Below are 55523 nucleotides of genomic sequence, written 5' to 3' on the forward strand. Positions count from 1 at the left end.
GGGGCGTGGCGAGCTCGGCTGCGAGATGCTCAGCTGGGTGGTCAGGGTTTGCAGGGCGGCGAGGTTCACCGGTTTCGAAATCAGGCCGATGACTTTCACCCCGAGGTTCTTGGCGACCAGGCTGGCGCTCATCAGCATGCGCCGCGAAGCCGAGCTCATGATCGCCAGCGCCGGCTTGGAGTGCAGGGCCGCCAGTCCCTGGATGAACTGCACGCCATCCATTCCCGGCATCAACAGGTCGGTGAGCACCAGGTCGAACTTGCGCCATTTCAAGCGTTCCAGCGCCTCTTCGCCATCCCTTGCGCCTTCCAGGTAATAGGGGCCCAGCTCACCGAACAGATGCTGCAGGTACATGTGCTGGAAGGGATGGTCTTCAACGATCAATATGCTACAGGGCTTCATTCTTCGCTCTTTCATAGGGCGCTAGGTAATTGAACAGGGCGCGTAATGCAAAAGGTTTGACCAGGCAATGGTTCATTCCGGCCGCCAGACATTGCTCTTCTTCTCCACGCATCGCGTTGGCCGTGGCACCGATGATCGGGACCGTACAGCCACGGCGTCGCAACTCCTTGGCCAGTTCATAGCCATTCATCACGGGCATGTTGACGTCAGTGAGGACCAGGTCGAACCGCTCGGGGTTCCACATCGACAGGGCTTCCTCGCCGTTCGACGCAAGCTCCACGCTGCAGCCCAGCTCTTCGAGCTGATCCCTGAGGATCAACTGGTTGATGACGTTGTCTTCGGCCACCAGCACCTTCAGGTCCAGTTGCTTCAGCGTCCAGTGTTCGTTGTGGTTCTCGGCCTTGGCCACCCACAGCCCCTGGGCCTGGCTGACCGCCTGGTGAATGGAACGCAGGTGGTTCAGGTTCACGTGCCAGCACCCGGTACGAACCTGCGGTTCGTTGTTGCCGGTGCCGGTGGCGAGGATCAGCGGACCGGGCCAGTCCGGTTGCAGGCGTTGTTCCAGTTCGCCGGGGTGGACCTCCACCAGTAGGCAATCGCTGGTCGGGGCGATCTTCGAGGGATGGCACAGCTGCACCCGGGCTCCCCACTGGCGCAGCCAGCCGCCGATGGACTCCGCGAGCTCCCGCACGCTGGACATCACATAGATGGTTTCCGGCAGCAGCTGGGTGGCGGGCAGGGTGACCGGCCCATCGATCGCGGCTTCCAGGGGCAGGGTGAGGGAGAAGCTGCTGCCCAGCCCCAGTTCGCTGACCATGCGCAGGCTGCCGTTCATCAATTGCGTGAGGCGCTGGCAGATAGGCAGGCCCAGGCCGGTGCCCGCCACCACGTTGGTATTGCCGCCGGTTTGATAGAAGGGTTCGAAGATCAGTGGCTGATGATCCTGGGCAATGCCTTTGCCGGTGTCGGAAACCTGCCACAGGATGCTGGAGCGCTCGCCATCGCGGCTCAGCAGGTTGACCCGCAGCACGATGCGCCCCAGGTCGGTGAACTTCACCGCGTTGTTGAGCAGGTTGCTGAGGATCTGCCGGATGCGGGTGACGTCGCCGATCAGGCGCTCGGGGATCTGCGGGTCCACGCAGGAATAGAGCAGCAGGCCCTTGTTCGACGCGGCGGCGGAATAGCCCTGGATCAGCTCGTGGACCAGGTCCAGCGGCGAGAACTCATTCAGCTCCAGGGCCAGTTGCCCGGCTTCGATCTTGGACACGTCCAGCACATCGCAGATCAGCTGCAACAGGGTCGAGGAAGAACACTCGATGGCGCGCAGGTAGTCGCGCTGCTGGGTATCCAGCTGGGTACGCGCGAGCAGCTCCAGGGTGCCCAGCACGCCATACAGCGGGGTGCGTATTTCATGGCTCATGGTGGCGAGGAACAGGGTCTTGGCTTCGTTGGCGGCGTCGGCCATCTGCCGGGCTTCTTCCAGCGCGGCTTCCACCTGCTTGCGCGCACTGATGTCGCTGAAGGCGCAGAACAACACGTCTTCGCCCTTGTAGCGGGTGGGCGCGGAGCTCAGGTAAAGGTGACGCCCGTCGGCGGTCTCGAAGTAGTCGAAGCGGTTCGGTTCGTGGCTCTTGAAGGCTTGCTGGATCCAGCCGGCGCAGAGTATTTCCCGTTCGATGCCGTCGCCCAGCCACTGCTGCGCCAGGGTGTTTTCCAGGACCACCTGGCCATCGGTACGCCGCAGCACGCACAAGGCCACGGGCGCGGTCTGGATCACGTCGCGGCTGAACAGCTCGCTCTCGACCAGGGCCTGGATACGGCTCAGCGCAGGAGTGATGAAGCGGTGCTCGATGCGGCGGGTCAGCAGGCAGATCAGGCTGATGCTGAACAGGCAGAACACCAGCGCGCCGGCCAGCTGGGGCCAGAGCGCGATCAGCAGCGACTGCAGGCTGAAGGAGTAGACCAGTTGCCAGTCGGAGGTCATCAGTTGCTTGCGGATCACCAGGTGATCGGGCCACCAGCGGCTGCCGACGAAACCGAAGAAGTTGTTGCCTTGCAGTTGCTGCAGGGCTTGCCCCAGGCGCCCGGCCGGGGTGTTGGTGAACAGCAGCGCGCCTTCGGAGTTGAACATCATGAACTCGCCGGCGCTCTGGTCGCTGAGGGCCTTGAGCACTTCCCGCCCATCCATTTCCAGGCCCAGCCAGCCGGAGTCATCGGTGCGCTCGTCGAGCCGGGTGAAAATGTACAGCTGCGAAGTCTGCGTGGACGGGTCGGTGAGCCACAGCTCGTTGGTGTCCGGATGCTCTCCATGGTTGAGCGCCTCAAGCTTGGAGAGGATGGTCCTGGGCAGGTTGGGGGAGGTCGGGTTGCTGCTGTAGAGGCGCATGACCCGGGCCTCGGGACCGGGGCTCACATACAGCAGGTTGACCTGCTTGGCCTTGAAGTATTCGCGCATGCGCACGCTTAGCCAGATGCTCCATGGGTCATCGAGGTCGCCCAGTTGCAGGTGCAGTTCTTCGGTGGAGGGCAGGTACACCAGGGCCTGGGCCTGCTTGGAGCGGCGTACCGCGGACAGGCTGAGGCTTTCCAGCAAGGCCTCGCGGCTGGTGAAGAAGGTCTGGGCTTCGGCGATGGCGCTGCTCATGTAGCCGCGGCGCCGGGAAATGTCGTTGCTGAGGGTGGAATTGAGGAAGTTGTAGACGGCTCCGAGGATACCAACCAAAAGAATGAGCGCGAAAAGACGCAGCAACCTGCTAGCGGCTTCAGGACTGGAAAATACGGGACTGATCTGATGAAGGTAGGTCTTTAATCTCATGGACCCACTCTAAATAAACCCTCCTTAATCCGGGATAGGACGATCCTTAAAGTCGCTGGTATTTCGCCGCTTCCAGCCTTGTCGACGACGAAAAGAGCCTGGCACGGGTGCCAGGTTTTTTCGCTGCGGTGCCGCTCGCGACCGGATCAGACCACTGCCAGTCGCTGCTTGCGCAGTGGCGCGGGGAAGGCCTGGTCGATGGCCGCCAGGTCTTCGTCGTGCAAGCGCAACCCGGCCGCCTCGGCGTTCAGCCGGACATGCTCGGGGTGCACCGCCTTGGGAATGGCGATCACACCTTCCTGGCGCAGGACCCAGGCCAGGGAAACCTGGGCCGTGGTCACGCCATGGCGTTCGGCGACCTGCTGCAGCGCGGGGTGGCGCAGCAGCTTGCCGGCCTGGGCGATAGGGCAGTAAGCCATGAGCGGCAAGCGCTGCTGTTGCGCGGCGGGCAGCAGGTCGAATTCGATGCCGCGTTCCTCGATGTTGTACAGCACCTGGTTGGTGGCGCAGGCCGGGCTCGCCAGTTCCTCGAGGTCATCGAGGTCATCGAGGTCGAAATTGGAAACGCCCCAGCGGCCGATCTTGCCGTCTTCGCGCAGGCGTTCGAAGGCTTCCAGCGTTTCTTCAAGAGGGTATTGGCCACGCCAATGCAGCAGGTACAGATCGATATAGTCGGTCCCCAGGCGCCGCAGGCTGCGGTCGCAGGCTTGGGGAATGCCTTTGCGGCTGGCGTTGTGCGGGTACACCTTGCTGACCAGGAACACCCGGTCGCGCTGGCCGGTGATGGCGGCGCCAACCACTTCCTCCGCGCCGCCCTCGGCGTACATCTCGGCGGTATCGATCAGGCTCATGCCCCGTTCGATACCGGCCTGCAATGCGGCAATCTCGGCGTTGCGCTGGTGGCGCTCCTCGCCCATGCGCCAGGTACCCTGGCCAATCACCGGGACGGGCACGCCCGCCAGATCGAGTGTTCGCATGACAATCTCCTGAAAGGGTTGGCAAGGACCCAGAGAAGCAAAGGCGCGGTTGCCGGTCAAGGTAACGAAGTGAGGGAGGCGATCTTTTATATTCATTTAAGGAATAAAATAACTACTATTTATTCCTTTTAATGTCTGAAAACACAGGGCACCTTAGAGGCCTGCACGGCGATGCGCCAGTGCCCACCCCAGACAGGAAGGCCCACCATGACCATCAAGGCAATCAACGTTCGCAATCAGTTCAAGGGCGTCATCAAGGAGATCCATGAAGGCCAGGTGGTCTCGGAAATCGATGTGCAGACCGCCTCGGGCATCGTCACCTCGGTGATCACCACGCGCTCGGTGCGCGACCTGGAATTGAAGGTCGGCAGCGAGGTCATCGCCTTCGTCAAATCCACTGAAGTGTCGATCGCCAAGCTCTGAGGCTTTCGATCCCGACCCTGCACCTCGCTTGCCACGCTCGCCGAACCCTGCCACAGGGGCACCGGCAAGGGTGGCAAGCCGCCTTTCCCGAGAAAAGTCGGGCCTCCTTAGAATGATTATTTCTTTGGGTTATTGGCTGCGCTGATTCGCGCATATCCATCGCAGCGGAAAACACGCTGCGGTCCTGCTCCCGTCCGCGATGAAATCCATCTGGCTGCTCAAGCGGAAAATCCCGCGCGAACGGCTGCGCTGAAGCTGCCCCGGCAGCCGCGATTGCTGTTCGATCGGCATCTTGTGCGGCATTCGCCACTCCCTAGAATCCGCCCCATCAGCTTCGTCCAACTATCGAATCGCTTAGGGAGTTTCACCATGATGAATGCCATGCAGATGCAAATGCCGATGAACGCCAACATGCCGATGATGCCGATGATGGGCATGCCGATGATGATGGCGACCATGAGCTGCGAAATGATGGACGACGGCATGCTGTGCAAGATGATGCCGGCCGCGGGCATGGACATGGCCATGTTCAAGAACAGCGCGCAAATGATGCAGATGATGATGAACTGCGGCATGCCGATGATGATGCATTGCGCCAACATGAGCATGATGTGCATGTCCCAGGCGAGCATGGCCATGCCGATGATGGGCGCCATGATGCCAATGCCGATGATGGGCATGCCGATGCCGTTGATGAAGTGCGTGATGGAATGCACCCTCGAAGCCGATTGCATGATGTGCAAGATCATGCCGATGGCCGGCATGAACATGGACATGATGAAAAGCTGCTGCGCCCTGATGATGAAGATGATGAACGACTGCGGCATGCCCATGATGATGAGCTGCAACGGCATGCCGATGATGTGCTGCACCTGCTGATTCCTCGCAGCGGCACAAAAAAAGCCCGGCCGGGATAATCCCGCCGGGCTTTTTCTATAGAGGGACTATTGGCATTCGTAGCCGCTGGCGCAGCCTGCGATCGGGGCCGCAGGGCCCGCCCTGTCAGCACAGTCCCGGCTGGTTCAGTCCAGGCGTTCCGGATAGGTCACCACCAGGTAGGCCACCGCCTCGCTGTCGGCCGGGTTGCGGTAGCGGTGCGGCTGGTCGGCGTAGAACAGGATCGAGTCGCCGGTGGAGAGCAGGTAGCGTTCCTGGTTGACGCTGATTTCCAGTACGCCCTGGGACACTACCAGGTTTTCCTGGACCCCCGGTCCGTGTCCTTCGGACTGGTCTTCGCCGAGCGGGCTCAGGCGCAGCTCGTAGAATTCCGACTGGCGCGCCACGTCGAAGGGGAACAGGGCGCGGCTGACAAAGGCGCCGTTGGCGCTGACCAGGCGTTTGCTCTGGCTCGATGGCAGCACCGCCACACCTTCGAAGGCGCGGTGTTCGAGAAAGGCCGCGACCGACACCTTCAGGCCCTTGGCGATCTTGCACAGCACCTTGATCGACGGCACGCTGCGCCCGGACTCGATCTGCGCCAGCATCGCCCGGCTGACCCCGCACTGGCGGGCCAGGGCATCCAGGGACAGATGACGCTTGCTGCGCAGGCGTTGCAGGTTCTGCGCGACCCGTTCGCTGATCGGGTCTTCTTCCTGAGTTTCCAGGTGGCTCAGATCAAGGCCGGGTTCGTCGGCGCTCGCCAGAAAGCGCGAGGGTTCCTGGACGCTCACGCGTGGTATGTCCTGGTCGGCTGGGCCGCCTGAATCCACTGGAACGCCTGGTAACCGGCATTGCGCGCGTACAGCTCCCACATGGCCCGGGCCAGTTGCTGGGCCTGCTTGCGTTTGCGGAACTGGGCGAAGTCGATAACGTTGTCAGTCGGTTTCATAAGGCACTTCACTGTCGTGACCAATGGGCGGGATGAGCTGAGAGTACGTGGTTATTTTTATAACCATAAATACTGATTATTTATTTATTAATTCCTTTGTGTTCTTAGCTTTCGAGCCCGTAACAACGCCCGCTCAAATCACATGGGCCTTGTGCAATTCGGTCAGGGCCAACGCCTTGAGGCGGGCCAGCAGCGGGTCGCGACGGTCCCGCGGGTGGCTCAGTTGCACCGCCAGTTCCTGGCGAATACGGCTGGGGCGGTTGTCCATCACCAGCACCCGGTCGCTCAGGTACAGCGCCTCGTCGACATCGTGGGTCACCAGCAGCAGGGCGATGGCGTGACGCTCGGCCAGTTGCAGCAGCAGGTCCTGCAGTTTCATCCGGGTAAAGGCGTCCACCGCGCTGAAGGGCTCGTCGAGCAGCAGCACCTGCGGCCGCGAGTACAGGCCGCGGGCGATCGCCACCCGCTGCGCCATGCCGCCGGATAGCGCCTTGGGCAGAGCCTGGGCAAAACCCGCGAGGCCGACTTCCTCGATCAGTTGCGCGACCCAGGCCCGGTCGTAATGCTTGTCGTCGCTGAAGCCGATGTTCTGTTCCACCGTCAGCCAGGGCATCAGCCGCGGCTCCTGGAAGACAAAGGCCAGGCGTTCGGTATGGCTCAGCAGTTGCCCCTGGAAGTCCTTCTCCAGGCCGGCGACGATCCGCAGCAAGGTGCTTTTGCCGCAGCCGCTGGGGCCCAGCAGGCTGACGGTTTCCCGCGGCTGCAATTGCAGGTGGATATCGTCGAGGACGGTGGTGGTGGCGAAGGTCTTGCGCTCCACGTGGATATCCAGCAGGGCTTGGGTCATGGCTCGATTCTCTGTGCGTTAGTCATGGCTGCCTTGGCCATTGAAGGTGTCGCGCCAGGCCAGGCAGCGTTTTTCCAGGCCGGCGAGAAGGCCGTCGCTGAGCTTGCCGAGCACGGCGAGGACGATGATCGCCGCCAGCACGATGTCCGGCCGCGAGGTTTCCCGGCCGTCGCTGAGCAGATAACCCAGGCCCTTGGTGGCGGCGATCAGTTCGGCGGCCACCAGGAACATCCAGGCCAGGCTCATGCCGCTGCGCAAGCCGGTGAACAGGCCGGGCAGGGCGGCTGGCAGGAGAATCCGCCGCACCAGCCGGCGCCGGCCGAAACCGTACATATGACCGACCTCCACCAGCTTGCGGTCGATATCGCGAATCGCCGCCACGCCATTGAGGTACACCGGGAAGAAGGCGCCGATGGCGATCAGCACCACCTTCGAGGTCTCGTCGATGCCCAGCCACAGCAGGAGCAACGGCACCCAGGCCAGGCTGGGGATCGAACGCAGGCCGGCGAAGGTCGGCTCCAGGTAGGCTTCGGCTTCCCGGCTCAGGCCGACCCAGGCGGCGAATACCAGGGCCAGGCTGGCGCCGATGGCAAAGCCCAGCAGCACCCGCAGCAGGCTGGCGCCGATGTGTTTCCACAGCGCGCCTTGGGCCAGGTCGCCGAGGGTCAGGGCGATCTCGCTGGGGGCCGGCATCTGGTACGACGGCAGCCAGCCGAGGCGCACCACGATCTCCAGCAGCAGGATGATCGCTATCGGCAGGACCAGGCCCTTGAGGCGCAGGCGCCAGCGGACGGGGTTGAAGCGCGGGAGCTTGCCCGGCGCGGACAAGGCCAGGCGGGTCGAGAGGTTGTTGCTGTCGCTGCTCATGGCGATTCTCCGGCAACGCCGAATCCGCGTCAGGCGCGGGCTCGGTTGTCGCCTGGGCGGTAGGTTATTGACGGGCCACGGCCTGCTTGACGCCGGTGTCGAGCAACTGGTCGATCACCTGATCGACGTTCACCCCGCGGCGCACCAGTTCCTCGGAGACCAGGATCGGCGCGGCGGCCTTGGAGGCCAGCACATCCTCGGCACTCAACTGTGGGCTGCCCAGATCGGTGCGCGACAGTTGCAGCCGGGCCACTTCCAGCGGCAGGCCGGATTCGTCCGCCAGCAGTTTGGCCAGTTCGTCCGGGTGCTTGAGCGACCATTCGCGGGCCTGCTCGTAGGCGGCGAGCACGGTGGCGATGGTCTGCGGATGCTCCTTGGCGTACTGCTCGGTGACACTGAGCACACCGTAGCTGTTGAAGGCGCTGTTGCGGTACAGCAGGCGCGAGCCGGCCTGTACTTCGCTGGCGGCCATGTGCGGGTCGAGGCCGGCCCAGGCGTCGACGTCGCCTTTTTCCAGGGCGGTGCGGCCGTCCGGGTGCTGCAGGTGCACCAGTTCCACATCGTCTTTTTTCAGCCCGGCCTGTTGCAGGCTGCGCAGGGTGAACAGGTAGGGATCGGTGCCCTTGGTGGCGGCGATCTTCTTGCCCTTGAGGTCGGCGACTGTCCGGTACGGCGAATCCTTGCGCACCACCAGGGCGGTCCATTCGGCGCGGCTGTAGACGTACACCGACTTGATCGGGCTGCCGTTGGCCCGGCTCAGCACCGCCGCCAGGCTGGCGGAGGAGGCGAAGTCGACGCCGCCGCTGTTGAGGTATTCCAGGGAGCGGTTGCTGCCTTGGCTGAGGACCCAGCCGACCTTGGTCTGGGGCAGGGCCTTTTCGAGAAAGCCGAGGTGCTTGAGCACCAGGCTGACCGGCGAGTAATAGGCGTAGTCCAGGTGCACTTCGGCCGGCGGGCTTTCCGCGGCCTGGGCCAGGGGTTGCAGGCTAAGCGCCAGGGCGCAGGCGCCGAGCAGGTACCTGGCGCGGGCCAGGGGGAAGCGGAAGACGGGTTTCATGGAGCGGCTCCGGACAAGGCGGCGAGAGGGCAATGTTGTTATTTCCGTCTCTTATTTCAAAAGTAACGGAAGGCAGGGATGAATCCTGCCGGAAAGGAATATTGCAGGCTCTGTGCCATAGACCGGGGAAGGGCGGTTTCCAGGCGTTGCCAGGAGAAAGAAGCTTCAGGCGATGTTGCCTGGCCAACAGCCTGTTGCCTTGCTGTTTCTCTATCAACAGCTACGGGTTACGGATGCAGAAGCGGCTATGAGCTTATGCGTTAACAGAATTTCAAAACCGGATTCTAAGAGCGTTATGTTCTAGAGAATCCGCTTTTCCAATCATCCAGGAATTTCCCATGACGTTCTCCCGACGCCTGCGCCGTCTGCTCCTCAGCACCCTGTTCGCGGCGCCCCTGGCCCAGGCCGCCGAGCCGCTGGTCCTGCATGTCGGCGATCAGAACTACTACAACGTGCGAGCCTCGGTGGAGGCCTCGGGTGTACTCGAAGGCGCGTCCTACAAGGTCGACTGGAAACACTTCCAGGCCGCCGCACCGCTGGCCGAAGCGCTGAATACCGGCGCCCTGGACCTGGGTTTCCTCGGCGATTCGGGCTTTCTGTTCCTCGCCGCGAAACAGGCGCCGGTGAAGCTGATCGGCGTCTCGCGACAGAACCCGGACACCATCGCCTTGCTGGTGCCCAAGGACTCGCCGGTGCAGACCATCGCCGACCTAAAGGGCAAGAAGGTCGCCTACTGGCCCGGCGCCTGGAGCCAGCAACTGACCCTGCGCGCCCTGGAGCAGGCCGGCCTGCCGGAGGACCATGTCGAGTTCATCAAGCTGATGCCGATCGATGCCGCCGCGGCCTTGCCCCAGGGCAGCATCGACGCCTTCCCGGTGTGGGAACCCTATATCTCGCAACAGATCCTGTTCTCCGGCGCGCGGCCGATCCTCACCGCGAAGAACCTGATGCCCGGCCTCAGCGCCATCGCCGCCTCGACCCCGGCCATCGACAGCAAGCGCGCCGCCATCGCCGACTTCCTCGGCCGCCTGAAACAGGCCCGCGCCTGGGTCGACAGCCACACCGACCAGTACGCCGACCTGTGGGCGAAAAAGGCCAACCTCGACCCGAACGTCTCCCGCCATTGGTTGCGCCAGGCGCACATGAGCGTCGGCCCGGTGGACCCGCAGGCCGCCGCCGACCTGCAAAGCACCGCGGACTTCCTGTTCAAGGTCAAGGCGCTGCCGGCGCCCTTGGCCACCGCGACTGTTGTCGATACCTCCTTTACCCAGGCGCTGAACCCGTAAGCGAACGCTGAGGACTGCCGAGCGTCAGCGTCCTTCGTGCTGGCGGCGATAGGCTCCCGGCTGCACGCCTACGGCCTTGGCGAAGGCCCGGGTAAAGGCCGCGACCGATTGATAACCCACCGCCGCGCCGGCCTGTTCCACGGTGTGGTTGGCCTTGAGCAACTGGCAGGCATGGCGCATGCGCAGCGCCAGCAGGACCTGGCCCGGGGATTGCCCGGCCAGTTCGTTGAAGCGCTTGAAGAAGGCCGAGCGCGACAGCCCGGTGCAGGCCGCCATGCTTTCCAGGGGCCAGGGCTGTTCGGGGTGCTCGATCAGCTGTTCCAGCAGCGCGGCGAAGGCCGGATGCCGGGCCAGCGCCACCAGTCCACCGAGGCCCTGGTTGTCGGCCACCTGCTGGCGCAGCACATAGAGGAACAGCAGATGGCTCAGGCGTTCCAGCAGCGCCGAAGAGGGCGCGGGTATGCGCTGGCATTCTTCCAGGATCAGCTCGAACAGGGCCCGGGCCGCGCTCAGGGACGGGTCGCCGGCGCGCAGCACGATCCAGTCCGGCAGGCCGTCGATGATCAGCGACGACAGCCCGGACCTGAAGTGAAAGAAACCGCAGACCAGGCCCACGCCATCTTCGGCCTGATCTTTTGCGTGAGCGTCGAACGCCTGCATGGCCCTGCGTGGCAGTTCATGGGCGGCACTACGCTGTTCGGCGCTGGACAGGCGATAGTCCAGGTCGCGCAGCAGGAACAGCGCATCCCCGGCATTCAGGCGCTGGGCCTGCTCCTGGCCCTCGATATGCAGCCAGCAATGGCCTTGCACGATCAGGTGGAAGCTGGCCCGGGCCAGGCCGTGGGTGCTGGCGTGCCAGCCGCCGCAGTAACGGCCGACATGGAACAGGCTGGCGTCGAGTTCGAGGCTTTCTAATAACCAATCAACCAGTGGGCTGGACGAAATCATCTAATGGAAACACTCAGGAGCAAGTAATTGCTACTTTAGAATATGGATCGAAATTCTTATAACCAACAGACTGGCCGGACACCTACACAACAGGAGTCCACCGCATGTCGCGCATCACTCTACACAGCCTGCAAAGCGCTCCCGAAGCGGCCCGGCCATTTTTGCAGAACGCCCAGAACAACTCGGGCTTCATCCCCAATCTGCTGGGCATCCTGGCCAATGCCCCGGCGGCGCTGGAGACCTACGTTACGGTATCGGCGCTCAATGGCAAGGCTGAGCTGAGCCTGGCCGAACGGGAAGTGGTGCAACTGGTGGCGGCCACCACCCACGGTTGCGATTTCTGCGTGGCCGGGCACACTGCGGTGGCGCAGAACAAGGCCAAGCTGCCGGACGAAGTGATCAGCGCGTTGCGTGAGCGCAGCCCCTTGCCGGAGGAAAAGCTGCAGACGCTGGCTGCCTTCGCCGCCGAGGTGATCGCCACCCGCGGCAATGTCAGCGATTCGACGTTCACAGCGTTCAAGGCCGCCGGCTACAGCGAGGGCAATGCCCTGGAAGTGATTCTCGGGGTGAGCCTGGCGACCCTGTGCAACTTCGCCAACGTGTTCGCCCGCACGCCGCTGAACCCGGAACTGGCCAAGTACCGCTGGCAAGCGCCGCAGCAATGATGCAGCGGCTGGATTCAAGGCACGGCCGGTGGGCCGCTGCCGCGTAGAAAAGGAGAAAACCACATGCTCGACCCCGCATTGAGTCAATGGCTGGACGCCGAGGCCCAGGCCCTGGATCTGGGCCACTGCGACCCACAGCAGGTGCTGGCGCGACTGGCCGAGGCCCAGGTGCTGCGCATCGGCATCCCGCCTGGGCAGGGCGGTAGCGACGGCGACCTGGGCGCTGCCGTGGAAGCGGTGGCCGCGGTGGCCAGCCATTCCCTGGCGGCGGCCTTTGTGTTCTGGGGCCAGCGGGCCTTTATCGAATACTTGCTGCACAGCCCCAACGCGGCCTTGCGCGAGCGTCTGTTGCCGGACCTGCTCAGCGGCAAGTTGGCGGGAGCCACCGGGCTGTCGAACGCCATGAAGTTCCTCTCGGGCATCGAGGCCCTGCAAGTCCGTGCGTTGCCACAAGCCGGCGGCTGGTGCCTGAACGGGCGCCTGCACTGGGTCACCAATCTGCGTAAAAGCGGTTTTGTGGTGGCCGCGGCCATCGAGCACGAAGAGGGTGGCGCGCCCTTTGTCCTGGCGATTCCCGCGACCCTGGCTGGCCTGCAACGCTCGGAGGACTTGCAACTGATGGGCTTGCAGTCGAGCAACACCGCGGCGCTGGAGTTGCAACAGGTCGAGGTTGACCATGACTGGTTGCTGCACGAGGACGCCAAGGTCTTTCTGCCGGCGGTGCGCCCGGCGTTTCTCGGCCTGCAATGTGGCATGGCCATCGGCCTGGCGCGGCGCGCGCTGGATGAAGTGCAAACCCATTTGCACAGCGGTCGTTCGATCCTGCGCGAGCCCTTGCAGGAGCAACGCCAGCAGTTGGAGGAGCGCGTCGATGAGCTCAAGCGCGGCCTGCTGGAGGGGCGTTTCCTGACCCAGCCCGCGGCGCTGTTCCGGTTGCGCATCGCCCTGGCCGAGGCCGTCGCCAACGCCGTGCAACTGGAGTTGCAGGCCAGTGGCGGCAAGGCCTACCTGAGCGAACATGGCAGCGGCTTTGCTCGGCGCTGGCGCGAGTCGGCCTTCGTGCCGGTCGTCACCCCGAGCCTGGTGCAGTTGCGCGCCGAGTTGCAGCGCCAGGCGCGGGACGCGGCGGCATGAGCGCGGCCTTGCTCGAAGCCCGGCAGGTCAGCCTCGGCTACCCCGGCGAACACGGCTGGCAAGCGGTGCTGGAAGGCTTCGACCTGCGCTTGCAGCCGGGGGAGGTGGTGTCGATCCTCGGCCCCAGCGGCGTCGGCAAATCCAGCCTGTTGCGGGTCCTGGCCGGCTTGCAGGCGCCTCAGGGTGGCAGCGTCAGCCTGCTGGGGCAAACGCTGGACGGCCCGCATCCACGGGTGGCCGTGGCTTTCCAGGACCCCAGCCTGTTGCCCTGGCTGAACCTGGAACACAACGTCGCCTTCGGCCTCGACTTCGCCCGCCAGCCGGCGCTGGACGCCCAGCAGCGCCAGGCGCGGGTCGACCAGGCAATCGCCGAGGTCGGCCTGCAGCATGCCCGCGGGCACTACCCGGCGCAGCTGTCCGGCGGCATGGCCCAGCGCACCGCGCTGGCCCGTTGCCTGGCGCGCCAGCCACAGGTGCTGTTGCTCGACGAACCCTTCGGCGCGCTGGACGAAGTGACCCGCGCCGACATGCAGCAACTGCTGCTCAAGGTGATCGCCGAGCACCGCACCGCGGCGTTGTTGATCACCCACGACATCGACGAAGCCCTGCTGCTTTCCGAGCGCATTCTGCTACTGGGTAACAGCCCGGCGCGAACCCTCGGCGAGTGGCGCATCGACCTGCCTCAGCCGCGTGCCGAGCTCGTGGAAGAGCTGGGCACCCTGCGTATCGAGATTCTCAAAACCCTTCGGCGGGCGAGCCGCACTGCACAACCCCAAGCCTTACCGCAGCCTCTACCCCTGTAGGAGCGAAGCTTGCTCGCGATAAAAACGTCAGAGCGGCGCAGTGTCCCAGACACCCCGTCAACGTTGAGGTTTTTCGCGAGCAAGCTTCGCTCCTACAGGAGATCGCGGCCAAACCCTTGCCCGAATTGTCGGAGATACACCATGTGCCTGGATGACTTCACTCACAGCCGTCGCGACTTCCTCAAACTCAGCGCCTTGCTCACCGCCGGCGGCGCCTTGCCGTTGCTGGGTAGCCTGCAGGCCCGCGCCGCCGCGGAGCCGGACGCGCCGGTGCGCATCGGTTACCTGCCGATCACCGACGCCACGCCCTTGCTGGTGGCCCATAACAACGGCCTGTTCGAGGCCGAGGGCATCCGCTCCGAGCGCCCGGTGCTGTTGCGCAGCTGGGCGCAGGTGATCGAGGCGTTCATTTCCGGGCAGGTCAATGTGATCCACCTGCTGTCGCCGATGACGGTCTGGGCCCGTTATGGCAGCAAGGTGCCGGCCAAGGTGGTGGCCTGGAACCACGTTGGCGGCTCCGGCCTGACGGTGGCGCCGGGCATCACCGAGGTCCGCCAACTGGGCGGGCAGGCGCTGGCGATTCCGTTCTGGTACTCGATCCACAACGTGGTGGTGCAGCAACTGCTGCGCGACAACGGCCTGACCCCGGTGAGCCGGCCGGCCAGCAGCCCGCTGGCAGCCAACGAGGTCAACCTGCTGGTGCTGCCGCCGTCGGACATGCCGCCGGCCCTGGCCAGCAAGCGCATTGCCGGCTACATAGTCGCCGAGCCGTTCAATGCCCTGGCCGAGGAGCTCAAGGTCGGCCGGGTGCAGCGCTTTACCGGGGATATCTGGCGCAACCACGCCTGCTGCGTGGTGTTCATGCATGAGCAGGATCTGAACAATCGCCCCGAATGGTCGCAGAAGGTGGTCAACGCCATCGTCAAGGCGCAGCTGTGGACCCGCGACAACCGCGCCGAGGCAGCCCGGCTGCTGTCCCGGGACGGCGCCAACCGCTACACCCCGCATGCGCCGCAGGTGTTGAGCCGGGTGCTGGCGCCGAGTGCCGGCGAGCGCCAGCAATACCTGGCCGACGGCGCGATCCAGCACGCGCAGTGGGACGAGCAGCGCATCGACTTTCAGCCGTACCCGTTCCCCAGCTACACCGAGGAGCTGGTCAAGCGCCTCAAGGACACCCTGATCGAAGGCGACAAGGGTTTCCTGGCCAGCCTCGACCCGCAGCACACCGCCCGCGACCTGGTGGACGAGCGCTTTGTGCGCAACGCCATCGCGTCGGTCGGCGGGCTCAAGGCATTCGGCTTGCCCGACAGCTTCGAACGCAGCGAGGAGTTCAGCCTCTGATGGCCAAGCGATCCGCATCGAACCTGCCTTGGCTGCTGGGCGTGGGCGGGCTGTTGTGCCTGCTGCTGTTGTGGTGGCTGGGCGTGCGCCTGTTCGGCAGCACCGACGGGCTGGCGGCGCGCTTTTCGCCGGCGGCGACCCTGGCCAGCCTGCTGGAACTGCTGGGCCGCGCCGAGCTGTACGAGCATGTGCTGGTCAGCCTCAAGCGCATCCTGGTTGGCCTGGCCCTGGCCTTGCTGGTCGGCGTGCCCCTGGGCCTGCTGATCGGCAGCTACCGCCACCTGGAGGCGGCCACCACCCCGGCGTTCCAGTTCCTGCGGATGATCTCGCCGCTGTCGTGGATGCCGGTGGTGGTGATGCTGATGGGGGTAGGGGACCAGCCGATCTACTTCCTGCTGGCCTTCGCCGCGGTCTGGCCGATCCTGCTCAACACCGCGGCCGGGGTGCGCCAGCTCGACCCGCGCTGGCTGCAACTGAGCCGCAGCCTCAGCGCCACCCGCTGGGAAACCCTGCGCAAGGTGATCCTGCCCGGGGTGCTGGGCCATGTGCTGACCGGCGTGCGCCTGGCCATCGGCATTTTGTGGATCGTCCTGGTGCCCTGCGAAATGCTCGGCGTCAGCGCCGGCCTGGGCTATTTCATCCTCGATACCCGCGACCGCCTGGCCTATTCGGAACTGATGGCCATGGTGCTGCTGATCGGCGCCCTGGGCTTTGCCCTGGACAGCCTGGCCCGCGGTCTGCACCGACGCTGGACGCACTTGCCGTAACGCCGCGACGGGCGCATTGTCAGTGGGAAGTCTGAAGTCATGCTGGCGTTCGATCCGGCGTTGACGCACCGGCGTTTATAAAGAGGCGCCGGTGGCCGGCGTGGGCGTCCAGCCTATCTGGAGGTGCGCCATGAGCCAGTACCAACGCTTGTTGCTGGTCATCGACCCGGCAATGCGCCAATCCCCGGCCATCCCGCGTGCAGCCGCCCTGGCCAAGGCCAGCGGCGCAACCCTGCATATCGCGGCCTTGCTGAAGCCGGTGTCGATTCTTTCCCTGTTCGAGCACCACGTGCGCAATGAGGCGCGCGAACGTTATCGCCTGGAACATCAGAACTGGTTGCAGGAGGAGGTGCATCGGCTGCGTGGCCATGGCGTCACGGTCAACGGCGAGGTGACCTGGGCCGACGACCTGCTGGAGGAAATCCTGCAGCACGTCGCGGAAATCCAGCCCGACCTGCTGATCAAGGACGTGCAGCACGAACCGGCGCTCAAACGCGCCTTTCTCACGCCGATGGACTGGCACCTGCTGCGCCGGTGCCCGGTCCCGCTGTACCTGATGGGCCGCCACGGCCATACCCTGCCGCAAATGGTGGTGGCGGCGGTCGACCCGTCGCGGCCGGAGTACCAGCACAACGGGCTCAACGACCGGATCATCCACGAAGCCAACAGCCTGGCCCTGCAGTGCAATGCCGAGCTGCACCTGTTGCACGCCTATGACGTGTCGTCGGTCTACCTGGGCGATGCCGGGGGCGGTGGCCTGGTGCTGGCGGACCTGACCCGGGAACTGCGGGTCACCCTGGAAAAAGCCTTCCTCGAACTCGCCGAGCGCTACGGCGTGCCCGAGGAACGGCGGCATTTCATCCTTGGGCAGCCGGTTACGGTGCTGGCCAATTTCGTCACCGAGAACCAGGCCGACGTGCTGGTCATGGGCCGCGTGCATCGCGAGGGCCTGGAGAAACTGGTGGGCAGCACCACCGAGCACGCGCTGTATCAGCTGCCCTGCAGCCTGCTGGCGCTGTAGCCGGGCGCCTGGGGAGGTGAGACATGAGCGAATATCCGTCATTGCAGATGACCTTGCGCAACCGCCAGGCCGCCGGGCAGGGGCTGGTCGCGCCGTTGCAGAAATACAGTCGCCGGCCCGAGGTGATCGTGCTGGCGTTGCCCCGGGGCGGGGTGCCGGTGGCCTGGGAAATCGCCCGGGCCCTGGAGGTGCGGCTGGACCTGATGCTGGTGCGCAAGCTTGGCGTGCCCGGTCATGAAGAACTGGCGATGGGCGCCATCGCCAGCGGCGGCATCCGCATCCTCAATCAGGACGTCCTGAACGGTCATCACATCGGTGATGCCGCGCTGCAAGCGGTAACCCAGCGGGAAACCCAGGAATTGCAGCGCCGCGATCGGGTCTACCGCGGCGACCGGGCCGCGCCCGACCTGCGTGGCCAGGTGGTGATCCTGGTGGACGACGGGCTGGCCACCGGTGCCTCGATGCACGCCGCGGTCCAGGCCACGCGCCTGCAGCACCCGGCGCGGATAGTGGTGGCCGTGCCCCTGGCGCCGCAGGAAACCGTGGACACCCTGAGTTTCGAGGTCGACGAGCTGATCTGCCCGATCACCCCGCTGTGGTTCGTGTCGATCGGCAACGGCTATGCGGACTTTGCCCAGACCTCGGACGAGGAGGTGATCGAACTGTTGCAACAGGCCTGGCAGCGGCCGTGCGAAGGCGCTGCGGTATGAACGTCTCGGCGGCCTGAAACCGGGCGCCCCGGAACCAAAACCCTGGTTGCCCCTCCAAGCTGTGCCCGGCGCTGCGTGCAGGCCGGGCGAGGGATCCATGGGCGAGGGATTTTTGCCATTGAGGTGACGACCGCAACGGTCCGACACAGGGCAAAACATGAAACGAGGCTTCAAGGTTCTCTGTGCAGTGCTACTCGCCGCCGGCCTGGCCGGTTGCATCGCTGCCCCCATCGAAATGACCGCGCAGACCGAGCAACGCTTGCGCGTTCAGGCGCCGATCCGCTTTCTGCTGACCTTCGACGACGGCCCCAGCGCTTCCAGCCTCTACAACCCGACCGAGCGGGTGCTCGACGACCTGCTCGACAACCCGCTGCAACCGGCGATCAAGGCGGTGTTCTTCGTCCAGACCCGCGCCTCGCGGGCCGGCGGCAGCGACATCGGGCGGCGGATAATGGCCCGCGAGCACGCCGAGGGCCATGTGCTGGGCTTTCATACCGCCACGCCGAGGCACACCAACCATCGCTCGCTCGACCCGCAGGAACTGGAGACGTCCCTGAACGACGGCAGCGCCGATATCGCGCTGATCACCGGCGTGCCGCCGAACCTGGTGCGCCCGCCATTCTGGAACTACGACAAGCGCACCTTCGCCGCCTATCAACGGCATGGCCTGCATGTGTTGCTGACCGACCTCAGCGCCAACGACGGCAAGGTCTGGGGGTTCAACGCCAGCCCACGGCGCCGGGCCAACATGCTGCGCCAGCTGTCGGAGGTGCGCGAACGCATTGCCCTGGGCCAGTTGCCGACGGTGGACGGAGCGATCCCGGTGGTGGTGACCTTCCACGACCTCAATCGCTACACCGCCCGGCATACCCGGGAATACCTGCAGATCCTGCTCGACAGCGCTCAGGCCAATGGCCTTCGGACCGCGCCCAAGCCGTTCTACGACGATACCGCGGCGCTGCAACGGGCGGTCATGGCCCGCACCGTCAGCAGCAGCGAGCAGCCGGTGCGGTTGCCGGGGCTGTGGAACTGGCTGTGGGACAGGAATTCCCATTGAGCAGGCGTGACCGTTCGCATGGGACAAGACATGACCGTCGGTCCGCCAGTGCCTTGCCAGGATCGAATAAATCTCTGGTTTTACAGTCACATGGGGGGTTGCAGGCACCGGCGCCGCCGGTTCGCACAGGGCCCGGCGCGTTGCCGGGCTGCTTTGCCAACCCATCGTTCTGACCCAGGTTCTAGGACACTTCCCATGAAGCGATTCGCGACACTCACCCTGACCCTTTGCTCCACGCTGCTGCTGGGTGGCTGCTACCCCCATTGGGACGACGGCCGGCGCTACGATCGCGACCATGACCGCTGGCGCGACCACAGTCGTTATGACCGCGACTACTACCGCGACCGCGATCATGACGACGACCGTTACGACCGCCGCTACGACCGGCGGGACAAGGACGGGCGCTATCGTCGCGACCGTGACGATGACGACGATGACGATTGAGTCGCAGGGCGGTTTTCGCCTGATATGACAACGGCGCCCTTGGGCGCCGTTGTCGTTTGTGCCGGGCGTTACTTCACCGCATAGAACTTGCGCACATAGGCCGTGCTGTGCCACGCGCAGGGCGTGCCCTGGGCAACGAACAGCGTAGCGCCGGGGCCGGCGGTCAGTCGGCTGCCATCCGCGCCCTCGAGGGTCACACTGCCTTCCACCAGGTGCATCAGCTCATGGAGCTTGTGGGGCCGGCCATGGCGGCGGTAAGGCGTGGAGTCCCAGACACCGATCCGCAGGTCGCAGGCATCGTCCTCGAAGGCGTTGCGCGAGCGGCATTGCGGTTCCGGGCCGATCAGGATCTGCGGCTCGGGGGCCGCCGAAGGCGAGAGCATGGCCCGCGGGTCAAGCAGCGTCAGGCCCGGTTCGGCGCCCGCGGCGGCGCGTTTCACTGCGCAGAAGGCCCAGAGCGTGCCGGGTTCGGCCTCGAGCTTGAAGGTGCTGCCACGGCCGATCACCGCGCTGGCGCCCGGGGCCAGTTCCAGGGCCGGTTCCGCAGATGGCTCGGCGCTGTGGAGCAGCACCTTGCCGGCGTGCACCACGAGCATTTCGATGTGGGGGAAATCCTCGATGGCAAAACTGGCGCTGGTGCGCACGACACCGGCGGCAATCCCGTCGCTGCCGTTGTAGGCGACCAGCCGATCGGCGCCGAAAGGGTCGTGGCTGCCCAGGGCAGCGGGGGTGAACAGGCTGGCGTCGAAGCGACCGTCGGCGCCTGCCAGCAGCAAAGCGGCGGGTGTGGACATACAGATGACTCTCTGGGAAGTGGAAAAGGTGCCGCGCGGCGGGCGCCCGCGGCGTTGTGGATCAGCCGATGGCCTGGGTCACCAGGGCGAACTGGCGAACGCCGCCAAGCGCCCGGGGCGGGGTGCCGCGGGCCATCTGCGCGACCTGGTCGACCTGTTTCAGGCCAGCGCTTTGCAGCCAGTCGGCCAGGCCGCAGTCGGCCGGAATGTCGATGCGCACGAAGGCATCGGGAACCTTGCTCAGCAGGCTGGCGATCATCTGCCGGGCCTGCTCGGGGTTTTCCGCAATCACCGGGCCGATGCAGCGCCCACGGCCGAACGGCCGCAGCAGGGCGAAGGCGCGCAACTGGCCGTCGCGCTCGATGCCGACGCCGTGCTCGACCACCGCGAACAGGTCTTCCAGCACCTGCTGGCGGTCCAGGCCGCTGCCGGCGTTGGCCAGGCTCAGTTGGCGCAGGCGGTCGGCCTTGCGCAGCGGCCGGCAGCTTTCGCCGGCGGGCAGGGCGCCGACCTCAGGCGCCTGCGCCTGGCCCTGATGCTGCTGGATCATGCCGAACTCGACGAAGCCCTGGCTGGCATACAGCGGCGCGCCGGCCAGGGTGGCGTTGAGGACCGGCGTGCGCGACCCGCAGGCGTGCAGGGCCTTTTCCATCAGGGTGCGGCCGATGCCCTGGCCCTGGTAGTCGTTGCTGACGATCACCAGGCCGATGGTGGCGTAGTCACCCTGGAGGCAGGCGAAGGCGCTGCCGATCAGGCGCTCGCCGTCTTCCACCACGAAGCCCTGGCTGACCCGCTGCAACATCGCCCAGTCTTCCAGGCGATGGGGCCACTTCAATTGCACCGACAGGGCGTGGGCCGCCGGCAGGTCGGCGACAGTCATCGGGCGATACACATAAGCGGGGCGAGGGGTGGCGGACATGGCAAGACTCCGTGGAAAAGATAAGCGCGATCGTCGGCTTTGCTGTGCGGCGATGCGTCTGTATCCCATCTGCGCCGAGACCTGGCAAGAGCCCGGCAGCGATTCGGCAGAATCCCTAAAAGAGCGGCCGGCAGACCACAGTAACTACTTAAAAGGGGCATAAGGTCGGCAGCAAATGCTTGCGCTTTTTTCCTAGGATGGAGGCCTGGTTTTTACCTTCCGGACCGGCCTTCGCCGACCTTATTGCCGCCTTTAGTGGAGTGCTCCATGGATAGCTTCGATCCTCGTCTTGTCGCTGTGCGCAGCGCTCATTTCATCGCCGGCCAGTACCGCGACGCCGCGCCCGGGCTGGAAGTCTCGCGCCCGTCGGACGGCCAGGCCTACGGGCAGTTGCCGATCGCCGACGCCGAATGGGTGGACGAGGCGGTGAACAACGCCTGGCAGGCATTCGCCCGCTCCGACTGGGCCAGCCGTCCGCCCCGGGAGCGGGCGCGGGTGATGCGGCGCTGGGCCGACCTGGTGGAAGCCGACGCGGCGATCCTCGCGCCGCTGGAGGCCGTGGGTTCGACCCGTCCGCACCAGGACGTGATCGCCTGGGACATTCCTTATGTCGCCGAAGGTATCCGCTTTTTCGCCGAGCTGGCGGACAAGCACGGCGGTTCGCTGGCCGCCACCCAGACCGACCGCCTGGGCATGCAGATCGCCGAACCCTATGGGGTGATCGCCGCCATCGCGCCGTGGAATTTCCCGCTGAGCATGGCCTCGTGGAAAGTCGCCCCGGCCCTGGCCGCCGGTAACGCGGTGGTGCTCAAACCGTCGGAACTGACGCCGTACTCCAGCCTGCGGTTCGCCGAACTGGCGCTGCAAGCGGGGATCCCGGCGGGCATCTTCAACGTGGTACAGGGCGACGGCCGGGTCACTGGCGATGCCCTGTGTCGCCATCCGCGGGTGGCCAAGGTGACCTTTACCGGCTCCACCGCCACCGGTTCGAGCATCATGTCCACCTGTGCCCTGGTCGGGCCCAAGCCGGTGACCCTGGAGCTGGGCGGCAAGAGCCCGCAACTGGTGTTCGCCGACGTACCGGACATCGCCAGGACCGCGCGCACCGTGGCCATGGCCATTACCGGCAACGCCGGGCAGGTCTGCGTTTCCGGTTCGCGGCTGCTGATCGAACGCTCGATCATGCAGCCCTTCGTCGAGCACCTGCGGACGTACTTCGAACAATTGCGCCCGGGGCCGACCTGGTCGTCGACCAGCACGCTGTCGCCGATCATTTCCCGGCAGCAGGCCAACCGCATCGACGGCATCGTCCAGCGTTCGCGCCAGGCCGGCGCCGAGGTGCTCTGTGGTGGCGGCTTGTTCGATGGCCTGGGCGGCGCCTATTACCAGCCGACCCTGCTGACCGGCCTGGACAACAGCAATCCGGCGGTCTGCGAGGAGATCTTCGGCCCGGTGCTGACGGTGCAGGCCTTCGACGACGAAGCCGAGGCCCTGGGCCTGGCCGAGCACGCCACCTACGGCCTGGCCGCCGGGGTGCACACCGCCGACATCAACCGCGCCCTGCGCCTGGTCCGGCGCCTGGAGGCCGGCACGGTGTGGGTCAACCGCTACGGGCGCAGCAACGACTACATCCTGCCCACCGGCGGCTACAAGCGTTCCGGCATCGGCAAGGACCTGGGGCGCGAAGCCTTCGAGGCCAACCTGCGCTTCAAGAGCGTGCTGATCGATATCGCCGGCTGAAAGCCATGACCGGCAGGCGGCGGGTGAGCGGGGCGGTACGAAGTATGCATTGAACCTTCCGGCGCGGCCGAAGGCCGGCCGCCACCGGTTGGGGATTGACCGGGACACACTCTGCGATTCAGCGAAACGGGCGCTTCCAGACGGGGGCGCCCGTTTTTGTTGGGGGCGGCGCAGGTTCTGCGGCGGTCGGGCCCTGGCTTGAGCCCCGGCGGCCGGAAAAGGTCCATAAAAGCGCATGAATACGGGCTTTGCCCAAGGCTGGCGCGCCCCGCAAAGTCTGCTGAGGGCACCCCGAAAAACGGTGGTTTGTATCGAGCAGCCCGCGCTTTTAACGCCATCTGCTGATTTCACGGTGTTGTAATGAAGCTGTGATTGCAACGCTGCATCAGGGCTCCGGCAGCCGCGCTCTTGCGTGTCACGCCATGACCTCAACGAACTTCAGGACCGCACTCAATGAGCTTTCTTCGTCCCAAATTCATTACGTTCGACTGCTACGGTACGCTGACCAACTTCCACATGGGCACCATGACCCGCGAGCTGTTCGCCGACCGCGTCAGCCCCGAGCAGATGGACCAGTTCGTCAAGGACTTCTCGGCCTATCGCCTGGACCAGGTGATGGGCGACTGGAGGCCCTACGACGAGATCCTCAAGACCGCGCTGGCGCGGACCTGCAAACGCTGGGGCGTCGAGTACCGTGACGAAGGCCAGCTGTACTACGACGCGGTGCCGACCTGGGGCCCCCATCCCGACGTGCCGGCCGGCCTGTCGAAGATCGCCGACAAGATCCCCCTGGTGATTTTCTCCAACGCCAGCGACAGCCAGATCATGTCCAACGTCGACAAGCTCGGCGCGCCGTTCCACAAGGTCTTCACCGCCGAACAGGCCCAGGCCTACAAGCCACGCCTGGCGGCCTTCGAGTTCATGCTCGACAACCTCGGCTGCGGCCCGCAAGACATCCTCCACGTGTCTTCCAGCTTCCGTTACGACCTGATGCCGGCCCACGACATGAAGATCAAGCACAAGGCCTTCGTCGCCCGTGGCCACGAACAGCCGGCCAACGCCATCTACGGCTACCAGCAGATCCCGGACATCGGCGGCCTGGCCGCGCTGGTCGGTCTCTGATCGGTCATGGGCGCTCTTCAAGGCATGGTCAGGGAGTCAGGCATGGGCAGTGAATCCTATTGGCTCGACAGTGCGCCGGCGTTCACCGGGGCACAGGCCGGCGCGTTGCCGGACAGCGTCGACGTGGCGATCGTCGGTGGCGGGTTCACCGGGTTGTCCGCGGCCCGCGCGCTGGCCATGAAGGGCGCCCGGGTGGTGGTGCTGGAGGCCGGCCGGGTGATCGGCGAAGCCTCCGGGCGCAACGGCGGCCAGTGCAACACCGGGGTGGCCCAGGATTATGCCGCCCTCAGCGCCAGCCTCGGCGCCGAGCGGGCGCGGGCCTATTACCAGGCCTACGAGCGGGCGGTGCAGAGCGTCGTGGCGCTGGTGGAGCAGGAGGGCATCGGTTGCGACCTCAAGCGCAACGGCAAGCTCAAGCTGGCGGCCAAGCCCTTGCATTACGAAGGGCTGGCGCGCACCTGCGAGCTGATTCGCCGCGAGGTCGATGCCGATGTCGAGTTGCTGTCCGCCGAGCAGGTGCGCGGCGAAGTCGATTCCGCCGGTTTTCACGGCGGCCTGTTGCAGCGCAACGGCGTGCAGATGCATGTCGGGCGCTTCGGCGTCGGCCTGGCGCAGGCGGCGGCGCGCCATGGCGCGCTGATCTATCAGGACTGTGCGGTCAAAGGCTGGCAGGGCAACAGTGGCGGCTACCGGCTCGACACCGCGCGCGGTTCGTTGCAGGCGCGGCAGATCCTGCTGGCCACCGGCGCCTGCCAGCATGGCGACCTCGGCTGGTACCGGCGGCGCATCGTGCCGGTGGGCAGCTTCGTGGTGACCACCGAGGTGCTGCCGCAAGCCCTGGTCGAGCGGCTGCTGCCGCACCAGCGTTCCTATGTCACCAGCCGCACCATCGGCAACTACTTCCGCCTGACCCCGGACAACCGCCTGCTGTTCGGCGGCCGGGCGCGTTTCGCCATGTCCAGCCCCAGCTCCGACGCCAAGAGCGGCAAGGTGCTGCAGGCGGCCATGGTGCAGATGTTCCCGCAACTGGCCGGGGTCGGGATCGACTACTGCTGGGGCGGGCTGGTGGACATGACCAGCGACCGGCTGCCCCGGGCCGGCGAACGCAACGGCATCTACCACGCCATGGGCTACAGCGGCCATGGCGTGCAGATGTCGGTGCACATGGGCCAGGTCATGGCCGAGGTCATGGACGGCAAGGCCAGCGCCAACCCCTGGCAAGACCTGGCGTGGCCGGCGATTCCCGGGCACTTCGGCAAGCCCTGGTTCCTGCCGTTGGTAGGTGCTTACTACCGCTTCCAGGACTATCTGCACTGAGTTTGCTGCACCGTCGTTTTGCGTTTCCAGGACGCTCCGGTCAACCGCGAGCACTCGAGCCTTCTCATTATTCGACAGGTAGAACTGCTATGACTGACAACAAAGTCGATCCGCAACTGATTTCCGGCGAAGAAAGCCTGCGGGTTTTCGAGGGCCTGAACCGTGGCATGTCCCGCCGCAGTGCCTTGCGCATGCTTGGCGTGGCCGGTGTCGCCGCCGCGGGCGCCGGCAGCCTGTTCGGCAGTGCCGGCACCTTGCTCGCCAGCGACAGCGCGGCGCCGGGCAAGGGCAAGCCGGGCGGACGCATCCGCGTCGCCGGCATGTCCAGTTCCACCGCCGACACCCTCGACCCGGCCCGGGGCGCACTGTCCACCGACTATGTGCGGCACTTCATGTTCTACAACGGCCTGACCCGCTTCGACAGCCACCTGGTGCCGCAGCTGGAGCTGGCCGAGCGCATCGACAATACCGACGCCACCCTGTGGATCATCACCCTGCGCAAGGAAGTGACCTTCCACAACGGCAAGGGCCTGACCGCCGCCGACGTGGTGTTCTCGCTGTCGCGGCACAAGGACCCGGCCACCGGCTCCAAGGTCATGCCGCTGATGGAGCAGTTCGCCGAGATCAAGGCCACCGGCACCCATGAGGTGCAGATCCGCCTCAAGGCGCCGAACGCCGAGCTGCCGTCGATCCTCGCGGTCTCGCACCTGCTGATCGTGCCCGAAGGCACCACCGACTTCAGCCAGGGCATCGGCACCGGGCCGTTCAAGGTCAAGGAGTTCAAGCCGGGCGTGCGTTCGGTCTCCGCGCGCAACCCGAACTACTGGAAGCCGGGCCTGCCGTACCTGGACGAGATCGAGTTCATCGCCATCGCCGACGAGCCTTCGCGGGTCAACGCCTTGCTCTCCGGCGATGTCAACCTGATCAACGAGGTCAACCCGCGCTCCACCGCGCGCATCGCCGCCAGCGCCGGGCACCGGGTGGTGGACGCGCCGTCGGGCAATTACACCGACCTGATCATTCGCCAGGACCAGTTGCCTGGCCAGAGCCCGGAATTCACCCAGGCGCTGAAGCACCTGCTGGACCGCGAACAGGTGAAATCCGCGGTGTTCCGCGGCTACGCCGTGGTCGGCAACGACCACCCGATCGCGCCCGGTTCGCGTTACTACAACGCCGACCTGCCGCAGACCGTGTACGACCCGGAAAAGGCCCGCTTCCTGCTGAAGAAGGCCGGCATGGAGAAGGTCAGCATGCCGCTGGTGGCCTCGCCGGCCGCCACCGGTTCGGTGGACATCGCCGTGCTCCTGCAGCAGTCGGCCAAGCAGGCCGGGCTGACCCTCAACGTCAACCGCCTGCCCAGCGACGGCTACTGGTCCAACCACTGGATGAAGCACCCGCTGAGCTTCGGCAACATCAACCCGCGGCCGAACGCCGACGTGATCTTCTCGCAGTTCTTCCAGTCCAGCGCGCCATGGAACGAGTCGGGCTGGAAGAACGAGCAGTTCGACCAGTTGCTGATGCTGGCCCGCGGCGAGACCGACGACGCCAAGCGCAGCACCATGTACGCCGACATGCAGACCCTGGTGCACGACCACTGTGGCATCGGCATCCCGGTGTTCATCAGCAACATCGACGGGGTCGACCAGCGTATCAAGGGCTATGGCAGCAACCCCCTGGGTGGCTTCATGGGCTACATGTTCGCCGAGCAGGTGTGGCTGGACGCGTGAGGGGCGAAAGCGGGTTCCGTCGGAGCTGCAAGGCAGGAGGGAAGGGCGATGAATAGCAACACACTGTGGTTGATCGGGCGGCGCATGGGCGCCGCGGTCGTGACCTTGTTGATCGTCTCCATGGTGGTGTTCGCCATCACCGCGGTATTGCCGGGGGACGCGGCGCAACAGGCCCTGGGGCAGTTCGCCACGCCGGAACAGGTGGCGGCGCTGCGCCTGAAACTGGGCCTGGACCAGCCCGGTGTGGTGCGTTACCTGCACTGGTTGCTCAGCCTGCTGGCCGGCGACATGGGCACCTCGGTGTCCAACGCCATGCCGGTCAGCGAGCTGATGGCCGGGCGGGTGCCCAACACCCTGATGCTGGCGGCGGTGACCGCGGTGGTCTCGGTGCCGGTGGCGCTGACCCTGGGCATCGGCTCGGCCATGGGCCGCGGCGGGCGCCTGGACAGCGTCCTGAGCTTCATCACCCTGGCCCTGGTGGCGGTGCCGGAGTTCCTGGTGGCGACCCTGGCGGTGCTGGTGTTCGCGGTGAACCTGGGCTGGCTGTCGGCCTTGTCCTACGCCAGCGAAACCCACTCGCCGCTGCAGTTCCTGCGCACCTACGCCTTGCCGGTGATGACCCTGTGCTTCGTCATCGTCGCGCAAATGGCGCGCATGACCCGCGCCGCGGTGATCGACCAGCTCGACAGCCCCTACGTGGAAATGGCCCGGCTCAAGGGCGTCAGCCCGGTGCGCATCGTGCTGCGCCACGCCTTGCCCAACGCCATCGGGCCGATTGCCAACGCGGTGGCGCTGAGCCTGTCGTACCTGCTGGGCGGGGTGGTGATCGTCGAAACCATCTTCAACTATCCCGGGATCGCCAGCCTGATGGTCGACGCGGTGACCAACCGCGACATGGCGCTGGTCCAGGCCTGCACCATGCTGTTCTGCACGGCCTACCTGGGCCTGGTGCTGATTGCCGACCTGTGCGCGATTCTTTCCAATCCGAGGCTGAGAAACCAATGAGCAATCTCATGCTGAAGTCGACGCCTGCCACGCCCGACCTGGCGCTTGGCAAGGTGTCCCACGGGCCGTCCTGGCTCGGCCTGACCGGGGCTGCGATGTGTGTGCTGTGGCTGCTGGTGGCGCTGTTCGGCCCCTGGCTGGCGCCGCACCCGGTGGGCGAAGTGGTGTCCGCCAATGTGTTCGACGCCATGGGCGCGGCCTATCCGTTCGGCACCGATTACCTGGGCCGCGACATGCTCAGCCGGGTGCTGGTGGGCGCGCGGTTCACCGTCGGCCTGGCGCTGATTTCCGCGGTCCTGGCCAGCGGCCTGGGCACCGCCTGCGCCTTGCTCTCGGTGGTCGCGCCGAAATGGCTGGATGAAGTCATCAGCCGCCTGATGGATGCCTTCATCTCCATCCCGAGCAAGATGCTGGCGCTGATCATGGTCTCGGCCTTCGGCTCCTCGGTGGTGCTGCTGGTGTGCACCGCGGTGCTGAGCTTCACCCCCGGGGCGTTCCGTATCGCCCGCAGCCTGGCGGTGAATATCGAGGCCCTGGAGTATGTGCAGGTGGCCCGCACCCGGGGCGAGCGCCGGCTGTACATCGCCTGCGTGGAGATCCTGCCGAACATGCTCAACCCGGTGCTCACCGACCTCGGCCTGCGCTTTGGCTTCATCGTCCTGCTGCTCAGCGGCATGAGCTTCCTCGGCCTCGGCGTGCAGCCGCCGGACGCCGACCTCGGCTCGCTGGTGCGCGAGAACATCGGCGGCCTCAACCAGGGCGCGCCGGCCATCGTCATCCCGGCGCTGGCCATCGGCACCCTGACCATTGGCGTGAACCTGTTCATCGACAGGGTCTCGTCGCGCCGCAGCCGCCGTCCGGGAGGTCATTGAAATGAGCCAGTTGATTCGAGTGGAAGACCTGCGGGTGGTCGCCGGCGGCGAGAGCGGCGAAGTGGAGATCGTCAAGGGTGTGAGCTTCGCCCTGGAGCAGGGCGAGGTGCTGGCGTTGATCGGCGAATCCGGCTCCGGCAAGACCACCATCGCCCTGGCGCTGCTGGGTTATGCCCGCCGTGGTTGCCGCCTGGCGTCCGGGGTGGTGCGGGTCGGCGAACACGACATGCTGGCCCTGGGCGAGGAGCAGTTGCAGGGCCTGCGCGGCAATCGCGTGTCCTACATCGCCCAGAGCGCGGCGGCGGCCTTCAACCCGGCGAAAAGACTCCTCGACCAGGTGGTGGAGGGCGCCCTGATCCATGGCCTGGACAGCCGCGCCAACCTGGAGGCCAAGGCCATCGAACTGTTCCGCGACCTGGCCCTGCCGGACCCGGAACACATCGGCCAGCGCTACCCGCACCAGGTCTCGGGCGGCCAGTTGCAACGGGTGATGGCGGCGATGGCGCTGATCAGCGACCCGCTGCTGGTGATCCTCGACGAGCCGACCACCGCGCTCGACGTCACCACCCAGATCGACGTGCTGCGGGCCTTCAAGCGGGTGGTGCGCGAACGCGGGGCGACGGCGGTGTATGTGTCCCACGACCTGGCGGTGGTGGCGCAGATGGCCGATCAGATCGTGGTGCTCAACGGCGGCCAGATCCTCGAACAGAGCGCCACTGCGCCGCTGCTCGAGGGCCCGGTCCACGACTACACCCGCAGCCTGCTGGCGGCGGCGCGCCCGGACTCGACCATTCGCCCGCCCAGCGATATCGCCGAGGACCAGCCGCTGCTGACCATCAAGGGCCTGACCGCCGGCTACGGCAACAAGAACCTGCAAGGCATGCCGATGATCCGCGTGCTGGAGGACATCGACCTGACCGTGCGCCGTGGCCAGGCCATTGGCGTGATCGGTGAGTCGGGCTCGGGCAAGTCGACCCTGGCGCGGGTGGTGGCCGGTTTGCTGAGCCCGGCCCTGGGCCAGCTGAGCTTCGACGGCCAGCCCCTGGGCGGTAGCCTGTCGAGCCGCACCGACGAGCAGTTCCGGCGGATCCAGATGGTGTTCCAGAACGCCGACACCGCGCTCAACCCCATGCACAGCGTCAGCGCCATTCTCAGCCGGCCGCTGAAGATGTATTTCGGCCTCAAGGGCGCGGCCTTGCGCCAGCGCATCGACGAACTGCTGGACCTGGTGCGGCTGCCGCGCAAGCTCGCGGACCGGCGGCCCAGCGAGCTGTCCGGCGGGCAGAAGCAGCGGGTCAACCTGGCCCGCGCGCTGGCGGCCAAGCCTGACCTGATCCTCTGCGACGAGGTGACTTCGGCCCTGGATACGGTGGTTGGGGCGGCGATTCTCGAATTGCTGCGCGACCTGCGCCAGGAACTGGGGGTGTCCTACCTGTTCATCAGCCACGACATTTCCACGGTGCGCGCGCTGTGCGACGACATCGTGGTGATGTACAGCGGGCACAAGGTCGAGGCGGGCAGCCGCGCGGCCTTTGCCCAGGCGCCGTTCCATCCCTATACCGACCTGCTGATCCACTCGGTGCCGGAGCTGCGCCAGGGCTGGCTGGAAAGCTGCGGCAGCACCTGCGCCAGCCTGCCGCCGATCGGCGCCAAGGCCAACGTGCCGGAGCTGTGCACCTTCCTCAATCGCTGCCCGGTGCGCATCGACGGCCTGTGCAACCGCACCGCGCCGAACCGCCGCGCCATCGACGGCGGCAGCGAGATCCTCTGCCACCGCGACAGCGGCGAGTTGCTGCAGAGCCAACAGAACTTCAATGGCATGACCGAGGGAGCCTACGCATGAAGGGGCGTTTTGTACGGTTGGGCGAGCGCGAACGGGCGCCGGTCAGACTGTGGGTGGATGGTGCGCCGATCGAGGCGTTGCAGGGCGACACGCTGATGGTTGCGTTGCTGACCCAGGGGACGGCCCTGCGCCAGTCGGAGTTCGATTCCGGCCGGCGCGCCGGCTTCTGCCTGATGGGCGCCTGCCAGGACTGCTGGGTCTGGACCCGCGCCGGCGAACGCCTGCGCGCCTGTTCCAGCGAGGTCCGCGAGGGCCTGGATATTCTCACCACACAACCGGAGGCGGTATGGCCACTGCACGGCTGAACATCGCGTCCGGCGCGGCGCCGCGGGTCGTGATAGTCGGCGCCGGCCCGGCCGGTGTCCGTTGCGCCGAAACCCTGCTGTCGGCCGGCCTGGTGCCGACCCTGGTCGACGAGAACCGTCGCGACGGCGGGCAGATCTACCGCCGCCAGCCCGAAGGTTTTCGCCGCGACTACGCCACCCTGTACGGCAGCGAAGCGCACAAGGCGCGGGCCCTGCACGACAGCTTCGAGCGCCTGCGCCCGCGCATCGACTATCGCCCGGACACCCTGGTGTGGAACCTGACCCCGGGGCAGCTGTGCTGCGTCAGCCAGGGCCGGCACTTCACCCTGGACTATGACGCGCTGATCCTCTGCACCGGCGCCACCGACCGCCTGATGCCGCTCGAAGGCTGGCACTTGGCGGGCACCTACAGCCTCGGCGGCGCGCAGATCGCCCTCAAGGCGCAATCGGTGTCCATCGGTCACCGCGTGGTGTTCATGGGCAGCGGGCCGCTGCTGTACCTGGTGGCCAGCCAGTACCTCAAGGCCGGGGCGCAGGTCGCCGCGGTACTCGACACCTCGCCGCTGGGCAAGCGCATCGCCGCCTTGCCGAAACTGCTGGCGCGCCCGGGATTGCTCTGGACCGGCATGAAGCTGCTGGCGCAGTTGTGCCTGGCCCGGGTGCCGGTGCACCTGGGGATCCAGCCGGTCCGGGTGCTGGGCGATGCCCAGGGCGGGGTCAGCCTGGTGCAGGTCAAGACCGCCAAGGGCGACAGCCTGGATGTCGAGTGCGATGCCCTGGCCCTGGGTTATCACCTGCGTCCGGAAACCCAGCTGGCCGACCTTGCCGGTTGCCGCCTGGCCTTCGACCCGGCGTCCAGCCAGTGGCTGCTGGAGCTCGACGAGGCCGGGCGCACCAGTGTCAGCGGGGTCTATGCCGCCGGCGACGGGGCGAAGATTCGTGGCGCCGACGCCGCCGAACACGCCGGGCGCCTCGCGGCGCTGGCCCTGCTCGAGGATCTGCAACTGCCGGTCAACGCCGCGGAACGCGACGAACAGCGCCAGGCCCTGGCGGTGATGGACCAGTTCCGCCTCGGCCTGGCCCAGGCCTTTCCCTGGCCGAGCGCCCAGGCCGAGGCGCTGCCGGACACCGCCATCGTCTGCCGTTGCGAGATGATCAGCGCCGGCGAACTGCGGCGCACGGTGCGCGAGAAGGGCGCCTGCGAAGTCAACCGCGCCAAGGCCTTCAGCCGGGTCGGTATGGGCCGCTGCCAGGGTCGCTACTGTTCCCAGGCCGGGGCCGAGGTGATCGCCGCCGCGGCCGGGGTCGCGGTGCAGGAGGTGGGCCGGCAGCGAGGCCAGGCCCCGGTCAAGCCCCTTTCGATGCTCACCGGGGAGGTGACGCCATGACGGTGCAACAGTCCGATGTACTGATTGTCGGCGGCGGCCTGATGGGCTCGGCGGCGGCGTTTTTCCTGCGCCAGCGCGGCCAGTCGGTGACCCTGCTGGAGCGCGACCAGATCGGCCAGTACGCCAGCGGGGTGAACTTCGGCAACGTGCGGCGCCAGGGGCGTTATCTCGGCCAGCTGGAGCTGGCCAACCGTTCCTGGGCCCTGTGGAGGCGCCTGCCGGAACTGATCGACGACGACCTGGAATTCATCGCCAGCGGCCATATGCGGGTGTGTTACCGCGAGGACGAGATCGCTGAGCTCGAGGCCTATGCCGCGGCACCGGAGGCTCGGCAGCTGGACCTGAAGATCTATCGTGGCCGCGAGCTGCACGAGCGTTTTCCGTTCCTCGGGCCGGACGTCAAGGGCGGCTCCTACGCCCCCCATGACGGCCATGCCAACCCGCGCCTGGCGGCCCCGGCCTTTGCCCGGGCGGCGGTGCGCGCCGGCGCGCGGATCGAAGAGCGCACCGAAGTGGCCGAGGTGCAGAAGGTCGGCGGCGGGTTCCTGGTCGGCACCACCGACGGCCGCCAATTCAGCGCCGAACGCCTGCTGATCACCGCCGGCGCCTGGGGCCAGAAACTCTCCGAGCAGTTTGGCGAGCCGGTGCCGCTGGACACCAACGGCCCGCAGATGGCGGTCACCGAGCCGGTGCCTTACGCCTTGCCGACGGTGATCGGGGTCTACACCAAGATCCCCGAGGAGGTGATCTACTTCCGCCAGATTCCCCGCGGCAACATCATCATCGGCGGCGGCTACCGCAGCAAACCGGACATGCTCACACGGCGCGCCCAGGTCGAACCGCGCAGCATCCTCAACCAGATCCAGCAGATGCGCCGGCTGCTGCCGGGCGTCGGCAACCTCAACATCATCCGCGTCTGGAGCGGCATCGAAGGTTATCTGCCCGACTCGCTGCCGATCATGGGTCCCAGTGGCCAGGTCGACGGCCTGTACTACGCCTTCGGTTTCTGCGGCCACGGCTTCCAGCTTGGCCCGGGCGTCGGCGACGTGATGGCCGAGCTGATCGCCACTGGCAGCACCAGCACCCCGATCGAGCCCTTTTCGATTCGCCGCTTCGCCGGCACAACCGCACAACGGAGCAAGGCCTCATGAAACCCCGGGTACTGGAGATCCTCAAGCGCCTGATCGCCTTCGACACCGTGTCCTCGGAGTCGAACCTGGCGCTGATCGAATACGTGCGCGAGCTGCTGCTGGGCAAGGGCATCGAGTCGCTGATCGTCAAGGACGAAAGCGGGCGCAAGGCCAACCTGTTCGCCAGCACCGGGCCGCGGGAGCTGCCGGGGATCCTGCTGTCCGGGCATACCGACGTGGTGCCCGTCGCCGGCCAGGCCTGGACCCTGCCGGCGTTCCAGGTCACCGAGCAAGGAGGGCGCCTCTACGGGCGCGGCAGCTGCGACATGAAGGGGTTTATCGCCCTGGCCATAGACGCCATGCTCGATGCCGCCGACAGCACCTTGAGCCGGCCGCTGCAACTGGCGCTGTCCCATGACGAGGAAATCGGTTGCGTCGGCGTGCGCCGCCTGCTGGACGTGCTGCACCTGGCGCCGGTGCGGCCGTTCCTGTGCCTGATCGGCGAACCCACGCGCATGCAGTTCGTGCTCGGGCACAAGGGCAAGGGGTCGTACCGCGCCTATTGCCGTGGCCAGGAAGCGCATTCCTCCCTGGCACCGCTGGCGGCCAACGCGATTCACCTGGCCTGCGATTTCATCGCCGGTTTGCGCGACAGCCAGCAGCGTCTGCGCGAGCAGGGCGCGCGCGATGCCGACTACGACATTCCCTACAGCACCGTGCACGTCGGGCAGATCGGCGGCGGCAAGGCGCTGAACATAGTGCCGAACCTGTGCACCCTGGATTTCGAGGTGCGCAACCTGCCGGCGGACGATCTCGAGCAGTTCCTCGAACAGATGCGCGAACGCGCCGAGCTGATCGTGCGCGAGGCCCGCAAGGTCTCCGAGGTGGCGGCCATCGAGATCGAAACCCTCAATGTCTACCCGGGGCTGGAGACCCATCCGAGTGTCGAGGCGGTGCGTTTGCTCCACGCCTTCGCCGCGCCGGGCACCGGCTACGCCAAGGTCGGCTTCGGCACTGAAGGCGGTCTGTTCAGCCAGCGCCTGGACATCCCGGTGGTGGTCTGCGGCCCAGGCTCCATCGAGCAGGCGCACAAGCCCGACGAGTTTATCGAGGTCAGCCAGATGGACGCCGGCCAGCGTTTTCTCGAAGGCCTGCTGGGTTCCCTGAAACGTTGAGCGGTCACCTGTAGCCGCTGCCGGAGGCGGCGATCGGGCGCTAGCCCGCCAAGCCTGTATCCCGGATCGATCTGACGCACCGTGGTTATCTGTTTTGCGACGGCTGCGCCAGTGGCTACAGGGCGCTGTTCATGTGCTCGGTAGAGCCTGCTGCGCCGCCGCGTTTTTCAGCATCCGACGCTGTCGGCCCGGCGCTTTCAGCATCCTGGGCTGTGGCGCCTGCTTAGACTGGAGGCTGTCTCGGAACAGGACTCGACCATGCTCAAGAATCGTTTGAAAGACCCAAGCCTCTTGGTGGAACTGGCCTATATCGACGGGCAGTGGGTGGCCGCCGATGATGGTGCGACCCTGGCGGTGCTCGACCCGGCCAGCGGCGAATGCCTGGCCCGCGTGCCGGCCCTGCAGGGCGCGCAGACCCGCCTGGCCATCGCCGCCGCCGAACGCGCCTGGCCGGCCTGGCGCGCGCGCCCGGCGGCGGAGCGGGCACAGCTGCTGGAGCGCTGGTACCAGGCCATGCTCGACAACCTCGACGACCTGGCCCTGATCATGACCGCCGAACAGGGCAAGCCTTTCGCCGAAGCCCAGGGCGAAATCCGCTACGGCGCCGGTTTCGTCAAATGGTTCGCCGAGGAGGCGCGGCGCATCTGCGGCGACACCCTGCCGGCGCCCGCTGGCGACCGGCGCCTGCTGACCCTCAAGCAGCCCGTGGGGGTCTGCGCGGCCATCACCCCGTGGAACTTCCCCAACGCGATGATCACCCGCAAATGCGCGCCGGCCCTGGCCGCCGGCTGCCCGATCATCGTCAAGCCTTCGGACCTCACGCCGCTGTCGGCCCTGGCCCTGGCGGTGCTGGCCGAGCGGGTGGGGATTCCGCCGGGGGTGTTCAGCGTGCTTACGGGCATGCCGACCGGGATCGGCGAAGAGCTGACCGGCAACCCGGCGGTGCGCAAGATTTCCTTTACCGGCTCCACCGCGGTCGGCCGCCTGTTGATGCGCCAGAGCGCCGAGCACATCAAGCGCCTGAGCCTGGAGCTGGGCGGTAACGCGCCGTTCGTGGTGTTCGACGACGCCGACCTGGAACAGGCGATCGCCGGGATCATGCAGAGCAAGTTCCGCAACGCCGGGCAGACTTGCGTCTGCGCCAACCGCATCCTGGTCCAGGACGGCATCTACCAGCGTTTTGCCCAGCGCCTGGTGGAAGAGGTGGCCAAGCTCAAGGTCGGCAACGGCCTGGAGCCGGGCGTGAGCATCGGCCCGCTGATCAATGCCGCGGCGGTGAGCAAGGTCGCCCGGCATATCGACGATGCCCTGGGCAAGGGCGCGACCCTGCTGTGCGGCGGGATTCCCCAGGGCGAAAGCCAGTTCGTGCAGCCCACGGTGCTGGGCGAGGCCAGCACCGAGATGCTCCTGGCTCATGAGGAAACCTTCGGCCCGGTGGCGCCGCTGATGCGCTTCCACGACGAGGCCGAGGCGCTGGCCATCGCCAACGCCACGCCCTACGGGCTGGGTGCCTACTACTTCACCCAGGACCTGCGCCGCTCCTGGCGTTTCGGCGAAGCGCTGGAGTTCGGCATGGTCGGCCTCAACACCGGGATCATCTCCATGGAAGTGGCGCCGTTCGGCGGCATCAAGCAATCGGGCCTGGGCCGCGAAGGCAGCAAGTACGGCCTGGACGAATACCTGGAAATCAAGGCTTTCCACATCGGCGGCCTGTGACCGGCCCGCACCGACTTCGAGGAGACATGCGACATGAGCAAGGCATTCAGGATCGCCGCCATCGCCGGCGACGGAATCGGCAAGGAAGTATTGCCAGAAGGATTGCGGGTGCTGCGGCAGGCGGCGCGCACGTGGCAGCTGGACCTGCAGATCGAGGTGCTGGACTGGGCGCACTGCGATTACTACCTGGAGCACGGGCGGATGATGCCCGAGGACTGGTTCGAGCGGCTCAAGGATTTCGACGCCATCTACTTCGGCGCCGTGGGCTGGCCGGACAAGGTGCCGGACCATATTTCCCTGTGGGGTTCGCTGCTCAAGTTCCGCCGCGACTTCGACCAGTACGTGAATATCCGCCCGGTGCGGCTGTTCCCCGGGGTGCCGTGCCCGCTGGCCGGGCGCGAGCCGGGGGACATCGATTTCGTGGTGGTCCGCGAGAACACCGAGGGCGAGTATTCCTCGGTGGGTGGCAAGATGTTCGAGGGCACCGAGCATGAGTTCGTGCTGCAGGAGTCGGTGTTCACCCGGCGTGGCGTGGACCGCATTCTCAGGTACGCCTTCGACCTGGCCCAGACCCGGCCGCGCAAGCGCCTGACGGCGGCGACCAAGTCCAACGGGATTTCCATCAGCATGCCGTACTGGGACGAGCGCACGGCGCTGATGGCCGGGCAGTACCCGCAGGTGAGCTGGGACAAGCAGCACATCGACATTCTCTGCGCGCGTTTTGTCCTGCAACCGGAGCGGTTCGACGTGGTGGTGGCCTCCAACCTGTTCGGCGACATTCTCTCCGACCTCGGCCCGGCCTGTGCCGGCACCATCGGTATCGCGCCCTCGGCCAACCTCGATCCGCAGCGGCGCTTCCCGTCGCTGTTCGAGCCGGTGCACGGCTCGGCGCCGGACATCTACGGGCGCAATATCGCCAACCCGATCGCGATGATCTGGTCTGGCGCGCTGATGCTGGATTTCCTCGGCAACGGCGACCAGCGTTATCGCGCCGCCCACGACGGGATTCTCGAGGCCATCGAACAAGTGATCGCCCAGGGCCCGATCACCCCGGACCTGGGTGGCCAGGCCTCGACCCAGGAGGTGGGCGTGGCGATTGCCGAGAGGCTCTGAGCCCCGTCTTGTAGCTGCGGGGGCGGGCGGCGCTCTGACCTGGCGCCCGCCTAAACCGTATCCCGGATCAGCCTGATACACCGCGGTCAGCGGTTTGCGACGGCTGCGCCGTCGATCGCAGGCTGCGCCAGCGGCTACAGCGAGGGCGGGGTTCCTGCGCTCTTCGCCAAACGCCGAACCCCGTAGCCGCTGCCGAAGGCTGCGATCGGGCGCCAGCCCGCCAAACCTGCGTCCCGGATCGCTCTGACGCACCGCGGTCAGCGGTCTTGCGACGGCTGCGCCGCCGATCGCAGGCTGCGCCAGCGGCTACAGCGAGGGCGGGGGGGCTGCGTTCTTCGCCAAACGCCGAACCCTGTAGCCGCTGCCGAAGGCTGCGATCGGGCGCCAGCCCGCCAAACCTGCACGCTGGATAGCCCTGACGCACCGCTGTCACTGGTTTTACGACGGCTGCGCCAGCGGCTACACGATCGCGGGGGCTTTCAATAACCCTGGCTGCGGTCGATCTGCCCGAGCATCGGTTCGCCGCGCTGGTGGCGGCGGATATTGTCCAGCAGCACGGCGAAGGCGCTTTCCGGCTGGGTCATGGCGGCGATGTGCGGGGTCAGGAGGATCTGCGGGTGATCCCAGAACGGGTGTTCGGCCGGGGCCGGCTCCTGTTGCAGGACGTCGAGCACCGCGCCGCTGAGCTGGCCGCTGGCCAGGGCGTCGAGCAGGTCCTGCTCCACCAGGTGGCCGCCACGGCCCATGTTGATCAGCGCCGCGCCGCGGGGCAGTTGGCGGAACAGCTCGCGGTCGAGGATGCCCTGGGTCTGTTCGGTCAGGGGCAGCACGCACAGCAGGATGTCGCACTGGCTGAGAAAGGCCGGCAGCTGCTGGTTGCCGGCGAAACACTGCACGCCGTCGATGCGATGGGCGCTGCGGGCCCAGCCGGACAGGGCGAACCCCAGCGGCCGCAGGGTGGCGAGGATCTGCTGGGCCTGTTGGCCCAGGCCCATGACCCCGACCCGGCGTTGCGCCGCCGGTTGCAGCAGGTGCGCCTGCCAGCAGCGGGCGAACTGTTGCTGCCGGTAGCGCAGCATGTCGCGGTGCAGGCTGAGCACGGCGAAGCTGGCGTATTCGCACATGCCCCGGGTGATGCCCGGGTCCAGCAGGCGCACCACCGGCAAGTCCGGCGGCAGGCGCGCGAGGTCCAGCTGGTCGACCCCGGCCGAGAGGGCGAACAGCACCTCGAGGTTAGGTAAAAGGCTCAGGTCGTCCGGCGCCTGCCAGGCCGCCAGGTAGCGGATGTCCTCGGGGTTGCCGAGGTCCGGCCAGGCACGCCATTGAATGTCCGGGGCCTGTTCGGCGAACAGCGCTCGCCAGTGTTCGCCACGCACGGGGTCAGCTTTATAGAGGAGGGCCATGGGCGGTTCCTGATCGATGGAGGGGTGGGTTTCATGATGCCGCAACGGCAAAGCAGGATCTGTCGAAAGGCCGCGTGCGAACGCCTTGTGCCGCGCGCTTCGTGGCCCTGGCCGGCAGATTCGGCGGGGCTGAAGGAATCTGCCGTTTGCCGGGGTGAAAACAGTGGATCCGGATTTCTCAGGGGCCAAGTTCGGCTAAGTCGGTTCCGCCGAAGCCTTAATCTGAAGCCATCGCAACCGCTTCCCGGTTGCCTGGCTCAGTATGAGGAACGCCATGAATAGCAAGGTCGACGAAACACCTCATTTGCTCCAGCAGCGCGATCAGTTCGTGCCGCGGGGCGTGGTCACTGCCCATCCGCTGGTCATCGACCGCGCCGAGGGCTCCCAGGTGTGGGACGTGGACGGCGAGCGCTATCTGGATTTCGTCGGCGGGATCGGCGTGTTGAACATCGGCCACAACCACCCGCGGGTGGTGGCGGCGGTGCAGGCGCAGTTGCAGAAAGTCTCCCACGCTTGCTTCCAGGTGGTGGCCTACAAACCGTACCTGGACCTGGCCCGGCGCCTGAGCCAGATGATCGGCGGCGCCGAGCCCTACAAGGCGGCATTCTTCACCTCTGGCGCCGAGGCCGTGGAGAACGCGGTGAAGATCGCCCGCGCCCATACCCAGCGTTCGGCGGTGATCGCCTTTCGTGGCGGTTTCCATGGCCGCACCTTGCTCGGCAGCACGCTGACCGGCATGAGCCAGCCGTACAAGCAGAACTTCGGCACCGCCCCCGAGGTGTTCCATACGCCGTACCCGAACGCCTATCGCGGGGTCAGCAGCGAGATGGCCCTGCAGGCGTTGCAGGAGCTGTTCGCCACCCAGGTCGCACCCGAGCGCGTGGCGGCGATCATCATCGAACCGGTGCAGGGCGACGGCGGTTTCCTCGCCGCTCCGGCGGAGTTCCTCCAGGCCTTGCGCGCCCTGGCGACGCAACACGGCATCGTGCTGATCCTCGATGAAATCCAGACCGGCTTCGGCCGCACCGGCAGCTGGTTCGGCTTCCAGCACGCCGATATCCAGCCGGACCTGGTCACCGTGGCCAAGAGCCTGGCCGGTGGCTTGCCGTTGTCCGGCGTGGTGGGCAAGGCGCAGATCATGGACGCGCCGCTGCCCGGCGGCCTCGGTGGCACCTACGGCGGCAACGCCCTGGCCTGCGCCGCGGCGCTGGCGGTGCTGGATGCCTACGAAGAGGAACAGTTGCTGGCCCGTGGCGTGGCGCTGGGCTTGCGCCTGCGCGAAGGGTTGCTGAGCCTGCAGAGGCTGTACCCGTGCATCGGCGATGTGCGTGGCAGCGGTTTCATGCTGGCGCTGGAACTGGTCAAGAACGATGCGGCGCGCAGCCCCGATGCCGAGTTGACGCAACGGCTGATCGACCAGGCGCGCCTGGGTGGGTTGCTGGTGATCAAGTGCGGGGTGCACCGTAACGTCCTGCGCTTCCTGGCACCGCTGGTAACAACTCCCGAGCAGATCGACGAAGCCCTGGCGATTCTCGATGCCGCGCTGGCACGAGTCTTGAACTGAGCTGATGCCCCGGTCGGCGCCGGGCTGCCGGGCGCCACCGATGGGCATTTTTGGAGCATGGATCGATGGAACGCATCATAGGAGGCTGTACACGCCATGGGGCTGACTGATTATCGTGCGTTGCTGATCGACTGCGACGCGGTCCTGGTGGACCGTGACTCGGGGGTCTGGGCGGCCTTGCAACCCTTGCTCGACAGTCGCCGTGGGCAACCGGACAAGGAGCAGGTGCTGGGCGAGTTCGCCGAGACGGTGCGGGGCCTGTACCCGCGCTTCGCCGAGCTGGGGTTCAGCGGCCTGCTGTGTTTCGCCCATCGCCAGCTGGCCGAACGCTGGGGCCTGAAGGCGTCCTGGGAGGAGGGCATGAGCTTCGCCCGTTCGGTGGCGGGCTGGTCTCTGTTCGAGGATGCGCCGGGGGCGATGCTGTACCTGCGCAAGTTCTATCGGCTGCTGGTGCAGGGCGATCGCGATGCCGAGGATCGCGCGCTGTTGTGCGAGCGGCTGGGGATCGCCCAGGACGATTTCATCTCCCTGGCCAGCCAGCCGTTGCAGGATCGCCAGTGGCTGGCGGACAACGACCTGCGGGCCCAGGACATCCTCCAGGTGACCCGGCCGCCGGCCGCCGTGGCGCAAGCGACGGCGGGCCTGTGCCTGATCTGCCGTGCCGGCAGCCGCAACCCGCAACCCTGCGCCGCCGACTACTGCATCAACAGCATGGCCGACCTGGTGGCCCAGCATCAGGCGTCGTTACGGCGCTGATCTTGCTTGTCGATTGCATCCCACAGCAATCAAGAGGTAAACGATGGAAGGTTTAGTCAAACTGGACCGTATTGATATCAACATCTTGGTTGAGCTGCAAAAAGACGGACGCATGACCAATGTCAGCCTCGCCGACGCCGTGGGGTTGTCGGCCAGTCCGTGTCTGCAGCGGGTCAAGCGCCTGGAATCGGCCGGCTACATTTCCAGCTACAAGGCGCACCTGAACCTGGCCAAGATCACCGACTCGGTCACGGTGTTCACCGAGATCACCCTGAGCGACCACAAGCGCGAGGACTTCGCCAAGTTCGAGTCCAATATCCGCCTGGTGGACGAGGTGCTGGAGTGTCATCTGATCAGTGGCGGCTACGACTATCTGGTGCGCTTTATGACCCGCAGCATCCAGCATTACCAGGAGGTGGTGGAAAGCCTGCTGGACAAGAACATCGGTATCTCGAAGTACTTCAGCTACATCGTCATCAAGTCGCCGGTCCTCAAAGACGGCGTGCCCCTGCGTAAATTATTGCGCCACTGACTCGTTCTTCTCTCAGAATGAAATGTTATCTGATAACATTTTGCCGTCTGATCAATCACTCATGCGCGCGCCTCTCACCGGGCGCGCTTGCGTCTGGGCCGGCCATTTTGCCTGGCCGGTGAGTGCACAGCGGGTTGCGCGCAAGCAAGCGACACCGGCCATGCAGGCCTCGCGTGCACCCCGATCGGACAATCCACGCACCGCTTACCCCTGGATGCTTCAGCCTGGCGCACACCGCATAAATCGCTGTTTGCCTTGAGAAAACAGCAGGCAACGGGCTTGTGCCGCGGCAAATCGGAACAAAGCACAGAACGGCCTGCGCTGTAATGCCAGCCAGTGGTAGGTGCGCATCGTCTCCCCGGGAAGTTCAACGCCATCAGAGCGGGGGCGGCGATTCGTTGAATGAGAGCACAAAGGAGCGCAACACGATGCGAATGAGTACGGCAAATACCTTGATAGGGCTGGGCGTGCTGATGCTGGCCAGCGGTACCCAGGCTCACCAGATCTGGTACGAACACACGCCGGGGCAGCCCCTGACGCTGTATTACGGCGAGTACGACAAGAACATGCTGGAAGTGACCCCCGGTGGCCTCGATCGCTTCCGCCAGCTCAAGGGCTGGTCGGCGGCGAATCCGCTGCCGGCCCCGGCATTGGGTCTGAGCCTGGGCCTGCAACGCCAGTCGTTCAGCGTTGGCCATCAGCCCAGGGCCGATGAAAGCCTGCTGGCGCAGGACTCGCAGTATCCGCTCTTCGACCTGCATGAAGGCGGCAAGACCCTCAAGACTCATTGGACGCCCGCCACCCGCTGGGTCGGCGACCTGCGCGCGCGCCAGCCGGAACTGGCGCTGGACATCGTCCCCACCGGCGTGGCCGCCGCGGGCAAGGCGCAGTTCCAGGTGTTCTATGAACTCAAGCCGCTGGCCGCCCAGGAAGTGATCCTGGAAACCGGCTCCGGCGAGGTCTTCACCCAGACCAGCGACCAGGACGGCAAGGTCAGCTTCGCGCTGCCGTGGCAGGGCACCTATGTGGTGGCCGCCGAATACAAGGACCGCACCCCGGGCACTCGCCAGGGCCCGGACAGCCAGGCCGAGGCCTACGACCTCAAGAGCTTCAGTTCCACGCTGTCGTTCCACCAGCCACAGGGCAAGCCGCCGTTGCCACGGGCGCCTGCAACGCTGCCGGCCTCGGAAGTCGCGCGCTTGAAAAAGCAATCCTGACCCGCTGCCCCGACCCCTGTGCCGTGTCGGCGACAGGGGGTTGCCCAGGCTTAACGACCTTCAACATGAGTGACTGATATGACCCTTTCTACTGGATTGGCAGGGCAGGCGGGCGTTGCGTCCCCTGCGCTGGCGGGCAGCGTGGCCAAGGCCAATACGCGGATGCTGGCGATCGATGCCCTGCGCGGCTTCGTCATGCTGTGCATGCTGGTGGACCACGTGCGCGAGACCTTCCTCCTGCATCGCCAGGTCACCGACCCGATCGACGCCCTGAGCGTGACCCCGGACCTGTATTTCACCCGCCTGCTCAGCGAGATCTGCGCGCCGGTGTTCATCTTCCTCACCGGCCTGTCGGCCTGGCTCTACAGCCAGAAACACAGCCTTGGGGAAACCTCGGTGTTCCTGCTCAAGCGCGGCCTGTTCCTGGTATTCCTCGAGCTGACCTTCGTGTGTTTTGCCTGGAATGCCGAGTTCCCGCCCAAGACCCTGTGGCTGCAGGTGATCTGGTGCATCGGCATCTGCATGATCGTGCTGGCCGGCCTGCTGCACTTCAAACGCGGCTGGCTGATCGTGCTGGGGGTGGCCATAGTCGCCGGGCACAACCTGCTGGATGACGTGGTGGTGGGCCCCGAGTCGCCGTTCTTCGTGCCCTGGTCGATCCTGCACCAGCGGGTGTTCATCGACATCACCGAGTTCACCCGGGCCCGCACCACGTACCCGGTGCTGCCGTGGATCGGGGTGATCCTGCTGGGCTGGGCCATCGGCCCGTGGTTCGGCAAGGACGTGCAACCGGCGGCGCGGATTTCGCGGTTGCTCAAGGTCGGCGTCGGCCTGCTGGTGGCGTTCGTGTTCATTCGTTACCTGAACGTCTACGGCGAGAAGCCCTGGGTCCAGACCGGCGATGCGCTGCGCACCTTCATGAGCTTCATGAGCGCCAAGAAATACCCGCCATCGCTGATGTTCCTGATGCCGACCCTGGGCCTGGGGCTGATCCTCCTGGCGTACTTCGAGAAGGTCCAGGAACGCTGGTCGACCGCGCAACTGGCGATCTACGGCGGCGCGCCGATGTTCTTCTACCTGCTGCACCTGTACGTGCTCAAGGCCATGTACCTGGTGGCCGTGGCCATCTGGGGCGCCAACCAGGGCACTTACTACGGCTTCGACAACCTGTCCGGGGTCTGGCTGTGGAGCCTGATCCTCGGCGTGCTGCTGTTCTTCCCGACACGCTGGTTCGCAGGCCTCAAGCAGCGCCGCCGCGATATCGCGATCCTCAAATACCTCTGAGTGGGGTCCCGGTGGTGCGCCCGTACAGCGGCGCACTGCCTGATATCGCCCGCCATTTATCGATTTTCGGGAGTTCGACAGTGAAGACCTTGACCCGACACACCCTGCTGTTGGCATTGGGAGGCCAGAGCCTGCTCGCGCTGGCCGCGGAGCAGGACAATGCCAAGGGTTTTATCGAAGACAGCCAGTGGAGCCTGTTCAACCGCAGCCTCTACGACCGTCGCGACTATGAGCACGGTTCCTTGAGCAACGGCGCGCGCAATGCCTACAAACCCCGCGCCGAACGCAGCGACCTGGCGCAGGAGTGGGCCTACGGCCTGATGGCCGACTACAGCTCCGGTTTCACCCAGGGCACGCTCGGCTTCGGCCTGGATGCCCACGTCTATTCCGGCTGGAAACTCGACAGCGGCGGTGGCCGGGCCGGCAAGGCGCGGCTGCTGGGGGTGGACAACGACGGCCATCCCAAGGATGAATTCAGCCGTGGCGGCGCGGTGGCCAAGCTGCGTTTTTCCTCCACCGAACTGCGCTACGGCGAACAGCGGGTCAAGACCCCGGTGTTCGGTTCCTCCGACAGCCGCCTGCTGCCCGAGACCGCCACCGGCTGGTTCCTCACCAGCCGCGAACTGAGCAATACCACGCTGTACGGCGGCCACTTCAACGAAAGCACCGACCGTAACGCCAGCAGCCACGACCAGGGTTTCGTGGTCAATTATTCCAACGGCAAGCAGGGCGACAGCTTCGACCTGATCGGCGTGCGCAACACCTCGATCAAGGGCCTCAACGCCAGCCTGTTCAGCGCCTTGTACGAAGACACCTGGCGCCAGCAGTACCTTGGCGCGCTCTACAACCTGCCGCTGAGCCAGGGCCAGGACCTGACGTTCGATTTCAACCTGTACCGCACCCAGGACACCGGCAAGGCCCTGTCCGGGCGCATCGACAACACCACCTGGAGCCTGATGTCGACCTACAGGAGCGGCGCCCACAGCTTTGGCCTGGGCTACCAGAAGGTCGACGGCGACACGCCTTACGACTACGTCACCCGCGGCGCGATCCTGCTCAGTAACGCGGTGGCCCTGTCGGACTTCAACGCCCCCGAAGAAGCCTCCTGGCAGGCCCGCTACGACCTCAACATGGCCGGCTACCAGGTTCCCGGCCTGACTTTCAGCGCCCTGTATGTGCGTGGCAGCGGCATCGACGGCAGCCACATGGACCCGCGCGGCGGCTACGCCTGGCTGGGCTACGGCGAAGGCGGCAAGCACTGGGAGCGCGACCTGCAGGCCAAGTACGTGGTGCAGTCCGGGCCGGCGAAAAACCTCGCCGTCACCCTGCGCCACGCCGTGCACCGCGGCAACAAGGCCCAGGCCGAACTGGATGCCGACCAGCTGCGGCTGGCGATCGAGTATCCGTTGGGCGGCAGGTTCTAGGGCCCAGGCAAGGCTTGTCGGTGACCAGCCCCTCCCGGTGGAGGGGTTTTTATGGCCGGGTGCCGTTAATGCTGCTATGCCTTGGATAGCCCTTCAGGCTTTACCGCAGCAGTTGTCATGACACGGACGTAGGGTGACACCGGTCCTCGCCTGGCCGACTGGCCGCGCGGGTACCTCACTTGACGACTCTCGAGGGAACCAGGTCGTGGACAACACAAGGATCAAGGCGCGCCAGCTGATTGTTTGCATCGACGGCACCAACAACCGTTTCAGTGACGAGCCGACCAACGTGGTCCGGCTGTTTCGCTCGCTGCCCAAGGACAGCGAAACGCTGCTGGCCTATTACGACCAGGGCGTGGGCACCTTCGGGCTCAGCGAAACCCTGTTCGAATGGCAGAAGGTGCCGTCGCGCATCGCCGGGCTGATGTTCGGCTGGGGTATCAAGCGCAACGTGCTCAATGCCTATCGCTTCCTGATGGAGAACTACAGGGACGGCGACCAGATTTTCCTTTTCGGTTTCTCCCGCGGCTCCTACGCGGTGCGGGTGCTGGCGGCGCTGCTGTATACCATCGGCCTGTTGCCGGCCCATCAGGCCCAGTTGATGGACTTTGCCTGGTCACTGCTGACCACTCGCCAGCGATCCGCTGATAATTCCAAACCGAATCGCCAACGGGCCATGAGTTACACCTGGTGGCGCATGAGCGCGGATAAAAAGCCGGACTTCGACTTGATGGAGGCGTTCAAGGGCAGCTTTGCCCGGAAGGTGAGCATTCACTTTCTCGGGCTGTTCGACACCGTGAGTTCGGTGGGCTGGGTGTATGACCCGCTGATCGTTCCCTACACCCGCAGGAACGAGGAGGTGAAGATCATCCGCCATGCGGTGTCCCTGGACGAACGCCGCAGCTTTTTCCGGCAGAACCTCTGGGCAGAAGGCAAGGGGGTGAACCTGAAACAGGTCTGGTTCGCCGGCGTGCATTCGGATGTGGGCGGCGGTTACCCGGTCGGCGAGTCGCAGCTGGCGCTGATTGCCTTGCGCTGGATGATCGGCGAGTGCCTGGAGGCCGGGTTGAGCATCGATGCCGAAGCCTGTCGCGCCGAACTCTATCCAGCATCCTCGGTGCTACGGGATCCGCTGGCCCAGGCCCACAATTCCCTGACCCGCAACTGGCTGATCGCCGAGTGGGTGCCGCGCCTGGTCTGGAACCCGAGGACCCACAAGCGAACCCTTGAGTACGGTTCGATGCCGCCGTTCGGCAAAGCCCGGTCGCGGGAGATTCCCACCCCTGAAAACGGACAGAAAATCCGGGTCCATGCCTCAGTGGCCGCTCGGCTGAAGGGGCCGCTGAACAGCGACCAGCCGTGGGGCAGCCAACTGAGCTACCAGCCGCAAAACCTGCCGGACATCGATTCCGAGTCGATCGAGCAGGTGGGCGACTCGCCGAGGCTGGATGAGTACAACCTCTAAGGCTGCCAACCCACTCACTGCCGATGCCGGCGCAGCAGCTCGATCTGCTGCGCCGGCACCTGCTGGCGCAGGGCTTTGTACAGGGCGCGGGTTTCCAGCAGGTTCCAGATCCGCAGCAGGGTTTCCAGGGCGTCCAGCGGCTTGCTGATGAAGTCGCGGGCGCCCAGGGCCAGGGCCCGCAGGCGGGTGTCGCGGGTGGCGTCGGCGGTCAGCACCAGGATCGGCAGGTAGTCGTCGGCCGGGATCCGCCGGTTGAGCTGTTCGAGCACGGCGAAGCCATCGAACTCGGGCATGTGCAGGTCGAGGATCACCAGGTCCGGCTCGAAGCTGTTGAACAGGTCCAGGGTGCGCAGCGGCTGGGTGCTGCTCAGCACGTTGTGCAGGCCTTCGCGGGCCAGCAGCTGCTCCATCAGGTCGAGGTTGGGGCGCTGGTCGTCGATGATCAGGATGCGCAAATCGTGGTTCATGCGGGCTCCGGTAGATGTTGCTCAAGGTGGGCGAGAAACGCCGGGATATGAATGGGCTTGGTCAGGATCGCCGTGGCCCCGGCCTGCAGCAGGGCGCGGTGGGTCAGGGCGCTGGCGTCGGCGGTGATCATCAGCACCGGGGTGCTGGCGGTGCTCGGCGACTCCCGCAGCCGGCGCAGCACTTCCAGGCCCGCAAGGTCCGGCAGGCTGACGTCCAGCAGGATCAGTTGCGGCGCATGTTGACGCGCGAGGTCCAGGCCCATCTGGCCCTGCATGCTCGACAGCAGGCGAATGCCGGGGCGGCGTTGCAGCAGGGTTTCGATCAGCGCCAGGCTCGACAGGTTGTCTTCGATGCACAGCACCTGGCCACGGTATTCCACGGTCTCGACCCGGGCCGGCAGCACCGACCCCGGTTGCTCCAGCGCCTGCTGCTCCAGCGCCTGCTGTTCCAGGGGCCGGCGCGTGCCGGCCGCGGCCACCTGGACAAACGGCAGTTGCAAGGTAAAGCAGCAACCCTGGCCCGGCGTGCTGTGCACCCGCAGGCTGCCGTCCATCATTTCCAGCAGGCTCTTGCTCAGGGCCAGGCCCAGGCCGGTGCCTTCCACCCGCGGGTCGGCGCCCAGGCGCTCGAAAGGCCGGAACAACTGGTCCAGGCGCTCCAGGGGAATGCCGGCGCCGGTGTCGCTGACCGCTACCTCGACCCGCGGGCCCAGGACCTTGACCGCGATTCGCACCTGGCCCTGGGGCCGGTTGTACTTGATGGCGTTGGACAGCAGGTTGAGCAGCACCTGGATCAGCCGCTGGCGGTCGGCGATCACTGCGCAGTGTTCGCTCAGCGCGGGCAGGGCAGCGAGCTGGATGCCAGCGTCGGTGGCCATTGGCGAGACCAGGGTCAGGGCTTCGTGCAGTGCCGAGGCCAGGGCGATCGGCTCGACAGTCAGCGGCAGGTGCCCGGCCTCGATGCGGGCGATGTCCAGCACCTCGTTGATCAGGGTCAGCAGGTGCTGGCCGGCGCGCAGGATATGCCCGACCTGGGGCCGCTGGCCGCTGGGCGAGTCCATGTCCAGCAACTGGGCGAAACCGAGGATGGCGTTGAGCGGGGTGCGCAGTTCGTGGCTCATGCGCGAGAGGAATTCGCTCTTGGCGCGGCTGGCGCTTTCGGCTTCTTCGCGGGCGGTGCGCAGGGCGATTTCCGCGGCGCGGCGGTCGGTGATGTCGCGGGTGATCTTCGAGAAGCCGCGCAGCGCGCCGCTGGCATCGTACTGCGCGGTGATCACCACGCTGGCCCAGAAGCGGCTGCCGTCCTTGCGGCAGCGCCAGGCCTCTTCCATGTAATGGCCGTCGCGGGTGGCTTCGCGCAGGGCCATGTCCGGGTGCGCGGGGCATTCTTCCGGCAGGTAGAACAGCGAGAAGTGCCGGCCGAGGATTTCCTGCTCGCGGTAGCCCTTGATCCGCTCGGCGCCGGCGTTCCAGGTGGTGACCCGGCCCTGGGTGTCGAGGGCGAAGATCCCGTAGTCCTTGACCCCGTCGATGATCAGCCGCAGGCGCTCTTCGTTGTCGCGCAGGGCCCGCTCGCGCTCGGCCAGCAGTTGCCCGGCCTCCACCAGGCGGGTGCCGAGCTGGCCGATCTCGTCCTGTTCCGGGGCCTGCGGGCGCAGCGGTTGGCCGAGGGCCAGGCGCTGGGCGTTGCCTTGCACCTGCTGCACCCGGGCGACGATGCCCTTGGACAAGAACAGCACCGCGACAATCGCCCCGAACAGGCCGCAGAGCGCCGCCAGCAGCGTGGCCATCAGCAGGCGCATGCGGGTCGCCGAGGCCGCGGCGCTGCGCTCGGCGAGCAAGCCGTCTTCGCGGATGCGCATGGCGCTGATCTGCTCGCGCAGCACGTCCAGCACCTGTTTGTTCTCGATCAGGATCGCCGTGATGCTGGCGCTGTCGTCGGGCCGGCCGTTGCGCAGGGCCACCAGGCCGTCGAGCTTGTGGCCGATCAGCGGGGTGATGGCCTTGAGGTGATCGCGCATGCGCGCATCGCGAATGTTGCTGTCCAGCCGTTGCAGCGCGGCCTGGATCAGCGGCTGGGCGCGCTCGTAGCTGGGCAGGAAGTCTTCGCGGCGGGTCAGCAGGTAGCCGCGCACGCTGGCCGCCGCTTCGGCCAGCAGGGTGTGCACGGTCTGGATATCGCCCTGCACCAGCAGCACCCGGCGCACGTCTTCCTCGGCGCGGGCGGTCTGGCGTTCGGTGATGTAGATCAGCACCAGCGACAGCAGCAGGATCACCAGCGGCAGGGAGATCACCACCAGCGCCTTGCTGCGCAGGGGCAGGTCGAGCCAGTGCCGGCTCGCCAGCAGCCTCATGGCCAGTCTCCTGCGGGCTGCGCCACCAGCCCCAGGGCGATGCCGCGCACCGCGGCCTGGGTGCGGTCCGCCGCGCCGAGCTTGCCGATCACCCGCTCCACATGGGCCTTGGCGGTGCCGGTGGTGATGCCGAGCTTTTCGCCGATCTCGCGGTTGCTGAAACCGCCGGCCACCAGCCCCAGCACCTGGCGTTCGCGGGCGGTCAGGGCGACAGCTTGGCCGCTGCCGCCGACGTTGCGTTCGGCCATGCGCCGCAGCAGCCGGGCGCTGACTGTGCTGTTGAGGGCTTCCTCGCCCTGGGCCACCCGTTGCAGGGCGCCGAGCACTTCGCTGCGGCTGGCGTCCTTGAGCAGGTAGCCGACCGCGCCGGCGGCAATCGCCGCTTCCAGGTGATCGGGGCTGTCGTCCATGGTGAAGATCACCACCTTGATCGCCGGTTGCCGCTGGTGCAGCAGACGTGCCGCGCCCAGGCCGTTGAGCAGCGGCATGCGGATATCGAGGATGGCGATGTCCGGTTGCAGGCGTTCGCACAGCTCGAGGGCTTCCTGGCCATCCCGGGCCTGGCCGACCACCTCGAATTCCGGGTGGCCGGCGAGCAGGGCGACAAAGCCGGTGCGGGTGACTTCATGGTCGTCCGCCAGCACCAGGCGCAGGGCAGGGCTCATGGGTGTTCTCCAACTGTGGGCAGCGGCACCCGGGCTTGCAGGCGGGTGCCATCGCCAGGGGTGCTGTGCCAGGACAGCTCGCCGCCCAGCAGGCTGGCGCGCTCCTGCATCGCCGCCAGCCCCAGGTGCTGGCCGCCGCAGCTGGACAGCGGGCTGTCCAGGGCAAAGCCGACGCCGTTGTCTGCCAGCGTCAGCCGGGCCTGGCCATCGGCCAGTTGCAGGCTCAACTCGGCGCGGCTGGCCCGGGCATGCTTGAGGATGTTGTTGATGCCTTCCTGGGCGATGCGGAACAGGGCGATCTCGCTGGCACCCGGCAGGCGTGCGCCGGACTGTTGCTGCCAGTGCACTTCGATGCCAGCGTCGCGCAGGCGGTCGGCTTCCTTGTCGATGGCCTTGTACAGGCCAAAGTCGTCCAGCACGTTGGGGCGCAGGCCGCCGATCAACTGCCGGCCCTCGCCGACGCAACCCTGGGCCAGGGTCAGGATGGTTTGCAGTTCGCTGTGCAGTTCTTGCGGCAATGTCGGACAGCGTCCGGCAAAACCTTGCAGGCGCTGGTGCAGCCCGGCCAGGGTTTGCGCGAGGCCGTCGTGCAGGTCGTAGGCCACGCGCTTGCGTTCGTCCTCCTGGGCGCTGAACAGCCGGTGCACCAGCTCCGACATGGTCCGTTCCCGGGCTTGCAGGGCTTGGAGCAAGCGCTGGTTTTCCAGGTGCGCGGCCAACAGGGTGGCCAGCAGTTGCAGGGATTCCAGGTCCTCGCTGTCGGGCGCGGCCAGGGCCACGCTGTTGGCCAGCAGCAGCGCGCCGAAGGCCTGGCCGTCGGCGCCGGGCAGGGGAATGCGCAGCACCTGGGGCAGGGCGGTATCGGTCTGCGGCAGCCATTCGGGGTGCAGGGTCGCAGACTTGGCCAACGGGTGCAGGGCGGCCAGGCGTTCGCTGCTGCCATGCTGGGCGGTGGCCCGGGGCGGCTGGGCGGCGTGCCATTCCAGCAGCAGGCCGTGGTCCATCGCCATAAAGGCGCAGGCCCGTTGCAGGGCGCGCTGGCGCATGGCCGCGGGCGGCAACTGGGTCAGTTCCTGGCCGGTGTCCACCAACAGGCGCAGGCGCGCCGCGCGGCTTTGCGACTGGCGATACTGGCTGCGAATGGCCAGGGCGCTGCCGGGGTCGTGAGTCGGGCTTTGCATGAAAAACAGGCTCCAGCGTGAAGGGCGTGCGCTCGCGAGCAGGCATTAGACCTGCTTGCCGGCTGTGGGCCTATCTGCCGAATGGCATAGGCCGCCGGCACCGGTTGGCCGATGGCGAGGTTGTGCCGGGTGGGCAAAGTGGGCGCATTGAAACCCACTGGAGCCTTCCGATGAAACTGCCAACCCCCGCCATTGCCCTGTTGCTGGCCCTGACCGCGCCCCTGGCCCAGGCCCTGGACGCCACGCCTTATGTGTACCGCACCGTCGCCGCGCAGCCGCAGAGCCAGGGCGACCGGGAGATCGCCGGCCTGTTCGATCGCTGGAACGCGGCCCTGCAAACCGGCAGCGCAAAAAACGTAACCAGTCTTTACGCCGCCGACGCGATCCTTCAGCCAACCGTATCGAATCAGGTGCGCACCACCCCGGCGCAGATCCAGGATTACTTCGAGCATTTCCTCGCGGGCAAGCCGGTGGGCCAGATCAACTACCGGGAAATCCGCCACCTGGGCCCGGACGCGGCCATGGACAGCGGCGTCTACACCTTCACCCTGCATGAAGCCGGTGGCGCGACCCGCCAGGTCCAGGCGCGCTACACCTTCCTCTACGAGCGCATCGACGGCCAGTGGAAGATCCTCAACCACCACTCTTCGGCCATGCCCCAGGCGCAGCCGCCATTGCAGGCCAGCCATCGCTGAATCCTGCCCCCCCTGTAGGAGCGAGCTTGCTCGCGATGGACTCAAGAGCGCCGCGTTCATCCAGTCGGTACGCGCAATCGTTAATGTCCATCGCGAGCAAGCTCGCTTCTACAGTTTTTGTTTGGTCGTTTGTGTTCAGCCTTCCTGGCGATAACGCCCCGGGGTCATGCCGAACCAGCGACGGCAGGCCTTGTGAAAGCTGCTCTGGTCGCGAAAGCCGAGCAGGGCGCCGATGTACTTGACGCTGCGCGCCGAGTTGCGCAGGAAACTGTGGGCGAGCATCAGCCGCGCCTCGTCGAGCAGGGCCGAGAAGTGCATGTCCTCGCTGCCCAGGCGCCGTTGCAGGCTGCGGCTGCTGACCCCCACCAACTGCGCGATATGCCGCAGGTCGCTGGGCCCGCCCTGGGCCAGGCGTTCGGAGAGTACCCGCCTTACCCGCGCGGTCATCGAGCCGTCGAGCAGCAGCTTGAGGCGGCTGCGCGCGTATTCCATGTGCAGCACGTCCAGGGCCGGGTCGGCGCTGGGCAGGGCGGTCGCGCAATCGCGCGGGCTGAAGCTCAGGCTGTTGTAGGGCGCGTCGAACTGCAGGTTGGGGCCCAGCAGGCGCTCCAGGGCGCGGGTGTCCGCCGGCCGCGGGTAGGTGAAGCTCGCCGCCAGCGGTTGCGGCTTGCGCCCGGGCAGCAGCCAGTGCACCAGGCCCAGGGTCTGCGCGGCACCGGCATCGATGAACGCCCGTGGCACCAGCCCTGGTTCGAGGGCGAGATCGAAGCCGATCAGGGTGACGGCCTGGGGGCTGCGCTCCAGGCACAGGTAAAAGCCGTTGCTGACCAGCGAGTGATAGTCCACCAGGCGTTGCAGCGCGGTGTCCAGGGTGGCGCCGGACATCAGGGCATAGCCGAGCACTTCCAGGTTGGCCGGGTGGGCCTTGGTGTACGCCAGCAGGCCGAGGTCCGGGTTGCCGCAGAGGTGCACGGCGTCCTGCAGCACCGCGTAGACCAGCTCCAGCCTGACGCCCGTGGGGTTTTCACAGGCCTCCTGGTGGCTGCTGCCGTGGCGCTTGAGCAAGGCCTCGACCTTGACGCCGGCATCGGTCAGGACATCGGCAAGCACCCGGAAACTGGTGCCGGTCATTCTGTGCATAGTACTTCCTGGACTGGTGGCTAATTGATGTCATTGGCGCCGACGCATGATCGCAATAAACCCTGGGCCACAGTCGAGAAAGGGCGGTGCGGTGTTTCCGAGGACAAACGAAAGGTATCCGGGAACACTTTCGAGCCGCTCGGGCAGGGGGGATCATAAGTGGCAATGAGCCATTATCTCGTCGGGCGCGCCGACGCATCCTGGCCAACCCACCCGGCGCGCTGTCGCCGCTTCGACTACGGATCTGTCATGCAAAGCGTCAAAGACTTTTATCGGGAACTGGCGCAGGGGCGACTGGCGCTGGCCTTCCAGCCGGTGGTGTGGCTGCCCGACGCCAACCGGGTGCTGTACCAGGAAGGTTTGCTGCGCCATGTCGAGCAGCCGGGCAAGGGTGTCTACCCGTTCGCCATGCTCGAGCGCCATCAGGTGATGCGCGAGCTGGACCGCAGCGTGGTGGGGTGCGTGATCGAGCGCCTGCTGGAGGACGAGCACCTGCGCCTGGGCTGCAATATCTCGGCGCAGAGCGCGATCATCGATCCGTTCTGGTCCGCCACCCTCGCGCAGTTGCGCGACGCGCCTTCGGTGGCTGCGCGCCTGGTGATCGAAATCACCGAAAGCGCCACGCCGCCGAGCCCCGAGGCGGCCATCGAGTTTGTCCTGTGCCTGCGCGAGCTGGGCTGCCGGGTGGCGGTGGACGACTTCGGCGCAGGCCTGGGCACCCTGGAATTCATCCGCCAGACCCGCCCCGACATGGTCAAGATCGACCAGGGTTACCTGCAACGCGCCCGCAGCGAACCCAACAGCGTGCAGACCCTGAAACACCTGGTGCAGCTGTGCAAGACCCTGGCGCCCTGCGTGATCATCGAAGGCATCGAGAGCGAAGCCGACCGCGCCCTCGTCACCGCCTGCGGCGGCGAGTGGGGGCAGGGCTACCTGTTCGGCCGCCCGCGGCTCGACCGCCTGGGCGCGCCGTGCCGGTTGCGTGGGGTGGTGGCCGAGCCTGTGGTGGCGGGCTGAGTGGTGACGGTTTGCCGATGTTTGCCAGGGATGACAGCGGCGCATTTGAGATCGCCATCGCTGGCAAGCCGGATCGCCGCCCGCTGGCTCCTACAGGTTTGTGGAGCGCCCGGTAGTCCGTATCTGGCACTTGCTTCTGTAGGAGCGAAGCTTGCTCGCGATAGCGGTGGTCCATTCACCCATGCCGCTATCGACCAAACGCGGCTTCAGTAATAAACGCCCTTGGCGTCGTAGGGCAGCAGCACGGTATCGACCGCCGCATCCACCGGCAGGCTCACCACCGCCACCAGCGGGCAGACGATGCTCATCCAGCAGTAGATCGTGGCGTAGCCGTCGTAGCCGCGGGCGTCACGCATGGTCAGCAGCTGGATATTCTGCTGGGTGCCTTTGTAGAAGTCGTAGGAGATGTACTGATTGCTGGCACGGGCCATCAGGGTGCCGCAGCCCGAGAGGGCGAGTGTCCCAAGCAGGACGAGAGCAGTGAGCGCTTTGATGATGCCATTCCTTAGCAAGCCGGTTTGCGGCGCGCATCTTCGCACCGCTCGAGGTTTCAGGCCAGCCTGTGTGGCAATGATCGCAGCGAGCTGCCAGGGATGATGGCGGCGCATTCGATGACGCCATCGCCGGCAAGCCGGATCGCCGCCCGCTGGCTCCTACAGGTTTGTGGAGCGCCGGGTAGTCCGCGTCTGGCGCTCGCTTCTGTAGGAGCGAAGCTTGCTCGCGATAGCGGTGGTCCATTCGCTTGCGCAGTTACTGCCTTAGCCCAGCACCTCGCGCAACCGATGCCACAGCATGCCCAGC

Annotated in this window: 54 protein-coding genes (2 of these 54 running past the window's edge); 34 read left to right on the plus strand and 20 right to left on the minus strand. The window is 66.3% G+C overall.

Going from position 1 to position 55523, the window contains the following annotated elements; all coding sequences use genetic code 11:
• From NRG23_RS01705 to NRG23_RS01715, 3 genes are all read right to left on the minus strand, one after another.
• Nucleotides 1–402: the 5' portion of an EAL domain-containing protein gene (locus NRG23_RS01705; protein ID WP_009049203.1), read on the minus strand. Its footprint begins 789 nt before the window's first position; the window shows 402 of its 1191 coding nt (coding positions 1–402); it begins with the start codon at nt 400–402; the stop codon falls past the left edge of the window.
• Entirely contained in the window at nt 389–3217 is a 2829-nt protein-coding gene (locus NRG23_RS01710; protein WP_009049202.1) for a response regulator, read from the minus strand. Before NRG23_RS01710 ends, NRG23_RS01705 begins: the two co-directional genes overlap by 14 nt.
• A 146-nt stretch (nt 3218–3363) precedes the next feature.
• Nucleotides 3364–4194, minus strand: a complete 831-nt coding sequence (locus tag NRG23_RS01715) for an aldo/keto reductase (protein ID WP_257373562.1) — start codon at nt 4192–4194, stop codon at nt 3364–3366.
• Between the two features lie 207 nt (nt 4195–4401).
• On the opposite strand from NRG23_RS01715, the gene NRG23_RS01720 reads away from it, so the two are divergent.
• Entirely contained in the window at nt 4402–4617 is a 216-nt protein-coding gene (locus NRG23_RS01720; protein ID WP_009049200.1) for a molybdopterin-binding protein, read from the plus strand.
• A gap of 129 nt (nt 4618–4746) precedes the next feature.
• On the opposite strand, the gene NRG23_RS01725 is transcribed toward NRG23_RS01720, so the two are convergent.
• Nucleotides 4747–4920: a hypothetical protein gene (locus NRG23_RS01725; RefSeq protein ID WP_016705134.1), complete on the minus strand. Its 174-nt coding sequence runs from the start codon at nt 4918–4920 to the stop codon at nt 4747–4749.
• A 66-nt stretch (nt 4921–4986) separates the two neighbouring features.
• On the opposite strand from NRG23_RS01725, the gene NRG23_RS01730 reads away from it, so the two are divergent.
• On the plus strand, nt 4987–5496 hold the full coding sequence (locus tag NRG23_RS01730) for a hypothetical protein (RefSeq protein WP_257373563.1): 510 nt from the start codon (nt 4987–4989) through the stop codon (nt 5494–5496).
• Between the two features lie 143 nt (nt 5497–5639).
• Here the strand turns inward: NRG23_RS01730 and NRG23_RS01735 are convergent, their stop codons facing one another.
• The 5 genes from NRG23_RS01735 to NRG23_RS01755 form a co-directional block, all read right to left on the minus strand.
• Nucleotides 5640–6230 (minus strand): helix-turn-helix domain-containing protein, encoded by a 591-nt coding sequence (locus tag NRG23_RS01735; protein ID WP_371356831.1) that lies wholly within the window; start codon nt 6228–6230, stop codon nt 5640–5642.
• Nucleotides 6231–6283: 53 nt separating this feature from the next.
• Nucleotides 6284–6445 (minus strand): hypothetical protein, encoded by a 162-nt coding sequence (locus tag NRG23_RS01740; RefSeq protein WP_009049197.1) that lies wholly within the window; start codon nt 6443–6445, stop codon nt 6284–6286.
• 133 nt (nt 6446–6578) lie between these two features.
• A complete protein-coding gene (locus NRG23_RS01745) occupies nt 6579–7292 on the minus strand; it encodes an ABC transporter ATP-binding protein (RefSeq protein ID WP_016705137.1) in 714 nt (237 codons plus the stop codon).
• Between the two features lie 18 nt (nt 7293–7310).
• Nucleotides 7311–8159: an ABC transporter permease gene (locus NRG23_RS01750; RefSeq protein WP_257373564.1), complete on the minus strand. Its 849-nt coding sequence runs from the start codon at nt 8157–8159 to the stop codon at nt 7311–7313.
• A gap of 64 nt (nt 8160–8223) precedes the next feature.
• Nucleotides 8224–9216, minus strand: coding sequence for an aliphatic sulfonate ABC transporter substrate-binding protein (locus NRG23_RS01755; RefSeq protein WP_257373565.1), 993 nt, complete (start codon nt 9214–9216; stop codon nt 8224–8226).
• Between the two features lie 338 nt (nt 9217–9554).
• On the opposite strand from NRG23_RS01755, the gene NRG23_RS01760 reads away from it, so the two are divergent.
• Nucleotides 9555–10502 (plus strand): ABC transporter substrate-binding protein, encoded by a 948-nt coding sequence (locus NRG23_RS01760; RefSeq protein WP_257373566.1) that lies wholly within the window; start codon nt 9555–9557, stop codon nt 10500–10502.
• Between the two features lie 24 nt (nt 10503–10526).
• On the opposite strand, the gene NRG23_RS01765 is transcribed toward NRG23_RS01760, so the two are convergent.
• A complete protein-coding gene (locus NRG23_RS01765) occupies nt 10527–11450 on the minus strand; it encodes an AraC family transcriptional regulator (RefSeq protein WP_124301653.1) in 924 nt (307 codons plus the stop codon).
• Between the two features lie 104 nt (nt 11451–11554).
• On the opposite strand from NRG23_RS01765, the gene NRG23_RS01770 reads away from it, so the two are divergent.
• From NRG23_RS01770 to NRG23_RS01810, 9 genes are all read left to right on the plus strand, one after another.
• On the plus strand, nt 11555–12115 hold the full coding sequence (locus NRG23_RS01770; protein WP_257373567.1) for a carboxymuconolactone decarboxylase family protein: 561 nt from the start codon (nt 11555–11557) through the stop codon (nt 12113–12115).
• 63 nt (nt 12116–12178) lie between these two features.
• The gene (locus tag NRG23_RS01775) at nt 12179–13249 is read left to right on the plus strand and encodes an acyl-CoA dehydrogenase family protein (RefSeq protein WP_257373568.1); all 1071 of its coding nucleotides are present in this window, start codon (nt 12179–12181) and stop codon (nt 13247–13249) included.
• On the plus strand, nt 13246–14052 hold the full coding sequence (locus NRG23_RS01780; RefSeq protein ID WP_124301651.1) for an ABC transporter ATP-binding protein: 807 nt from the start codon (nt 13246–13248) through the stop codon (nt 14050–14052). Before NRG23_RS01775 ends, NRG23_RS01780 begins: the two co-directional genes overlap by 4 nt.
• 141 nt (nt 14053–14193) lie before the next feature.
• Nucleotides 14194–15393 (plus strand): ABC transporter substrate-binding protein, encoded by a 1200-nt coding sequence (locus NRG23_RS01785; protein WP_009049188.1) that lies wholly within the window; start codon nt 14194–14196, stop codon nt 15391–15393.
• Nucleotides 15393–16160, plus strand: a complete 768-nt coding sequence (locus tag NRG23_RS01790) for an ABC transporter permease (protein WP_038632653.1) — start codon at nt 15393–15395, stop codon at nt 16158–16160. Before NRG23_RS01785 ends, NRG23_RS01790 begins: the two co-directional genes overlap by 1 nt.
• Before the next feature lie 130 nt (nt 16161–16290).
• Nucleotides 16291–17181 (plus strand): universal stress protein, encoded by an 891-nt coding sequence (locus tag NRG23_RS01795; RefSeq protein ID WP_016705147.1) that lies wholly within the window; start codon nt 16291–16293, stop codon nt 17179–17181.
• Nucleotides 17182–17204: 23 nt separating this feature from the next.
• Nucleotides 17205–17891 (plus strand): phosphoribosyltransferase, encoded by a 687-nt coding sequence (locus tag NRG23_RS01800; protein ID WP_038632651.1) that lies wholly within the window; start codon nt 17205–17207, stop codon nt 17889–17891.
• 157 nt (nt 17892–18048) lie between these two features.
• The gene (locus NRG23_RS01805; protein WP_028684093.1) at nt 18049–18948 is read left to right on the plus strand and encodes a polysaccharide deacetylase family protein; all 900 of its coding nucleotides are present in this window, start codon (nt 18049–18051) and stop codon (nt 18946–18948) included.
• 195 nt (nt 18949–19143) lie between these two features.
• Nucleotides 19144–19392 carry a hypothetical protein gene (locus NRG23_RS01810; RefSeq protein ID WP_041983638.1) on the plus strand — a complete coding sequence of 83 codons (249 nt, stop codon included), beginning with the start codon at nt 19144–19146 and terminating at the stop codon, nt 19390–19392.
• 68 nt (nt 19393–19460) lie between these two features.
• Here NRG23_RS01810 and NRG23_RS01815 read toward each other — a convergent pair whose 3' ends face one another.
• A complete protein-coding gene (locus NRG23_RS01815; RefSeq protein WP_016705151.1) occupies nt 19461–20186 on the minus strand; it encodes a cupin domain-containing protein in 726 nt (241 codons plus the stop codon).
• 61 nt (nt 20187–20247) lie between these two features.
• Nucleotides 20248–21105 carry a GNAT family N-acetyltransferase gene (locus tag NRG23_RS01820; RefSeq protein WP_038632643.1) on the minus strand — a complete coding sequence of 286 codons (858 nt, stop codon included), beginning with the start codon at nt 21103–21105 and terminating at the stop codon, nt 20248–20250.
• A gap of 267 nt (nt 21106–21372) precedes the next feature.
• Here NRG23_RS01820 and NRG23_RS01825 point away from each other — a divergent pair, with 267 nt between their 5' ends.
• The 13 genes from NRG23_RS01825 (at nt 21373) to NRG23_RS01885 (ending at nt 37558) form a co-directional block, all read left to right on the plus strand.
• Nucleotides 21373–22845, plus strand: a complete 1473-nt coding sequence (locus NRG23_RS01825) for an aldehyde dehydrogenase (RefSeq protein ID WP_257373569.1) — start codon at nt 21373–21375, stop codon at nt 22843–22845.
• 453 nt (nt 22846–23298) lie between these two features.
• Nucleotides 23299–23967, plus strand: a complete 669-nt coding sequence (locus NRG23_RS01830) for a haloacid dehalogenase type II (RefSeq protein WP_009049179.1) — start codon at nt 23299–23301, stop codon at nt 23965–23967.
• Nucleotides 23968–24009: 42 nt separating this feature from the next.
• Nucleotides 24010–25284 (plus strand): FAD-binding oxidoreductase, encoded by a 1275-nt coding sequence (locus NRG23_RS01835; protein ID WP_009049178.1) that lies wholly within the window; start codon nt 24010–24012, stop codon nt 25282–25284.
• Nucleotides 25285–25373: 89 nt separating this feature from the next.
• Nucleotides 25374–27011 carry an ABC transporter substrate-binding protein gene (locus NRG23_RS01840; protein ID WP_016705154.1) on the plus strand — a complete coding sequence of 546 codons (1638 nt, stop codon included), beginning with the start codon at nt 25374–25376 and terminating at the stop codon, nt 27009–27011.
• Nucleotides 27012–27059: 48 nt separating this feature from the next.
• Nucleotides 27060–28016, plus strand: a complete 957-nt coding sequence (locus tag NRG23_RS01845) for an ABC transporter permease (protein ID WP_009049176.1) — start codon at nt 27060–27062, stop codon at nt 28014–28016.
• Nucleotides 28013–28888, plus strand: coding sequence for an ABC transporter permease (locus tag NRG23_RS01850; protein ID WP_257373570.1), 876 nt, complete (start codon nt 28013–28015; stop codon nt 28886–28888). The genes NRG23_RS01845 and NRG23_RS01850 overlap by 4 nt, the downstream gene beginning before the upstream one ends.
• Before the next feature lies 1 nt (nt 28889).
• The gene (locus NRG23_RS01855; protein WP_257373571.1) at nt 28890–30731 is read left to right on the plus strand and encodes an ABC transporter ATP-binding protein; all 1842 of its coding nucleotides are present in this window, start codon (nt 28890–28892) and stop codon (nt 30729–30731) included.
• Nucleotides 30728–31036 (plus strand): (2Fe-2S)-binding protein, encoded by a 309-nt coding sequence (locus NRG23_RS01860; RefSeq protein ID WP_009049173.1) that lies wholly within the window; start codon nt 30728–30730, stop codon nt 31034–31036. The genes NRG23_RS01855 and NRG23_RS01860 overlap by 4 nt, the downstream gene beginning before the upstream one ends.
• Nucleotides 31018–32424, plus strand: coding sequence for an NAD(P)/FAD-dependent oxidoreductase (locus tag NRG23_RS01865; protein WP_257373572.1), 1407 nt, complete (start codon nt 31018–31020; stop codon nt 32422–32424). The genes NRG23_RS01860 and NRG23_RS01865 overlap by 19 nt, the downstream gene beginning before the upstream one ends.
• Nucleotides 32421–33575 carry an FAD-binding oxidoreductase gene (locus NRG23_RS01870; RefSeq protein WP_028684084.1) on the plus strand — a complete coding sequence of 385 codons (1155 nt, stop codon included), beginning with the start codon at nt 32421–32423 and terminating at the stop codon, nt 33573–33575. The genes NRG23_RS01865 and NRG23_RS01870 overlap by 4 nt, the downstream gene beginning before the upstream one ends.
• Nucleotides 33572–34729, plus strand: a complete 1158-nt coding sequence (gene argE / locus NRG23_RS01875) for an acetylornithine deacetylase (RefSeq protein ID WP_009049170.1) — start codon at nt 33572–33574, stop codon at nt 34727–34729. Before NRG23_RS01870 ends, argE begins: the two co-directional genes overlap by 4 nt.
• A gap of 258 nt (nt 34730–34987) precedes the next feature.
• Nucleotides 34988–36445, plus strand: coding sequence for an NAD-dependent succinate-semialdehyde dehydrogenase (locus tag NRG23_RS01880; protein ID WP_124340237.1), 1458 nt, complete (start codon nt 34988–34990; stop codon nt 36443–36445).
• A gap of 33 nt (nt 36446–36478) precedes the next feature.
• Nucleotides 36479–37558, plus strand: coding sequence for a tartrate dehydrogenase (locus NRG23_RS01885; protein ID WP_257373573.1), 1080 nt, complete (start codon nt 36479–36481; stop codon nt 37556–37558).
• A 479-nt stretch (nt 37559–38037) separates the two neighbouring features.
• On the opposite strand, the gene NRG23_RS01890 is transcribed toward NRG23_RS01885, so the two are convergent.
• Nucleotides 38038–38961 carry a glyoxylate/hydroxypyruvate reductase A gene (locus tag NRG23_RS01890; protein WP_009049167.1) on the minus strand — a complete coding sequence of 308 codons (924 nt, stop codon included), beginning with the start codon at nt 38959–38961 and terminating at the stop codon, nt 38038–38040.
• Nucleotides 38962–39235: 274 nt separating this feature from the next.
• Between NRG23_RS01890 and gabT the strand changes: the two genes are divergently transcribed.
• From gabT to NRG23_RS01925, 7 genes are all read left to right on the plus strand, one after another.
• Entirely contained in the window at nt 39236–40525 is a 1290-nt protein-coding gene (gabT, locus tag NRG23_RS01895; RefSeq protein ID WP_016705161.1) for a 4-aminobutyrate--2-oxoglutarate transaminase, read from the plus strand.
• 96 nt (nt 40526–40621) lie between these two features.
• The gene (locus NRG23_RS01900) at nt 40622–41281 is read left to right on the plus strand and encodes a 2-haloalkanoic acid dehalogenase (RefSeq protein ID WP_038632629.1); all 660 of its coding nucleotides are present in this window, start codon (nt 40622–40624) and stop codon (nt 41279–41281) included.
• 43 nt (nt 41282–41324) lie between these two features.
• Nucleotides 41325–41813 carry an Lrp/AsnC family transcriptional regulator gene (locus NRG23_RS01905; protein WP_009049164.1) on the plus strand — a complete coding sequence of 163 codons (489 nt, stop codon included), beginning with the start codon at nt 41325–41327 and terminating at the stop codon, nt 41811–41813.
• A 434-nt stretch (nt 41814–42247) separates the two neighbouring features.
• Nucleotides 42248–43030, plus strand: a complete 783-nt coding sequence (locus tag NRG23_RS01910; RefSeq protein ID WP_257373574.1) for a DUF4198 domain-containing protein — start codon at nt 42248–42250, stop codon at nt 43028–43030.
• 78 nt (nt 43031–43108) lie between these two features.
• Nucleotides 43109–44314: a DUF1624 domain-containing protein gene (locus tag NRG23_RS01915; RefSeq protein WP_009049162.1), complete on the plus strand. Its 1206-nt coding sequence runs from the start codon at nt 43109–43111 to the stop codon at nt 44312–44314.
• 80 nt (nt 44315–44394) lie between these two features.
• Nucleotides 44395–45738 (plus strand): OprD family porin, encoded by a 1344-nt coding sequence (locus NRG23_RS01920; RefSeq protein ID WP_028684081.1) that lies wholly within the window; start codon nt 44395–44397, stop codon nt 45736–45738.
• A gap of 205 nt (nt 45739–45943) precedes the next feature.
• Nucleotides 45944–47203: a DUF2235 domain-containing protein gene (locus tag NRG23_RS01925; protein WP_198918934.1), complete on the plus strand. Its 1260-nt coding sequence runs from the start codon at nt 45944–45946 to the stop codon at nt 47201–47203.
• 14 nt (nt 47204–47217) lie between these two features.
• Here NRG23_RS01925 and NRG23_RS01930 read toward each other — a convergent pair whose 3' ends face one another.
• The 4 genes from NRG23_RS01930 to NRG23_RS01945 are packed head-to-tail and all read right to left on the minus strand — an operon-like array spanning nt 47218 to nt 51870.
• Nucleotides 47218–47670 carry a response regulator gene (locus tag NRG23_RS01930; protein WP_009049159.1) on the minus strand — a complete coding sequence of 151 codons (453 nt, stop codon included), beginning with the start codon at nt 47668–47670 and terminating at the stop codon, nt 47218–47220.
• Nucleotides 47667–50024 (minus strand): ATP-binding protein, encoded by a 2358-nt coding sequence (locus NRG23_RS01935; protein WP_257373575.1) that lies wholly within the window; start codon nt 50022–50024, stop codon nt 47667–47669. The genes NRG23_RS01930 and NRG23_RS01935 overlap by 4 nt, the downstream gene beginning before the upstream one ends.
• A complete protein-coding gene (locus NRG23_RS01940) occupies nt 50021–50689 on the minus strand; it encodes a response regulator transcription factor (protein WP_110176879.1) in 669 nt (222 codons plus the stop codon). The genes NRG23_RS01935 and NRG23_RS01940 overlap by 4 nt, the downstream gene beginning before the upstream one ends.
• Entirely contained in the window at nt 50686–51870 is a 1185-nt protein-coding gene (locus NRG23_RS01945; protein WP_257373576.1) for a sensor histidine kinase, read from the minus strand. The genes NRG23_RS01940 and NRG23_RS01945 overlap by 4 nt, the downstream gene beginning before the upstream one ends.
• Nucleotides 51871–52040: 170 nt before the next feature.
• Here NRG23_RS01945 and NRG23_RS01950 point away from each other — a divergent pair, with 170 nt between their 5' ends.
• On the plus strand, nt 52041–52565 hold the full coding sequence (locus NRG23_RS01950) for an SgcJ/EcaC family oxidoreductase (protein ID WP_009049155.1): 525 nt from the start codon (nt 52041–52043) through the stop codon (nt 52563–52565).
• 135 nt (nt 52566–52700) lie between these two features.
• Here NRG23_RS01950 and NRG23_RS01955 read toward each other — a convergent pair whose 3' ends face one another.
• The gene (locus tag NRG23_RS01955) at nt 52701–53705 is read right to left on the minus strand and encodes an AraC family transcriptional regulator (RefSeq protein ID WP_038632618.1); all 1005 of its coding nucleotides are present in this window, start codon (nt 53703–53705) and stop codon (nt 52701–52703) included.
• Nucleotides 53706–53954: 249 nt separating this feature from the next.
• Here NRG23_RS01955 and NRG23_RS01960 point away from each other — a divergent pair, with 249 nt between their 5' ends.
• The gene (locus NRG23_RS01960; protein ID WP_257373577.1) at nt 53955–54722 is read left to right on the plus strand and encodes an EAL domain-containing protein; all 768 of its coding nucleotides are present in this window, start codon (nt 53955–53957) and stop codon (nt 54720–54722) included.
• 206 nt (nt 54723–54928) lie between these two features.
• On the opposite strand, the gene NRG23_RS01965 is transcribed toward NRG23_RS01960, so the two are convergent.
• Nucleotides 54929–55234 (minus strand): YceK/YidQ family lipoprotein, encoded by a 306-nt coding sequence (locus NRG23_RS01965; RefSeq protein WP_028684074.1) that lies wholly within the window; start codon nt 55232–55234, stop codon nt 54929–54931.
• A gap of 246 nt (nt 55235–55480) precedes the next feature.
• Nucleotides 55481–55523 carry the 3' end of an FAD-binding oxidoreductase gene (locus tag NRG23_RS01970; RefSeq protein WP_257373578.1) on the minus strand. It continues 1271 nt past the right edge of the window, so the window shows 43 of its 1314 coding nt (coding positions 1272–1314); its start codon lies off the right edge, out of view; the stop codon is at nt 55481–55483.

Origin of the sequence: Pseudomonas sp. T8 (assembly GCF_024610635.1) — a bacterium.
Classification (GTDB): Bacteria; Pseudomonadota; Gammaproteobacteria; order Pseudomonadales; family Pseudomonadaceae; genus Aquipseudomonas; species Aquipseudomonas chlororaphis_I.

Excerpts from the sequence above, each read along its gene's own strand:
- NRG23_RS01710 (WP_009049202.1), bottom strand. The coding sequence starts at position 3,217 with ATGAGATTAAAGACCTACCTTCATCAGATCAGTCCCGTATTTTCCAGT.
- NRG23_RS01715 (WP_257373562.1), bottom strand. The coding sequence starts at position 4,194 with ATGCGAACACTCGATCTGGCGGGCGTGCCCGTCCCGGTGATTGGCCAG.
- NRG23_RS01720 (WP_009049200.1), top strand. The coding sequence starts at position 4,402 with ATGACCATCAAGGCAATCAACGTTCGCAATCAGTTCAAGGGCGTCATC.
- NRG23_RS01725 (WP_016705134.1), bottom strand. The coding sequence starts at position 4,920 with ATGCCGCACAAGATGCCGATCGAACAGCAATCGCGGCTGCCGGGGCAG.
- NRG23_RS01730 (WP_257373563.1), top strand. The coding sequence starts at position 4,987 with ATGATGAATGCCATGCAGATGCAAATGCCGATGAACGCCAACATGCCG.
- NRG23_RS01740 (WP_009049197.1), bottom strand. The coding sequence starts at position 6,445 with ATGAAACCGACTGACAACGTTATCGACTTCGCCCAGTTCCGCAAACGC.
- NRG23_RS01745 (WP_016705137.1), bottom strand. The coding sequence starts at position 7,292 with ATGACCCAAGCCCTGCTGGATATCCACGTGGAGCGCAAGACCTTCGCC.
- NRG23_RS01750 (WP_257373564.1), bottom strand. The coding sequence starts at position 8,159 with ATGAGCAGCGACAGCAACAACCTCTCGACCCGCCTGGCCTTGTCCGCG.
- NRG23_RS01755 (WP_257373565.1), bottom strand. The coding sequence starts at position 9,216 with ATGAAACCCGTCTTCCGCTTCCCCCTGGCCCGCGCCAGGTACCTGCTC.
- NRG23_RS01760 (WP_257373566.1), top strand. The coding sequence starts at position 9,555 with ATGACGTTCTCCCGACGCCTGCGCCGTCTGCTCCTCAGCACCCTGTTC.
- NRG23_RS01765 (WP_124301653.1), bottom strand. The coding sequence starts at position 11,450 with ATGATTTCGTCCAGCCCACTGGTTGATTGGTTATTAGAAAGCCTCGAA.
- NRG23_RS01770 (WP_257373567.1), top strand. The coding sequence starts at position 11,555 with ATGTCGCGCATCACTCTACACAGCCTGCAAAGCGCTCCCGAAGCGGCC.
- NRG23_RS01775 (WP_257373568.1), top strand. The coding sequence starts at position 12,179 with ATGCTCGACCCCGCATTGAGTCAATGGCTGGACGCCGAGGCCCAGGCC.
- NRG23_RS01780 (WP_124301651.1), top strand. The coding sequence starts at position 13,246 with ATGAGCGCGGCCTTGCTCGAAGCCCGGCAGGTCAGCCTCGGCTACCCC.
- NRG23_RS01785 (WP_009049188.1), top strand. The coding sequence starts at position 14,194 with ATGTGCCTGGATGACTTCACTCACAGCCGTCGCGACTTCCTCAAACTC.
- NRG23_RS01790 (WP_038632653.1), top strand. The coding sequence starts at position 15,393 with ATGGCCAAGCGATCCGCATCGAACCTGCCTTGGCTGCTGGGCGTGGGC.
- NRG23_RS01795 (WP_016705147.1), top strand. The coding sequence starts at position 16,291 with ATGAGCCAGTACCAACGCTTGTTGCTGGTCATCGACCCGGCAATGCGC.
- NRG23_RS01800 (WP_038632651.1), top strand. The coding sequence starts at position 17,205 with ATGAGCGAATATCCGTCATTGCAGATGACCTTGCGCAACCGCCAGGCC.
- NRG23_RS01805 (WP_028684093.1), top strand. The coding sequence starts at position 18,049 with ATGAAACGAGGCTTCAAGGTTCTCTGTGCAGTGCTACTCGCCGCCGGC.
- NRG23_RS01810 (WP_041983638.1), top strand. The coding sequence starts at position 19,144 with ATGAAGCGATTCGCGACACTCACCCTGACCCTTTGCTCCACGCTGCTG.
- NRG23_RS01815 (WP_016705151.1), bottom strand. The coding sequence starts at position 20,186 with ATGTCCACACCCGCCGCTTTGCTGCTGGCAGGCGCCGACGGTCGCTTC.
- NRG23_RS01820 (WP_038632643.1), bottom strand. The coding sequence starts at position 21,105 with ATGTCCGCCACCCCTCGCCCCGCTTATGTGTATCGCCCGATGACTGTC.
- NRG23_RS01825 (WP_257373569.1), top strand. The coding sequence starts at position 21,373 with ATGGATAGCTTCGATCCTCGTCTTGTCGCTGTGCGCAGCGCTCATTTC.
- NRG23_RS01830 (WP_009049179.1), top strand. The coding sequence starts at position 23,299 with ATGAGCTTTCTTCGTCCCAAATTCATTACGTTCGACTGCTACGGTACG.
- NRG23_RS01835 (WP_009049178.1), top strand. The coding sequence starts at position 24,010 with ATGGGCAGTGAATCCTATTGGCTCGACAGTGCGCCGGCGTTCACCGGG.
- NRG23_RS01840 (WP_016705154.1), top strand. The coding sequence starts at position 25,374 with ATGACTGACAACAAAGTCGATCCGCAACTGATTTCCGGCGAAGAAAGC.
- NRG23_RS01845 (WP_009049176.1), top strand. The coding sequence starts at position 27,060 with ATGAATAGCAACACACTGTGGTTGATCGGGCGGCGCATGGGCGCCGCG.
- NRG23_RS01850 (WP_257373570.1), top strand. The coding sequence starts at position 28,013 with ATGAGCAATCTCATGCTGAAGTCGACGCCTGCCACGCCCGACCTGGCG.
- NRG23_RS01855 (WP_257373571.1), top strand. The coding sequence starts at position 28,890 with ATGAGCCAGTTGATTCGAGTGGAAGACCTGCGGGTGGTCGCCGGCGGC.
- NRG23_RS01860 (WP_009049173.1), top strand. The coding sequence starts at position 30,728 with ATGAAGGGGCGTTTTGTACGGTTGGGCGAGCGCGAACGGGCGCCGGTC.
- NRG23_RS01865 (WP_257373572.1), top strand. The coding sequence starts at position 31,018 with ATGGCCACTGCACGGCTGAACATCGCGTCCGGCGCGGCGCCGCGGGTC.
- NRG23_RS01870 (WP_028684084.1), top strand. The coding sequence starts at position 32,421 with ATGACGGTGCAACAGTCCGATGTACTGATTGTCGGCGGCGGCCTGATG.
- argE (WP_009049170.1), top strand. The coding sequence starts at position 33,572 with ATGAAACCCCGGGTACTGGAGATCCTCAAGCGCCTGATCGCCTTCGAC.
- NRG23_RS01880 (WP_124340237.1), top strand. The coding sequence starts at position 34,988 with ATGCTCAAGAATCGTTTGAAAGACCCAAGCCTCTTGGTGGAACTGGCC.
- NRG23_RS01885 (WP_257373573.1), top strand. The coding sequence starts at position 36,479 with ATGAGCAAGGCATTCAGGATCGCCGCCATCGCCGGCGACGGAATCGGC.
- NRG23_RS01890 (WP_009049167.1), bottom strand. The coding sequence starts at position 38,961 with ATGGCCCTCCTCTATAAAGCTGACCCCGTGCGTGGCGAACACTGGCGA.
- gabT (WP_016705161.1), top strand. The coding sequence starts at position 39,236 with ATGAATAGCAAGGTCGACGAAACACCTCATTTGCTCCAGCAGCGCGAT.
- NRG23_RS01900 (WP_038632629.1), top strand. The coding sequence starts at position 40,622 with ATGGGGCTGACTGATTATCGTGCGTTGCTGATCGACTGCGACGCGGTC.
- NRG23_RS01905 (WP_009049164.1), top strand. The coding sequence starts at position 41,325 with ATGGAAGGTTTAGTCAAACTGGACCGTATTGATATCAACATCTTGGTT.
- NRG23_RS01910 (WP_257373574.1), top strand. The coding sequence starts at position 42,248 with ATGAGTACGGCAAATACCTTGATAGGGCTGGGCGTGCTGATGCTGGCC.
- NRG23_RS01915 (WP_009049162.1), top strand. The coding sequence starts at position 43,109 with ATGACCCTTTCTACTGGATTGGCAGGGCAGGCGGGCGTTGCGTCCCCT.
- NRG23_RS01930 (WP_009049159.1), bottom strand. The coding sequence starts at position 47,670 with ATGAACCACGATTTGCGCATCCTGATCATCGACGACCAGCGCCCCAAC.
- NRG23_RS01935 (WP_257373575.1), bottom strand. The coding sequence starts at position 50,024 with ATGAGGCTGCTGGCGAGCCGGCACTGGCTCGACCTGCCCCTGCGCAGC.
- NRG23_RS01940 (WP_110176879.1), bottom strand. The coding sequence starts at position 50,689 with ATGAGCCCTGCCCTGCGCCTGGTGCTGGCGGACGACCATGAAGTCACC.
- NRG23_RS01945 (WP_257373576.1), bottom strand. The coding sequence starts at position 51,870 with ATGCAAAGCCCGACTCACGACCCCGGCAGCGCCCTGGCCATTCGCAGC.
- NRG23_RS01950 (WP_009049155.1), top strand. The coding sequence starts at position 52,041 with ATGAAACTGCCAACCCCCGCCATTGCCCTGTTGCTGGCCCTGACCGCG.
- NRG23_RS01955 (WP_038632618.1), bottom strand. The coding sequence starts at position 53,705 with ATGCACAGAATGACCGGCACCAGTTTCCGGGTGCTTGCCGATGTCCTG.
- NRG23_RS01960 (WP_257373577.1), top strand. The coding sequence starts at position 53,955 with ATGCAAAGCGTCAAAGACTTTTATCGGGAACTGGCGCAGGGGCGACTG.